The 57,671-nt window shown below is 51.7% G+C and carries 60 protein-coding genes, 1 riboswitch and 1 other annotated feature (2 of these 62 running past the window's edge); of the genes, 45 read left to right on the plus strand and 15 right to left on the minus strand.

Annotation, left to right across the window (positions count from 1 at the left end):
* A protein-coding gene (locus EDM58_RS01680; protein WP_246000477.1) for a UDP-N-acetylmuramoyl-tripeptide--D-alanyl-D-alanine ligase crosses the window boundary here: on the plus strand, positions 1-29 show its end. 1,144 nt of this gene lie to the left of the window's left edge; only the last 29 of its 1,173 coding nucleotides appear in the window; its start codon lies beyond the left edge, outside the window; it ends in the stop codon at positions 27-29.
* Between the two features lie 202 nt (positions 30-231).
* A complete protein-coding gene (locus tag EDM58_RS01685) occupies positions 232-1,215 on the plus strand; it encodes a C40 family peptidase (protein ID WP_122911780.1) in 984 nt (327 codons plus the stop codon).
* 126 nt (positions 1,216-1,341) lie between these two features.
* On the opposite strand, the gene EDM58_RS26355 is transcribed toward EDM58_RS01685, so the two are convergent.
* From EDM58_RS26355 to EDM58_RS01715, 7 genes are all read right to left on the minus strand, one after another.
* Entirely contained in the window at positions 1,342-1,470 is a 129-nt protein-coding gene (locus tag EDM58_RS26355) for a hypothetical protein (protein ID WP_281275075.1), read from the minus strand.
* A 330-nt stretch (positions 1,471-1,800) separates the two neighbouring features.
* Positions 1,801-2,604 carry a FixH family protein gene (locus EDM58_RS01690; protein WP_246000479.1) on the minus strand — a complete coding sequence of 268 codons (804 nt, stop codon included), beginning with the start codon at positions 2,602-2,604 and terminating at the stop codon, positions 1,801-1,803.
* Positions 2,605-2,614: 10 nt separating this feature from the next.
* Positions 2,615-3,226, minus strand: coding sequence for an SCO family protein (locus EDM58_RS01695; protein WP_122911781.1), 612 nt, complete (start codon positions 3,224-3,226; stop codon positions 2,615-2,617).
* Positions 3,227-3,253: 27 nt separating this feature from the next.
* Positions 3,254-4,126, minus strand: coding sequence for a cytochrome c oxidase assembly factor CtaG (gene ctaG / locus EDM58_RS01700; protein WP_023554849.1), 873 nt, complete (start codon positions 4,124-4,126; stop codon positions 3,254-3,256).
* Positions 4,127-4,306: 180 nt separating this feature from the next.
* Positions 4,307-4,780 (minus strand): thioredoxin family protein, encoded by a 474-nt coding sequence (locus EDM58_RS01705; protein WP_122911782.1) that lies wholly within the window; start codon positions 4,778-4,780, stop codon positions 4,307-4,309.
* A 3-nt stretch (positions 4,781-4,783) separates the two neighbouring features.
* Positions 4,784-5,212, minus strand: a complete 429-nt coding sequence (locus EDM58_RS01710) for a disulfide oxidoreductase (protein WP_122911783.1) — start codon at positions 5,210-5,212, stop codon at positions 4,784-4,786.
* A 136-nt stretch (positions 5,213-5,348) separates the two neighbouring features.
* On the minus strand, positions 5,349-6,155 hold the full coding sequence (locus EDM58_RS01715; RefSeq protein ID WP_122911784.1) for a metallophosphoesterase family protein: 807 nt from the start codon (positions 6,153-6,155) through the stop codon (positions 5,349-5,351).
* 81 nt (positions 6,156-6,236) lie between these two features.
* On the opposite strand from EDM58_RS01715, the gene EDM58_RS01720 reads away from it, so the two are divergent.
* From EDM58_RS01720 to EDM58_RS01730, 3 genes are all read left to right on the plus strand, one after another.
* Complete coding sequence (locus EDM58_RS01720; RefSeq protein WP_122911785.1) at positions 6,237-6,953, plus strand: NAD-dependent deacylase; 717 nt, start codon at positions 6,237-6,239, stop codon at positions 6,951-6,953.
* A gap of 102 nt (positions 6,954-7,055) precedes the next feature.
* Positions 7,056-8,984 carry an ABC-F family ATP-binding cassette domain-containing protein gene (locus EDM58_RS01725; protein WP_122911786.1) on the plus strand — a complete coding sequence of 643 codons (1,929 nt, stop codon included), beginning with the start codon at positions 7,056-7,058 and terminating at the stop codon, positions 8,982-8,984.
* Positions 8,985-9,088: 104 nt separating this feature from the next.
* A complete protein-coding gene (locus EDM58_RS01730; protein ID WP_122911787.1) occupies positions 9,089-9,328 on the plus strand; it encodes a hypothetical protein in 240 nt (79 codons plus the stop codon).
* 12 nt (positions 9,329-9,340) lie between these two features.
* On the opposite strand, the gene EDM58_RS01735 is transcribed toward EDM58_RS01730, so the two are convergent.
* Positions 9,341-9,703 carry a L,D-transpeptidase gene (locus tag EDM58_RS01735; protein WP_122911788.1) on the minus strand — a complete coding sequence of 121 codons (363 nt, stop codon included), beginning with the start codon at positions 9,701-9,703 and terminating at the stop codon, positions 9,341-9,343.
* A gap of 65 nt (positions 9,704-9,768) precedes the next feature.
* Positions 9,769-10,017, minus strand: a complete 249-nt coding sequence (locus tag EDM58_RS01740; protein WP_122911789.1) for a hypothetical protein — start codon at positions 10,015-10,017, stop codon at positions 9,769-9,771.
* A 252-nt stretch (positions 10,018-10,269) separates the two neighbouring features.
* Between EDM58_RS01740 and EDM58_RS01745 the strand changes: the two genes are divergently transcribed.
* The 4 genes from EDM58_RS01745 (at position 10,270) to EDM58_RS01760 (ending at position 14,710) form a co-directional block, all read left to right on the plus strand.
* A complete protein-coding gene (locus EDM58_RS01745) occupies positions 10,270-11,028 on the plus strand; it encodes a DUF4931 domain-containing protein (protein WP_122911790.1) in 759 nt (252 codons plus the stop codon).
* 14 nt (positions 11,029-11,042) lie between these two features.
* A complete protein-coding gene (locus EDM58_RS01750; RefSeq protein WP_122911791.1) occupies positions 11,043-11,906 on the plus strand; it encodes a GNAT family N-acetyltransferase in 864 nt (287 codons plus the stop codon).
* Between the two features lie 110 nt (positions 11,907-12,016).
* Positions 12,017-13,156, plus strand: coding sequence for a virulence factor (locus EDM58_RS01755; RefSeq protein ID WP_122911792.1), 1,140 nt, complete (start codon positions 12,017-12,019; stop codon positions 13,154-13,156).
* Between the two features lie 258 nt (positions 13,157-13,414).
* Entirely contained in the window at positions 13,415-14,710 is a 1,296-nt protein-coding gene (locus tag EDM58_RS01760) for a phytoene desaturase family protein (protein ID WP_122911793.1), read from the plus strand.
* 50 nt (positions 14,711-14,760) lie between these two features.
* Here EDM58_RS01760 and EDM58_RS01765 read toward each other — a convergent pair whose 3' ends face one another.
* Positions 14,761-15,576 (minus strand): serine hydrolase, encoded by an 816-nt coding sequence (locus tag EDM58_RS01765; protein WP_122911794.1) that lies wholly within the window; start codon positions 15,574-15,576, stop codon positions 14,761-14,763.
* A gap of 120 nt (positions 15,577-15,696) precedes the next feature.
* Between EDM58_RS01765 and EDM58_RS01770 the strand changes: the two genes are divergently transcribed.
* The 12 genes from EDM58_RS01770 to leuS all read left to right on the plus strand — a co-directional run bounded on the left by EDM58_RS01770 (position 15,697) and on the right by leuS (position 25,868).
* Complete coding sequence (locus EDM58_RS01770; protein WP_122911795.1) at positions 15,697-16,434, plus strand: gamma-glutamyl-gamma-aminobutyrate hydrolase family protein; 738 nt, start codon at positions 15,697-15,699, stop codon at positions 16,432-16,434.
* Between the two features lie 87 nt (positions 16,435-16,521).
* Positions 16,522-16,962 carry a peroxiredoxin gene (locus tag EDM58_RS01775; RefSeq protein ID WP_122911796.1) on the plus strand — a complete coding sequence of 147 codons (441 nt, stop codon included), beginning with the start codon at positions 16,522-16,524 and terminating at the stop codon, positions 16,960-16,962.
* Between the two features lie 91 nt (positions 16,963-17,053).
* Positions 17,054-18,106, plus strand: coding sequence for a DNA polymerase IV (locus EDM58_RS01780; RefSeq protein WP_122911797.1), 1,053 nt, complete (start codon positions 17,054-17,056; stop codon positions 18,104-18,106).
* 12 nt (positions 18,107-18,118) lie between these two features.
* Positions 18,119-18,310 carry a hypothetical protein gene (locus EDM58_RS01785; RefSeq protein ID WP_122911798.1) on the plus strand — a complete coding sequence of 64 codons (192 nt, stop codon included), beginning with the start codon at positions 18,119-18,121 and terminating at the stop codon, positions 18,308-18,310.
* A gap of 126 nt (positions 18,311-18,436) precedes the next feature.
* A complete protein-coding gene (locus EDM58_RS01790) occupies positions 18,437-18,961 on the plus strand; it encodes a YqeG family HAD IIIA-type phosphatase (RefSeq protein ID WP_122911799.1) in 525 nt (174 codons plus the stop codon).
* Positions 18,958-20,079, plus strand: coding sequence for a ribosome biogenesis GTPase YqeH (gene yqeH / locus EDM58_RS01795; RefSeq protein ID WP_122911800.1), 1,122 nt, complete (start codon positions 18,958-18,960; stop codon positions 20,077-20,079). Before EDM58_RS01790 ends, yqeH begins: the two co-directional genes overlap by 4 nt.
* A gap of 70 nt (positions 20,080-20,149) precedes the next feature.
* Entirely contained in the window at positions 20,150-20,995 is an 846-nt protein-coding gene (locus EDM58_RS01800; RefSeq protein WP_122911801.1) for a shikimate dehydrogenase, read from the plus strand.
* Positions 20,996-21,009: 14 nt separating this feature from the next.
* Positions 21,010-21,300, plus strand: coding sequence for a ribosome assembly RNA-binding protein YhbY (yhbY, locus tag EDM58_RS01805; protein WP_122911802.1), 291 nt, complete (start codon positions 21,010-21,012; stop codon positions 21,298-21,300).
* A gap of 19 nt (positions 21,301-21,319) precedes the next feature.
* Positions 21,320-21,916, plus strand: coding sequence for a bis(5'-nucleosyl)-tetraphosphatase (symmetrical) YqeK (yqeK, locus tag EDM58_RS01810; protein WP_425455592.1), 597 nt, complete (start codon positions 21,320-21,322; stop codon positions 21,914-21,916).
* A complete protein-coding gene (gene rsfS / locus EDM58_RS01815) occupies positions 21,909-22,265 on the plus strand; it encodes a ribosome silencing factor (protein ID WP_122911803.1) in 357 nt (118 codons plus the stop codon). Before yqeK ends, rsfS begins: the two co-directional genes overlap by 8 nt.
* A gap of 5 nt (positions 22,266-22,270) precedes the next feature.
* Entirely contained in the window at positions 22,271-23,014 is a 744-nt protein-coding gene (locus EDM58_RS01820) for a class I SAM-dependent DNA methyltransferase (RefSeq protein ID WP_122911804.1), read from the plus strand.
* Positions 23,015-23,058: 44 nt separating this feature from the next.
* Positions 23,059-23,293, plus strand: a binding site (T-box leader).
* 157 nt (positions 23,294-23,450) lie between these two features.
* Positions 23,451-25,868 (plus strand): leucine--tRNA ligase, encoded by a 2,418-nt coding sequence (gene leuS, locus EDM58_RS01825; RefSeq protein ID WP_122911805.1) that lies wholly within the window; start codon positions 23,451-23,453, stop codon positions 25,866-25,868.
* 108 nt (positions 25,869-25,976) lie between these two features.
* Here leuS and comER read toward each other — a convergent pair whose 3' ends face one another.
* The 3 genes from comER to asnB form a co-directional block, all read right to left on the minus strand.
* The gene (comER, locus tag EDM58_RS01830; RefSeq protein ID WP_122911974.1) at positions 25,977-26,813 is read right to left on the minus strand and encodes a late competence protein ComER; all 837 of its coding nucleotides are present in this window, start codon (positions 26,811-26,813) and stop codon (positions 25,977-25,979) included.
* Between the two features lie 72 nt (positions 26,814-26,885).
* Positions 26,886-27,638 carry a ComEA family DNA-binding protein gene (locus EDM58_RS01835; RefSeq protein ID WP_246000481.1) on the minus strand — a complete coding sequence of 251 codons (753 nt, stop codon included), beginning with the start codon at positions 27,636-27,638 and terminating at the stop codon, positions 26,886-26,888.
* A gap of 98 nt (positions 27,639-27,736) precedes the next feature.
* Entirely contained in the window at positions 27,737-29,662 is a 1,926-nt protein-coding gene (gene asnB / locus EDM58_RS01840) for an asparagine synthase (glutamine-hydrolyzing) (RefSeq protein ID WP_122911806.1), read from the minus strand.
* Positions 29,663-29,861: 199 nt separating this feature from the next.
* On the opposite strand from asnB, the gene EDM58_RS01845 reads away from it, so the two are divergent.
* The 4 genes from EDM58_RS01845 to holA all read left to right on the plus strand — a co-directional run bounded on the left by EDM58_RS01845 (position 29,862) and on the right by holA (position 35,087).
* A complete protein-coding gene (locus EDM58_RS01845; RefSeq protein ID WP_246000482.1) occupies positions 29,862-32,243 on the plus strand; it encodes a DNA internalization-related competence protein ComEC/Rec2 in 2,382 nt (793 codons plus the stop codon).
* A 54-nt stretch (positions 32,244-32,297) separates the two neighbouring features.
* Positions 32,298-32,843: an RNA polymerase sigma factor gene (locus EDM58_RS01850; protein WP_023554818.1), complete on the plus strand. Its 546-nt coding sequence runs from the start codon at positions 32,298-32,300 to the stop codon at positions 32,841-32,843.
* Positions 32,843-33,784 carry an anti-sigma factor family protein gene (locus EDM58_RS01855; RefSeq protein WP_183187377.1) on the plus strand — a complete coding sequence of 314 codons (942 nt, stop codon included), beginning with the start codon at positions 32,843-32,845 and terminating at the stop codon, positions 33,782-33,784. The genes EDM58_RS01850 and EDM58_RS01855 overlap by 1 nt, the downstream gene beginning before the upstream one ends.
* A gap of 253 nt (positions 33,785-34,037) precedes the next feature.
* Positions 34,038-35,087: a DNA polymerase III subunit delta gene (gene holA / locus EDM58_RS01860; RefSeq protein ID WP_122911808.1), complete on the plus strand. Its 1,050-nt coding sequence runs from the start codon at positions 34,038-34,040 to the stop codon at positions 35,085-35,087.
* A 48-nt stretch (positions 35,088-35,135) separates the two neighbouring features.
* Here the strand turns inward: holA and rpsT are convergent, their stop codons facing one another.
* Positions 35,136-35,411 carry a 30S ribosomal protein S20 gene (gene rpsT, locus EDM58_RS01865; RefSeq protein ID WP_023554815.1) on the minus strand — a complete coding sequence of 92 codons (276 nt, stop codon included), beginning with the start codon at positions 35,409-35,411 and terminating at the stop codon, positions 35,136-35,138.
* Between the two features lie 158 nt (positions 35,412-35,569).
* Between rpsT and gpr the strand changes: the two genes are divergently transcribed.
* The 15 genes from gpr (at position 35,570) to EDM58_RS01935 (ending at position 50,526) form a co-directional block, all read left to right on the plus strand.
* Entirely contained in the window at positions 35,570-36,670 is a 1,101-nt protein-coding gene (gene gpr, locus EDM58_RS01870) for a GPR endopeptidase (RefSeq protein WP_122911809.1), read from the plus strand.
* Between the two features lie 148 nt (positions 36,671-36,818).
* Positions 36,819-38,012 carry a stage II sporulation protein P gene (gene spoIIP / locus EDM58_RS01875; protein WP_122911810.1) on the plus strand — a complete coding sequence of 398 codons (1,194 nt, stop codon included), beginning with the start codon at positions 36,819-36,821 and terminating at the stop codon, positions 38,010-38,012.
* Between the two features lie 8 nt (positions 38,013-38,020).
* Positions 38,021-38,329 carry a DUF3679 domain-containing protein gene (locus EDM58_RS01880; RefSeq protein ID WP_122911811.1) on the plus strand — a complete coding sequence of 103 codons (309 nt, stop codon included), beginning with the start codon at positions 38,021-38,023 and terminating at the stop codon, positions 38,327-38,329.
* Between the two features lie 279 nt (positions 38,330-38,608).
* The gene (locus EDM58_RS01885) at positions 38,609-39,577 is read left to right on the plus strand and encodes an ABC transporter ATP-binding protein (RefSeq protein WP_122911812.1); all 969 of its coding nucleotides are present in this window, start codon (positions 38,609-38,611) and stop codon (positions 39,575-39,577) included.
* An 18-nt stretch (positions 39,578-39,595) separates the two neighbouring features.
* Positions 39,596-40,570 (plus strand): ABC transporter ATP-binding protein, encoded by a 975-nt coding sequence (locus EDM58_RS01890; protein ID WP_122911813.1) that lies wholly within the window; start codon positions 39,596-39,598, stop codon positions 40,568-40,570.
* Between the two features lie 123 nt (positions 40,571-40,693).
* Positions 40,694-42,355, plus strand: a complete 1,662-nt coding sequence (locus tag EDM58_RS01895) for an ABC transporter substrate-binding protein (protein ID WP_122911976.1) — start codon at positions 40,694-40,696, stop codon at positions 42,353-42,355.
* A gap of 133 nt (positions 42,356-42,488) precedes the next feature.
* Positions 42,489-43,499, plus strand: a complete 1,011-nt coding sequence (locus EDM58_RS01900; protein ID WP_122911814.1) for an ABC transporter permease — start codon at positions 42,489-42,491, stop codon at positions 43,497-43,499.
* 15 nt (positions 43,500-43,514) lie between these two features.
* Positions 43,515-44,408 carry an ABC transporter permease gene (locus EDM58_RS01905; protein ID WP_122911815.1) on the plus strand — a complete coding sequence of 298 codons (894 nt, stop codon included), beginning with the start codon at positions 43,515-43,517 and terminating at the stop codon, positions 44,406-44,408.
* 115 nt (positions 44,409-44,523) lie between these two features.
* Positions 44,524-45,615 carry a M24 family metallopeptidase gene (locus EDM58_RS01910; RefSeq protein ID WP_183187390.1) on the plus strand — a complete coding sequence of 364 codons (1,092 nt, stop codon included), beginning with the start codon at positions 44,524-44,526 and terminating at the stop codon, positions 45,613-45,615.
* Between the two features lie 18 nt (positions 45,616-45,633).
* A riboswitch (cobalamin riboswitch) is annotated at positions 45,634-45,841 on the plus strand.
* Positions 45,800-45,937 carry a hypothetical protein gene (locus EDM58_RS25595; protein WP_183187379.1) on the plus strand — a complete coding sequence of 46 codons (138 nt, stop codon included), beginning with the start codon at positions 45,800-45,802 and terminating at the stop codon, positions 45,935-45,937. (Overlaps the previous riboswitch by 42 nt.)
* A 69-nt stretch (positions 45,938-46,006) precedes the next feature.
* Positions 46,007-47,017 carry an ABC transporter substrate-binding protein gene (locus tag EDM58_RS01915; RefSeq protein ID WP_122911817.1) on the plus strand — a complete coding sequence of 337 codons (1,011 nt, stop codon included), beginning with the start codon at positions 46,007-46,009 and terminating at the stop codon, positions 47,015-47,017.
* A gap of 75 nt (positions 47,018-47,092) precedes the next feature.
* On the plus strand, positions 47,093-48,124 hold the full coding sequence (locus tag EDM58_RS01920; protein ID WP_183187391.1) for a FecCD family ABC transporter permease: 1,032 nt from the start codon (positions 47,093-47,095) through the stop codon (positions 48,122-48,124).
* On the plus strand, positions 48,121-48,933 hold the full coding sequence (locus EDM58_RS01925; RefSeq protein ID WP_122911819.1) for an ABC transporter ATP-binding protein: 813 nt from the start codon (positions 48,121-48,123) through the stop codon (positions 48,931-48,933). The genes EDM58_RS01920 and EDM58_RS01925 overlap by 4 nt, the downstream gene beginning before the upstream one ends.
* A gap of 79 nt (positions 48,934-49,012) precedes the next feature.
* A complete protein-coding gene (locus EDM58_RS01930) occupies positions 49,013-49,561 on the plus strand; it encodes a sigma-70 family RNA polymerase sigma factor (RefSeq protein WP_122911820.1) in 549 nt (182 codons plus the stop codon).
* Entirely contained in the window at positions 49,525-50,526 is a 1,002-nt protein-coding gene (locus EDM58_RS01935; protein ID WP_246000483.1) for a hypothetical protein, read from the plus strand. The genes EDM58_RS01930 and EDM58_RS01935 overlap by 37 nt, the downstream gene beginning before the upstream one ends.
* Before the next feature lie 173 nt (positions 50,527-50,699).
* On the opposite strand, the gene EDM58_RS25985 is transcribed toward EDM58_RS01935, so the two are convergent.
* Positions 50,700-50,807, minus strand: a complete 108-nt coding sequence (locus EDM58_RS25985; RefSeq protein ID WP_023554802.1) for a putative holin-like toxin — start codon at positions 50,805-50,807, stop codon at positions 50,700-50,702.
* 260 nt (positions 50,808-51,067) lie between these two features.
* Between EDM58_RS25985 and lepA the strand changes: the two genes are divergently transcribed.
* The 5 genes from lepA to dnaK form a co-directional block, all read left to right on the plus strand.
* Positions 51,068-52,885 carry a translation elongation factor 4 gene (gene lepA, locus EDM58_RS01940; RefSeq protein ID WP_122911822.1) on the plus strand — a complete coding sequence of 606 codons (1,818 nt, stop codon included), beginning with the start codon at positions 51,068-51,070 and terminating at the stop codon, positions 52,883-52,885.
* 60 nt (positions 52,886-52,945) lie between these two features.
* On the plus strand, positions 52,946-54,085 hold the full coding sequence (gene hemW, locus EDM58_RS01945; RefSeq protein ID WP_122911823.1) for a radical SAM family heme chaperone HemW: 1,140 nt from the start codon (positions 52,946-52,948) through the stop codon (positions 54,083-54,085).
* A 128-nt stretch (positions 54,086-54,213) separates the two neighbouring features.
* Positions 54,214-55,242: a heat-inducible transcriptional repressor HrcA gene (hrcA, locus tag EDM58_RS01950; RefSeq protein WP_122911824.1), complete on the plus strand. Its 1,029-nt coding sequence runs from the start codon at positions 54,214-54,216 to the stop codon at positions 55,240-55,242.
* Between the two features lie 66 nt (positions 55,243-55,308).
* Positions 55,309-55,860, plus strand: a complete 552-nt coding sequence (gene grpE / locus EDM58_RS01955) for a nucleotide exchange factor GrpE (RefSeq protein WP_122911825.1) — start codon at positions 55,309-55,311, stop codon at positions 55,858-55,860.
* A 55-nt stretch (positions 55,861-55,915) separates the two neighbouring features.
* On the plus strand, positions 55,916-57,671 hold the 5' portion of the coding sequence (dnaK, locus tag EDM58_RS01960; protein WP_122911826.1) for a molecular chaperone DnaK. The gene runs 80 nt beyond the window's last position; only the first 1,756 of its 1,836 coding nucleotides appear in the window; it begins with the start codon at positions 55,916-55,918; the stop codon falls past the right edge of the window.

The raw sequence follows: 57,671 nt of genomic DNA on the forward strand, positions 1-57,671 counted from the left end.
CGAAGAGCATCGCAAAGCAGGAAGTGTAAGCGAGCAAGGAAGACTCTTGCCCGAAGAGCGGGCAAGAGTTTTTCCTATTTTATGCGTGTCGTTCTCTAGGGCTATAGACACCTGACTATGTAATCATTTCAGCTATTGGGAAAATTTACAGCCTTAACCTGTTTTGTTTTTTCCAGTAGACTGGTTCCGTACCCAATTCGTTGGGAAATTCACAACTTGGAGGGAAGCACATTGACGAAACGAGATTGGCTACAAAAATCCACTGTTGCTGTCTTGCTTAGCACATCTTTTCTGATGTTTGCAGAAGGTGGACAGGCTGTTTCGCATGCGGCGCAGACCCAAACCGAAGCGCAAGGGGCACAAGTAGCAGCCATCGCCCAGTCGCTGAAAGGAAAACCGTATCAATACGGGGCGGTTGGTCCACAAGCTTTTGGCTCAGCAGGTTTTGCAACCTACATATACAAGAAGATTGGTATGAATATAGAAGATACCATTGCCAAGCTGAACAAGGCGGGCAAGAAAGTATCTGTGCAAGACGTACAAGCTGGTGATTTGCTCTTTTTCTCTTCTACAGGCAAAGGATCTGCTTCTTTCATGGGGGTCTACATCGGCGACGGTCAATACATGTACGCATCCCAGGGAGAAAAGAAAGTCGTAGTAAAAAATTTGAGCGATTATTCCAAAAAGTTGCTGAGTGTGCGCCGCATTCTACCGGATGAAACAGGCTCTGTCACACCGCCAAACACCGCGGAACCGGATCAAAATCTGGGGAAGGACTTGGGCAACAAGGTCGTAGCAGCAGGGATGAAGTACCTGGGAACTCCATACGAATACGGCTCGACTCGTTCGAACAAAAAGACCATGGATTGCTCTGAATTCACCATGTGGGCCTATCTGGATGGAGCAGGCATCGATATGGGGCGGGGGGGAGCGAAATCCCAAGCCAACTATGTAAAAGCCCATGGAACGATGACTACGGACATCAACAAGCTGAAAAAGGGTGATCTGGTCTTTGTCATGAAGTACAAGGGCTGGAAGGAGTCCGATTACAAAGGGATTGACGTATCCAAGCAAAGCATCAACCACGTTGCGATCTACCTCGGAGACAACAAGCTGCTGCATACGTATTCCAAGGAATCCGGAGGAGTGCGGATCACCGATTTTAAAGGGACCCATTGGGAGTATCGTTTTATCAGCGGGGGACGTCCCTATTAAAACAACTACGAGAGGCGGATGCATGACGGACAAATGCGGAAAAATGGGTGAATGACCGCGGGCAAACGCACATGCCAGTTCCGCGTTTGCTGCATCTCCTATAGGGAGACTTGTAGGAGGTGAAGGTCATGTCGTATATGTTTCCCCCTGGGTCGCCAGGAGGCTTTCCACCAGGATCGTCAGGCTTTCCACCAGGATCGTCAGGTTTTCCGCCAGGTTCGTCAGGCTTTCCCCCGCCGCCAGGGCCACCCCCATTCAGAGCACCAAGCTCGCCTGGCAGGCAGGGGAGAGGGGGGCCGCGCCAAATTTTCCCCTGGAGTTTTCAAGCCTGCCTGTTTCGCTTTACGTTCATCTGGCTCCGTAACGGACGCTCGTTTTGGTTCTATCCCATAAGGATTGGCCGCAACACCGTGCTCGGTTATCGCTGGCGCAATAATCGCTGGGAATTTTATGATCTGGTTGTTGCCCGTGTTGCGTTTTTTACCTGCTGAACCAAAAGAATCATACAATTCCCTATCAAAATGGAAAAAGGCGCATGCTCCCCGATGGTCCGATGGAGCTGCGCCTGTTTTTTTCTGTATTTGATTATTGTACGGTAATGGAGAAATCCTTGTGATCGTGAATGCTTCCAGCTTCGACATGAACCTTGACGGTATAAGCACCGGACGCGGGGAATGTAAGCTTCGTACCATATTGACCAGGATGGGTTTCGGAAGCATCCTGAAACGCGTGTTTTTCTTCTCCGTCCTTCCAGTATTCGAAGCGTACAGTCGCGTTTGGCAGGACATCATCCCCGTTCATGATGTGGACACCGAGCCAAGTCTCTCCCGATGCGCGAATTTCTGTTGCCGGCATAAAATGCATCTCGACCTGTCCACCCTCTGATGCTTCTGTTCCGTGTTCGTGCGAAGCGCCGTGTTCAGGGGAGGACGCAGTCTCTTTGTTTTGGCTCTGCTGTTCAGCAGGTGTTGGTTGATCGACTTCTCCCGTTTCTCCTTTTACTGTGAAGGGGATCTTTTTCATCGTGTGAAAATCCCTAGCGGTGACGTGGTAGTAGACAAAGTACGATCCCGGCTGGGAAATGGTCTGTTTGGCAATGTAGAGGCCATCTTTTTGGAAGGTGGCGGGCAGCATTTCATGCGGCTCTTGTCCTTCTCTCCACCACTCAAATTTCACTTCGCTCGCATCGTCCACTGGTTTGCCATCCTGTGTCACCGTAACAGCAAACGTGACGGTATCACCCACAGCAGGCTCGCTTGGTTCCATCGTAAAGGCGGCTTCTACCGGCGAGCCGGGCATAAATGCCTCTTGGTTGTCATTGCCGCATGCAGCCACCGCGACGAGCAAAAGCAGGCAGGGAAGCACGCGCATAAAGCGTATGATAGTCATGTTCCGATCATTACCCTTTCTGTTTCAAGTTGATCAGTTCTTCGTAGATTTCATCCGGGTCGAAGTCTTCTCCCATACCAAACTTGCGTAGAACGACGTTGTTCTCGTCGACCAAGTAGGTGCTGGTGGTATGGGAAATAAACCCGTCTTCGGTCTGGTTGGCGAAGAACCCAAGTGAGCGTGTCACGGTTTTGATCGTTTCTTCATCGCCGCGCAGAATGACCCAGCCTTGCGGATCGATTCCGATATTTTGGGCGTACTTTCGCAATACCTCAGGAGTATCATTGACTGGATCGATCGTAACGGTCAAAAACTCGATTCCATTCCCCATCAGATTTTCTTCCATCAGCCGTTTCTGCAATTGCACCATCCGAACCGTGGTAGTCGGGCAAACGTCTGGACAACGCGTGTAGATCAATTCGACAAGACGAAGATTCTTTTTTTCATTCGTCAGCGGAAAAGCGCTCCCGTCCAAAGCCTCCAGCGAAATATCAGGAAGAGCGGCCTGAACGTTTTTGGGCTGTCCGAAAAACCAGGACGACAGCAGGATCAGGAAGACGAGGATCGGCAAGAAAATGAGCAGTCTCCGAATCCGTAACGCAGTAGTTGAAGCAGCGGTCATGCTAGGACTCCTCTCCCTCCCCAAGCATTAAGAATGGGGGAGCAGTTGATCATCTGGTTGGTCGCGTTCTTTGCGGTACCAGGTCGTAAAGATATAAGCAAGCATCACGCCATAGGTCATCTCTTGCATCAGCTTCATGATGATTCCGCCGAGACGTTGATCCTCCAACGGGTCCATGGTAAAGGCGAACATCGACTTGTCGATCGGTGCCGAGAAGAACGGTGCGCAAAGCATCGTTGGACCATTCAAGTAGGTGTCGTACAACGGAGCGCCAGCAAACATGATCAGGGCACATGCCGGAGTGATCAATACTCCGTTGGCAAAAATATACGCCAGTTTTTGCAGATGCGACAGACGATGAATTTCCGGAACAGGAGCCATCACCGGCATCCACATGAAGAAAGCTGCGATCAACAAGATCAAGTGAATGGAGTTGTGAATCGCCAGATTGTTCATCGACAGGTCGAGAATGAAGGGCATATGATAGAAAGAAAACAGAGCATTAAACAAGATCACGCCTGGCAGGGGGTGCGTAAAAACACGCAGAATTCCTCTGATTACGCGAAAGCTTGCCAGATAACGGATCAGGTAAGCAGGTGTTCCAGCCAAGATGAACAAGGGCATTACCAGATAAAGCAGAGACTGCTGCAGCATATGGGCGCTGAACAAAAAATGGCCGCTTACATTTAACGGACTGCCCAGGCTGAAGTAAAAGAGCAGAAGCCCGATTGTAAACAGGATCTTATGTCTTGGCTTCGCTGGCTCATTGTCCGGAAAGGTATGACGCAAGGGACCAATAAAGGAGAAGTATGCCACACCGATCAATACGGTCAGTACGATCAGTTCAGGGTTCCACGTCCCGCGAAAGCCAAATGTTTCGGTCAAATAGGTGAGATTCATAGGTACTACCTCCGTTTTCCGATGATGTTCCCCATCCTCTATTATAGGCATGAAAAGGGAAGAAGCCTAATGACTAATTTGGGCTATTTCGTGGAGAAAAGAGGGATTGTTCACACATCTGTCACGCCGTATTCACAATAGCAGCCTCCCATCTATGAAAGTGGGAGGCCGGCTGTTTGTTTAGGAGCCTTGCTGTTGTTCTTCAAACCATTTCTTCCAAGTGGCAGCATCTTGTTCGCCAACCTGACGGGACACTTCTTTGCCATCTTTGTAATGGACCAGCGTCGGGGTGTACTCGATATGATACTCATCCCAACTGGAAGGAAACTCCAGGAGATTATGTTTTTTCATGTCAATTTTCATTTCTTCGGCAATCGGCACGAGGACTGGCGTGGTAGCCATGCAGTGCTCGCATGTCGGGCTGAAGTAATAGACGTAAAGCTCTTCTTTTTTGTCCATCTTGTCTTTCAGTTCATCTGGCAAGATGAGATTGCCGTACAGTGGATCGTCCAGTTGTGCCAGTGTGGCCGGATGAAGGGTTTCCTTGCCGTACGGATTGCCTGCTGCTTTCTCACGATTGGAGATGTCTGAGTACACGATGGCACCGATCAATAGCGCCGCTACGACGATAGCGAGAATAATAACTTTTTTCAAGGTCTAGTTCTCCTTTCGATGTCTCATCATCAGCACTTGCAGGATGCTGATCAGAATAAATGCAATCAGAGCCAAAAACGGAATCGTGATAAATCCAAACCAGTTAATATAATCGGTATTGCAAGGAACGATTCCGCATGCGTCCCCCATTTCATGCAGGAATGGAACCTTCTGTATCAAATAGTGATACAGCGAGATCAGGCCGCCGATGACGGAGAGGATCAGTCCATACTGGGACATCCGGTAGTCTTTTTTAGCGGAAGCAACGCCCAGCAGAATCACGAGAGGGTACATGAAAATCCGCTGGTACCAGCATAACTCGCAAGGTATGTATTTGAGAACCTCCGAAAAAAAGAGACTACCCGAGGTCGCAATCAAGGAGATGACCCAGGAGAGGAACATGCATCGTTCCAACAATTGTTCACGCTTCATATCAACACCTCAGCCATTATTCTATCATAATTACGAATCGAAAGTAGATTGTATAAAGTAACAATTTGTGAAATGAAACGGCTTGTCCGAAACAAAAGGAAAAGCCGCAAGCGAATGAGTCTCCTCATCCGCTATTTTAGGCTTTTTTCGTTTTCTCTTCAGGGTAGGCGAAAGTGAAGACGCTTTGCAGATTTTGGACTGGCGTGAACTGAAACTGCAGGGAGGGCCATTGCAAAAGCAAGACGCCTCTCTGGTAGCCAGCTCCTCCATCAATTCCAACAAGCGCTCCTCTCCTCCAGGGACCTGATCCGGTATAGCCTGGAAGGCGGTTGACAGGCGTATGCCCAAAAACAATCGGAAGGTTTCCGGCATAGTGATCGTAGAAGGGCTGGCGAATCCAGAGCAAATCCTCGGGGCGCTGCTGCGTCAGCGGGAGGTCAGGGCGTATTCCGGCATGGACAAGCAGGACAGAGGGAGCATTCATTCCGGGATTTGCAGGAAGTTCCATATAGAGGGGAAGCGTTGTCAGGGCAGGCAGAAGCTGCGGGTATTGTTCAAGGATCAATAGTCTGGCCTGTTCCTGTTCTTCGGGCGAGGGCATTCGCCCGAGAAAGGCGCGACGCAATGGATGGCGATCCAAAAATGACCGGATGGTGGCATCGCCGCCGTTGAAACGAAGATAGAGCTCGGGATTCCCATTTCGCAGCAGCCAGTCTTCCAACATCTGTTCGTGGTTTCCTTTTAGCAGCATTACCTGGTTCGGATAGGCTTGCCGCAGCTCTAGCAGATGTAGGAACACCTCTTTTGATTTCGGTCCTCTGTCCACCATGTCGCCGACAACATAGAGCTGATCGCCGCGATCCAGGGAAAAGGAGGCGTCTTCGAGTGCTTTGACAAAGGTTTGATACTGACCGTGCAAATCCGAGACGAAATAAGTCGTCATGCACCTCCCCCTTTCCTATGCAAAAGAGATTTCCTTCCATTAGAATATGTATACGGTGTGAGCGAAAAGGAGTGACACGAGATGGACCAATTGAAGGAATGGCTGTATGAGGCCAAGTCAGCCGTTGTTTTTTCAGGTGCGGGCATGTCTACAGAAAGCGGCTTGCCCGATTTTCGTTCGCAAAACGGCTTATGGCAAGGAAAAGATCCGATGCAGTTAGCCAGCACTCAAGCGATGCGCAATCATCGGGAAGCGTTTGTTGACTTTTATCGAAAACGGATCGAGGGGTTATTGGCCTGCGAGCCGCATGCAGGGCATGAATGCTTGGCTGCTTTGGAGCAGGCGGGTAAGGTGAGGGGGATCATCACGCAGAATGTGGATGGATTTCATCATCGCGCGGGCAGCAAAATGGTCGCACAGCTCCATGGCACGCTGGAGACGGTTCACTGTACGCGCTGTGAGCAGGTTTATCCCAGCGCCCGCTACCTGCAGCAGGATGGAACGATTTGCTCCTGTGGAGGTTTCCTTAGACCCTCCGTTGTCCTGTTTGGCGAGTCATTGCCCGCGATGGCGCTGGAACAGGCTCAGGAGTGGAGCGATCAGGCGGATTTGTTTCTCGTCCTGGGATCGTCCTTGACGGTGAGTCCAGCCAATTGGTTCCCTCAGTATGCGAAGGAACGCGGTGCCAGACTGGTGATTGTCAATCAGGAGCCGACACCGCTGGATGCGTGGGCCGATCTTGTCATTTCAGATAAACGAATTGGCGAAGTGCTGGCGGAGGTTTGCCGGCAAATCTAGACCCAAGGCGCCTGCGGACATTTTTCAACCAACTAGAGCTTCCCGCGAAAACATGATACCATTTGCTAGACAAGTCGAAAGAAAAAGGTACAGGAGACAGCCATGCAGATATTATCCGTGGAAAATCTCTCCAAAAGCTATGGAGAGAAACGCTTGTTTGATAACATATCGTTTCATATTGCCGAACAGCAGCGAATCGGTCTGATCGGAGTGAATGGCACAGGCAAATCTTCGCTCTTGAAGATCATCGCTGGCCTGGATGCGCCTGACAGCGGCAAAATCATTCACGCCAACCGATTCGTCGTCGAATACCTGCCTCAGAACCCAAGCTTTGACGAAAACTCGAATGTGCTGGACCAGGTCTTTTACGGGGATTCGCCCTTGATTCAGCTTTTGCGGGATTACGAGATGGCACTGGCGGACCTTCAGGCATCTCCGAATGATGAGAAAAAGCAGGCCCGCGTGCTGGCGCTGCAAGGCCGCATGGACGCGGCTGACGCATGGGAGAGCAATACACAGGCGAAGATGATCTTGACCCAGTTGGGCATCCATGATTTTTCCCAGCCCATTCGCGAGCTCTCTGGAGGTCAGCGCAAACGTGTCGCGATGGCGAGAGCCCTCATACAGCCGGCTGATCTGCTGATTTTAGACGAGCCGACCAACCATATTGACAACGAGACGGTCGAGTGGCTAGAGGAATATCTTTCCCGCTACAAAGGAGCGTTGCTGCTGGTGACGCATGACCGCTACTTTCTGGATCGGGTGACCAACCGCACATTTGAATTGGACCGCGGCCAGCTCTACAGCTACGAGGGCAATTACGCTACCTTCCTGGAGAAAAAGGCAGAGCGCGAGGAAAATGAGGCTGCTGCCGAAAGCAAGCGGCAAAATCTGCTGCGCCGGGAGTTGGCATGGCTCAGACGCGGTGCCAAAGCACGGACGACCAAGCAGAAAGCACGGGTACAACGGGCCGAAGAGTTGCGGGACCGCGCAGTGGAAGGACCTGCAGCGAAGATGGATATGGCTTTGGGAGCCAGTCGGTTGGGCAAAAAGGTGATCGAGATCGAGCATATCAGCAAAACCTACGGGGAGCGAAAATTGGTCGATGACTTCAGCTATATCGTGCTGCCGAAGGATCGCCTCGGAATCATCGGACCCAATGGAAGCGGCAAATCGACTTTGCTCAATATGCTGGCAGGCCGAATCGAACCTGATTCGGGAAAGGTTGAAGTTGGACAGACCGTCAAAATCGCCTACTATACGCAAAATAATGTAGAAATGGACGAGAAGCTGCGCGCCATCGAATACGTGAAGGAAGCGGCAGAGGTGATCCATACGAGTGACGAACAGACGATTACCGCTTCGCAGATGATGGAGCGATTTCTCTTTTCACCGAATATGCAATGGACCCCCATATCTCGACTCTCCGGAGGGGAAAAACGTCGGCTTTACCTGTTGCGCACTTTGATGGGAGAGCCGAATGTCCTCTTCTTGGATGAGCCGACGAATGATTTGGACATTCAAACGCTCAGCATCCTGGAAGATTATCTGAAGCAGTTTCCCGGAGCTGTGATAACAGTCTCTCACGACCGCTACTTCCTGGATCGGACTGTCGAACATCTGATGGCCTTTGAGGGACAAGGGCAAATTCGCCATTTTTACGGCAATTACTCCGAATACCTGGAGACCAGACGGGAGGAGAAAGAAGCAAGTGTTCCTTTAATGGCGGGATCTGCAGCGGAAGGTAAGCCAGCCAAGAGTGAAAATAGTATGGCCAACCGTGGAAATAATCGCACCCGCAAGCTGAGCTACAAGGATCAGAAGGAATGGGACGAGATTGAAGACAAAATTGCCTCATTGGAAGAGCGAAGCCAAAAATTGAAGCAGGAGATCGCGCTCTCGGGTAGTGACTACGGTAAAGTGGAAAAGCTGTACGCAGAAGAACAGCAGGTAGCAGCTGAACTGGAGGCAGCCGTCGAGCGCTGGGCTGAATTGTCTGCTTTAATCGAGGAACTGGAGCAAGGAAAATAAATCTGATGTCAAACAATGTTTATACAGCCAGTAATTGATGCTGTGAACAGCGGCTCCCTTCATGTAGACTAATGGAGATTACACGAGTAGAGGAGTCGCTGTCTTTGCCTGCATACAAACTTGACCCGGAGTGGGTATCGTCCTATCTGATCCTGCAAGAAGAAAAACTAGATCAGGAAATGCCCGAGAAAAAGGAAGAGATCATGAACAAGATCAAGGAATTGACCTTGTCTATCATGTACAAGCAAGCTACAAGGTACATCGTCTACCTGGGATCAGATGAAACCGAAGATTGGGAAGAAACAAACGAAAACTCGATTCATGACAAGACCCGCCTTTTGTAAGAAAGGCGGGCTTTATTTTTGGCGGATGCGTACAGGGGTTCCAATCGGTACAATTTTAGCCAAGGCATTGACATCCTCATTGTACATGCGGATACAGCCATGCGATACGTAGTGGCCAATCGACGAAGGGTTGTTTGTGCCGTGAATTCCATAATGCGGTTTGCTCAATCCGAGCCAATAGGTCCCAAAAACACTGAGCGGACCACCGGGATAAGAATTTGGGTACGGAACCTTGTTGATGATCGTGAAATTTCCTCGTGGGGTCGCAGTCGCGAGCTTGCCCAACGCCACGGGATAGGAACGCACTACGTTGTTGCCATCTAGCAAATCCAGCCTCAGCCGCTCGATCGAAACACGGATGCTGTAGGAAGGCATTTTCTCCACCTCTCGTTCTACCACATCCTATGTCGATTCTGAGCAAGTGACGCTATTTTCATCTGTTATTTTTTAATCCAGATCTGTCGGGCAAAAGGATCGGGATAACCGATGCCGTCGCATGCAAACAAGGTTCTCACCCATACATACGAGCGCAGCGGAATGGAGGGAAAGACGATCGCGACCTGGCCTTCCTCCAGTACAGGCAGATCGAGCGGAGATAGAACCTCGTAAGGAATGCTTTCCTCATCCAGAGCGGATTTGTATCGGTGTGCTTCGCTCCAGCTAACCGGGTAGTAAAATGAACGTTCCATTTTCTGCCAACCCCTTTTTCGTCATTCGCTACTGCTAGTGTAGTCTTTCGGTTTGAGATAAAAAAACCGCAGACTGCTCGGCGAAGACAGATGCATTGCCTGTTGCCAAAAAAATTGCTTTCAGACAAGGTAATAGTAAAACACCTGCTCCATTTTGTGAAGGTCGTTGCGTGTTTTTTCTGAAGAGTTGGGCGATTTACGCATCGCCGTTTTCCATGTAAAGTAAAAGGTGTGAATCGGGGAGGGAATGGGATGAGAAGTACTCACTTGCACTTCGATATGCAGCTTGGCAGAAAAAAGCCGGAAAGTATCCATAATCGAGACACTTCATGCCCATTTTGTGAAAGAAACAGCCTGACCGATGTATTGGAGCAGCGGGACAGCATGATTTGGCTGAAGAATAAATTCCCGGTCTTACAGGATACCGTTCAAACGGTATTGGTTGAATCTGACGAATGCGACGGGGACTGGTCTGTTTACTCCAAAGAGCATGTCCGCAATCTGCTCGCTTTTGGAGTTGAAAAATGGATGGAGATGGAGAGGAGCAAGGAATTTCAATCCGTGCTTTTTTTCAAAAACCATGGTCCTTATTCAGGAGGAAGTATTCGCCATCCGCATATGCAGATTGTTGGTCTTAACCAATATGACTATTTGCAACAGGTGAAGCAATCGGATTTTGAGGGAATTGTCATTGATCGGGAAGATGGGGTTGAGGTAACGCTGTCGACACTGCCCAGAGCCGGCTTTTTTGAATACAATGTGGTGCTGTCAGATCGTGATCGCCTGGGCAGAATGGCAGAGTACCTGCAAATCCTGGCGCACTGGATCTTACATCACGTCAATCCGCGCTTCCAAAGCTACAATTTCTTCTTCTATCAATGGGAGGGAAAGATCGTCACAAAGGTAGTTCCTCGTTTTGTCACCTCTCCCTTGTTCGTGGGGTACTCAATTCCGCAAGTAGCGAACAATCTGGAAGACGTGGTACAGGAGATCAGACGACATTATTTTTGATGGGAGAGGTATGTATGGGATATGAAATCGTAGCCAGGACCCGAATGAGTGAAGAGGAGCTTGAAGCGGTTCTGCAACTCGTCCAGGTGTGCAACGAACATGACGGAATTGATCTTAAGGTGAACCCGGACATGCTGCGGTCCCGTCGCGGAACCGAGACAGAGGACTTTCTCTGCTACCAGGATGACCGGTTGGTTGGATTTCTCGGGCTGTATGTGTTTCATGGAGAGGAAGCGGAAGTAAGCGGGATGGTTCATCCGGATTATCGCAGAAAAGGGATCTTTCGTGCGCTGCAAAATGAGGCAGCCCGCGTGTGCCGAGAGCGAAAGATTCCGCAACACTGTTTCATCGTTCAGCGAGAATCGGGTTCTGGGAAGTCCTTCGCAGAACAACTCGGCGCCGTGTACTCCTTCTCTGAATACTGGATGGATTTGGCACCGGATAAAAAAGCGGTTCTGCCGCCGCCTAGCATCCAGTTGCGGGCAGCAGGACCATCCGACCTCGAAACCTTGATTTGGCTGGATGTCCATGGTTTTCAAATGGAAGAGGAAAAAGTGCGGGAGATGCACCAGCGCATAAACCAAAATGACAGGTCCACAACGTATCTGATCCTCGCAGATCATCAACCGATCGGGAAAATCAGCACGATGGGAATGGACAAGGAAGGATTTATCTATGGCTTTTGCGTTCATCCCGAGCATCAGGGAAAAGGCTACGGACGACAGGCTCTAGCTCAGGCGATAGACATTTTGCTGGAAGAAGGAATGCAGAAAGTCAGCCTGGAGGTAGCCTGCGAAAACAGCAATGCACTCGGTCTGTATGAGTCTTGCGGATTTGTTGTCAAATCTGCCAATGATTACTACAAGCTGACTCTTTGAAAAATGATTTTTTACACTTTCCAAAGAGTTGCAGGTTGGAACCGATAGGGAATTCCATGCTAGGATATAGGGGAAGCTGGAAAGTGTGCGGAGAAAAGGAGTGACAAGGCATGAAATTGCTTTCGATAGAACCAACACCCAGTCCCAATGTAATGAAGTTGAATGTTGACGAGCGTTTGCCGGATGGCGTACAACGTGTCTATACCAAAGAGAAGGCGGAAAACGTACCGGATCTCATGGCGAAGCTTTTAGCCATCGATGGCGTTGTTTCCCTTTTTCATACGGCTGATTTCCTTGCGCTGGAGCGTAAATCCAATGCCGATTGGCAAAAAATCCTGACGCAGGCAAGAGAGATTTTGCATGCGGGCAGCGAGACGGCAGTTCCCGAATTCCAGGGGGAATCCGCTGGTGCTGCATTCGGTGAGGCGCAAGTGTACATTCAGATGTTCCGGGATGTGCCGATGCAGGTAAAAGTCACAATGGGCAACGAGCAAATCCGTGCTGCCCTGCCGGAACGCTTTGGCCAAGCAGCCGTCCGTGCCGGTTCTGCTTCACCCAATCTGCTGATGGAACGAAAATGGGTCGAGCACGGCGTCCGCTACGGCGACTTGCGCGAGATCGGGGAAGAAGTGGCGCAGGAGATCGATGCAGCTTACCCCGTGGAGCGCGTCGAGGAGTTAGTCGAAAGAGCCATGCAGCAGGGAACAGGAGAGGCGCCAGCGCCCATCGTTCGCGAGAAGAAGATCGTGACGTTGGAAATGCTGGATGATCCGGACTGGCAGAAGCGGTATGAGGCGCTGGATCGTATGGAGCCCGGTGAAGAAGACTTGCCTGTTCTGGAAAAAGCCCTCAAGGACCCAAAATCGTCCATTCGCAGACAAGCGGTGGTGTATCTGGGAATGATCGGGACCGACGCGGTTTTTCCGCTGCTGTACCAGGCGCTGGAAGACGATTCTGTCTCCGTGCGTAGAACGGCAGGGGATACCCTGTCGGATCTGGGCGATCCCCGCGCGATAGATGCGATGTGCAAGGCGCTGAAAGATCGCAACAAATTGGTTCGCTGGCGCGCAGCCCGCTTCCTTTTCGAGGTCGGAGATGAGTCAGCGCTCCATGCATTGCGGGAAGCCCAGAATGATCCGGAATTTGAAGTTAGCTTGCAGGTGAAAATGGCAGTCGAGCGGATCGAGAGCGGGGAGGCTGCCAGCGGTACCGTCTGGCAACAAATGACCCGGCGCAACGAGCAAGGATAAAACGGGGGTGAATCAACTCCCGTTTTTTCATATGTGCTGATGGATTGCCTCCCTTTGGAAGGGAATACTAATGGGAAGTTCTGTTTTTCCATAAAGGAAAGATCGCAGTAAATTAGGGAAAAAATGGAACATCAGAGTATAATAATAGACGTAAGTTCAATTATAGTTGACTCTGCTCTGCTGATCCCTTATTCTAAGGATTGGGTTTCAAACCATATATCATAGATCAACATCGCTAGCGCGTAGGGGAGATTGTGTATGACAACCAATCACTATGACGTTGTAGTTGTAGGCGGAGGACTCGCAGGTCTTTCTACAGCCGCCTATCTGTCGTCGAAAGGGAAAAAAGTTGCTGTACTGGAACGCGGACAATTAGGTGGACGCGCCGTCACTTTGAAAATCAAGGGATTTAACTTCAACTTCGGAGCGCATGCGATCTACGCTCGTGACAGTTCCGTACTGCGGACGTTTGAAAAGGAACTTGATCTGCACATTGACTGGCAAGACTTCAATCCGAACAAAGCCAAGTACGATACGGGAGATATGCTGACAGCCGTTCCTGCCAACGTGCAAGGACTCTTCCAGACGAAGCTGTTGAAGGCCTTCGACAAAGTATTGTTTACGTTTGAAATTTTAAAAACGATGCTGAAAATGGAAACGGGCCATCCGCATCTTTCCATTCAGAAGTGGATGGAGAAGAAGCACATTAATGAAGAAGTGCAGGAAATGATGCTGACGCTGGCATCCTCCAACTTCTTTACCCGTGAGCCGGAGAAGATTCCATCTGATGTATTCTTCAGCTACTACAGCCGTTTGTTTACCACAAACAAGCCTGTTGCTTATATCGGCGGGGGTTGGCAGGCATTGATTACGGAATTCGTCCGTGTCATTGAAGCCAATAACGGTACGATTTTGACCAAGACCAAGGTAGAGGGTGTCCGCGTTGAAGACGATCGGGTAGTCGCGGTCATGACGCCGGAGGAAGAAATTACTGGCGATGAATTTGTATGCTGCATCCCGCCGAAGGAAATGGTCAAGGTTTTCCAGGAAACGCGTCTTGAGCATGCCATCGCGCAATATGCCGAGTATGAACCAACTGTCGTTGTCGTCTATGACGTCGGACTGAAAGAGCGCATTGACGTTCCGTACTCCTACATTTACGACAAGCAAAACAATATCTTTATCACAGACATCTCGTATTATGACCATACCTGCGTACCGGAAGGCGGCCAATTGCTTCAGGCTACTGCGTATTTGCGCCAGTCCGAGGTCGGTAACAAAGAGGTCATCGAACAGCGCAAGCAGGAGATCGAAAATCTGTACGACAAGCATTTCCCGGGCTGGAAGGAGCAATTGGTTGTTCCTCGCGTGTCCACGCGTGCGATCGTCCAGGAAATCAAGTGGACGATGAACCAGAAGCCGATGCCAATTTCGCTGCCGGATTACCGCAACCTCTTCTTTGCCGGAGACTGGTGCGAAGGACAGGGACAATTGTCTGAGCTTTCCTTCTCCAGTGCATTCAACGTATCCAAGCTCATCTTGGAAAAAGATTAAGACATGCAAAAGGGATGTATCCGCCTTCCGTGCGGGTACATCCCTTTTCTTTATTTTTCGTTGTCGTCGTACAGGTCAAATACCAGCTTGCCGATTTTGGCGATGGCTTGCACTGCCGGCCTTTGCTCCAAGCCCTTGTTCAGAACACAAATCGTGACAGCCCTGGAGCCGATGTAGAGAATCCCCATATCGTGCGTGATCTTGGTCACGGAGCCTGTCTTATTGGCAAACTCCCAGCTTGGCAGGCTGCCGATTACGTCTCCCCCCGGATAGGGAAAATGATGCGGGATGCGGTCGCGATGCTGCTGTTGCTTCAGGATCGCGATCATTCTCTCGCAACTGTCGTAGGAGATCACTTTTCCGGTCGCCAGATAGCGCAGATGATTGCCGAGATCCGCTGCGGTCACCTCGTTGTAGCCCTCTACCTGGGCAGGCACGATCATCAGCTTGTTGTAAAATCGGCTGTTGGTCATCTCTGTCGCCTGCATGGCTGCGCGAATCGCGTCTCGTCCGACCAAGTCAATCAAAATGTTTGTTGCTGTATTGTCGCTTTGGATAATCATCAGGGTGACGAGGTCCTGCACGGTCCATTCCGAGCCGGGTGTCATATGCTGCAGGATGCCGGCGCCCCCGACCTGGTCCTCGCTGCGCAGCGCGATTTTTGTATCCAGGGCGAATTTGCCCGCGTATACTTCGGAAAAAACGGCAGTCATGATCGGAACCTTGATCACGCTTGCCGCGTAGAAGCGTTCATCCTGGTTAAAAGCAAGTTGTTCTCCTGTCTGCAAATCTTCAACATAGACCCCCCATTGGCCGCCTGCTTCCTCCAGTACTTTGGCGATGGAAGGGGAGAGGCTGGATAACATAGAAACAACTCCTTTTTATATAGACAAAATTTTCTTACTATAATAGTATGTAGTCAAGCTTGGAACAGCAAGAATTATTTTCCGCGTCCATCCATTACTCAGAAGAAGGAAGTGACCCGCGTGCGTCCCGTAATCGGTGTGGTTTCTGCAAAAATGTTTTTTCCAAATAACAATCTGGACCAGTATTTTTACGTTGGTTCCGGCTATGTAGACGGGATTGCCAGAGCAGGCGGGATTCCGCTGATCATGCCGCTGTTGGGGATTCAGGATCCGCCATTTGAAAAGATGCTGGAATCGTTGGATGGATTGATTCTTACAGGCGGCGAAGACCCTGCCCCGCATCTCTATGGAGAAGAGCCCCTGCAGCGCTTGGGAGATGTGGAATACGAGCGTGATCTGGCTGAGTTGGCCATCATCAAGCTGGCGCTGGAGCAGAAAAAACCGATGCTCGGCATCTGCCGGGGGATGCAGATCATGAACGTGGCCTGCGGCGGTACATTGATCCAGGATATTCCGAGCCAGGTGCCGGGAGCCTTTCAACATGCGCAAAAAGGATCTCGCCAGTACGGCGCGCACAAGGTACAGCTTCAGCCTGGATTCGTCGCTGATGCATTGGGTACCCACGAAGTGCTGGTCAACACCTCGCACCACCAGGCTGTAAAAGACGTCGCGCCGGGGTTTCGAGTGACTGGAATGGCGGCGGATGGCGTGATCGAGGCGATTGAGAGCCTGGACGGACTGCATGTCGGACTGCAATGGCATCCCGAGCGCATGTGGGGGCATGACGCCCAGATGTTAAAAATCGCGGAAGCGTTTGTTGCGCGTGTCAGTCAGACCATGGCACAAAAGCAATCGTAGAACGATGCACACGAGGCTGTCCACAGGTGAAGGTGGGCAGTTTTTCATTTTCTCTGCCGGCTGTATACTAAGGATGAGGTGAACAGGATGCTGACAATAGGGTCCCCTGCTCCCGCGTTTGCCGCGGAAAGCACGCAGGGAACGATTCATTTGCAAGACTATCTGGGAAATAAGAATGTGGTGCTGATTTTTTACCCGGGCGACGATACGCCTGTCTGCACCAAACAGCTTTGTGCCATTCAGGACCAGTACAGCGAGCTGGAGAAGCTGGATACGGTCGTCTTTGGTGTCAATCCTGCCGATTTGGGGAAGCATCAGGCGTTCTCAGAAAAATTCGGCTATCGGTTTCCGCTGATTGTCGATGCCGATGAGCAGATTCGGACGGCGTATGGCGTGGGCAAGATATTAGGACTCTTTTTCCAGCAGCGCATCGTCTACATCATCGGCAAGGACGGGACCATCATCTATGCCAATAAGGGAAATCCGCCTGTATCCGAGTTAATCCGTGCAATCCGCCAGCAGCTGTAGTTCTTGACAGGGGATCCACGCCCTTGCATAGTCCAGGAAAAACGGCGATAATAATAGAAATGAGAATGTATGTTTGGTGGAATCTGCCGTTATGAAAAAAATCCTGCACATGGACGTGGATGCTTTTTTCGCCAGTGTAGAGCAGCTTGATCAGCCGCAGCTGCGAGGAAAACCGGTCATCGTAGGCGGTACGGGCAATCGTGGAGTGGTCTCCACCTGCAGCTACGAAGCACGCCGATACGGGGTCCGCTCGGCTATGCCCATTGCTCTGGCTCGCAAGAAATGTCCGCACGCTGTCTTTTTGCCCGTCCGCTATGGACGCTATGTAGAAAAGTCCGCTGAAATTCGTGAAATCTTAGCTGAATATACGCAGCAATATCAAACCGTCGGACTGGATGAGGCGTATCTCGATGTTTCCGACTATTCGGATGCTGTCCCGATCGCCCGCGAGATCAAGACGCGCATCCGGCGAGAGACGGGCTTGACCTGCAGCATCGGTCTTTCGTACAACATGTCTCTCGCCAAGATTGCCAGCGACCTGAAAAAACCGGATGCCTTCGTCATCATCCGGCCGGAAAACGCCCTGGAGATTCTGGGGCCGCTGCCAATCGGCGCCTTGCATGGAGTAGGCAAGAAATCCCAGGAAGTTCTCGCCAAAAAAGGAATCAAGACCGTCGCGGACTTTTGGCAGCTGTCATTGGATGATGCGGTCCAGCTTTTTGGAAAAATGGGCCGGGTGCTTTACGAGCGTTCCCGGGGACACGATCAACGCGAGCTCGTCCTGGAGCGTGCACCAAAATCGCTTAGTCGTGAAACGACCTTGGGCTTCGACTTGTTTGAGCGGGATGCAGTTGCAGCGATTGCATACTCGCTACTGCAAGAGGTTCAGGAAGACGTTCGGCAGGAGGGAGTTTCTCCCCAAACGATCATCCTGAAGATCAAATACGCCGATTTTACGTTGCGCACCAAGCAGCGCAAAGCGACGACGGACGCAAATTGGCGAGAGCTGCTGGACGATTTGCTCGATGCCTTTTCCTACCGTGCTGGCGTTCGTTTGGTCGGGGTGGGCTTCTCCAATTTCGCCGACCCGCAAGAGGTTCGCTATGAGCAGCTTTCGCTGTTTACCTGGAATCGCAGAGAATGAGGGGAATGAGACGTGGAGCCAAACAATCCGCATCACTGTTGCGCTACCTGTGTGCATTTTCGCGTCGAACGGGTGCAAGGGAAAGTCGGGTATCGCTGCTCGCGTCTTACCTACGAGACGCGCCCAGATTACCGTTTTTCTTGCTGGACGCCTACCGAGCGTGTCAAAAGGCTGATGGAAAGCCGGGAGAACAAGGAGAGTTGACGCCTTCGCGCCCATGCCGCCGGTACTGGGCGCGTTTTGTTTTTCTTTTGCAACAGGATGGTGGAGTATGATATAGTAGGTGCCGAAATCACGGTTATGAGGCTTGTTGCCATTTGGAGGTGCTCCGTGTTTTTACAAAAGCTGATGCCAAACCAGTACGTGGATTCGATCCACCACATTGATATAGAAGAATTGAAGCAACGAAAGATTCGCGCGGTCATTACCGACCTCGACAATACGTTGGTGGAGTGGGACAGGCCGCAGGCGACTCCGGAGGTTGTGGAGTGGCTCAAGCGCTTGCGGGAGGCCGACATTCAGGTCACAGTTGTCTCCAACAACAACGAGGAGCGAGTGGGAAGCTTTTGTTCGCCTTTGCAAATCGCCTTTATCAGTGCGGCGCGAAAGCCGACCAACAAAGCTTTTTTGCAGGCGGTCCGGCAAATGAATGTGACTATTGAGGAAACCGTCGTAATCGGCGACCAATTGTTTACGGATGTGCTGGGGGGCAATCGGCTTGGGTTTTATACGATTTTAGTCGTTCCCGTCGCACAGACAGACGGATTTTGGACGCGCTTCAACCGTCAGATGGAGCGTGTCGCCCTATATTGGATGGAGCGGAAAGGATTGGTTTCGTGGAAGAGCAAAGCATGATGGATCAAAATCTGGGCGCCTGTGCCGGATGCGGAGTCGCGATTCAGACAGAGGATAAAAAGAAGCCCGGATATGCGCCTGCCTCGGCGCTTGAACGAAAAGTGGTGATCTGCCAACGCTGTTTTCGGATCAAGCATTACAACGAAGTAGCACCGGTCAGCATGGGAGATGACGATTTTCTCCGTATTCTGGACGGAATCGGTTCGACGCAAGCGCTGGTTGTCATGGTCGTGGATATTTTTGATTTCCAGGGCTCCTGGCTCAAGGGCTTGCCGCGCTTCGTCGGAAACAACCCGATCCTGCTCGTCGGCAACAAGGTAGATCTGTTGCCGCGCAATATCAATCTCAACCGCGTCCGCAACTGGATGCAGCATGAAGCCAAGGAACGCGGCTTGCGACCACAGGATGTGGTGTTGATCAGCGCGCAAAAAGGATTACATATCGACGAGCTGCTGGCTCGCATCGGAGAGCTTCGCAAAGGGCGCGACGTATACATTGTCGGCGTCACGAACGTGGGCAAATCCACCATGATCAACCGGATTTTGCACGATTTCGGCTCCACAGAGCTGGAGATCACGACTTCACCGTTTCCGGGAACGACTTTGGACAAGATCGAGATTCCGCTTGAGGATGGCCGATCCATCTTCGACACACCCGGCATCATCAATCGCGAGCAGATTGGACACATGATCTCGCCAACGGATTTGCGCAAGATTACGCCGACGAGCCGAATCAACGCCAAGGTGTACCAGCTCGACCCGGAACAGACGCTGTTCATCGGGGGGCTGGCTCGGGTGGATTTTGTCCGTGGGCCAAAGCAGCCGCTGGTCGTGTATGCAGACAATGATCTGTACATCCATCGGACCAAACTCGAAAAAGCGGATGAAGTCATGGAAAAGCATCACGGAACCATGCTCGTTCCGCCGACGGGCGAGGAGGCTGTTCAGGCTTTGCCGCCTTTTGTGAAGCATTCATTCAAGATCAAACCCACAGGCATGTCCACGGACATCGTCATTTCCGGATTGGGCTGGGTCACTTTGCAGGGCAAGCACGAAGCCAACGTCGTCGTCCATGCGCCCAAAGGGGTAAGTGTCGGGATGCGAAAGGGCTTGATCTAGGCTTGAAAGATTGCTTCGCCCGCAATCCTGCCATATGCTAGAGAGAAGAGTTAGGGGGTTGGAGAGCGTCATGATGACAAGCAAGACAAAATTGGTTGGGCTTTTCGGTCATCCCGTTTCCCATTCTCAATCGCCGCTGATGCATAATGCGGCGTTCGCGGAAGCGGGCCTGTCCTTTGCATACGCTGCTTTTGACGTACATCCGGAGGATCTCGAAGATGCTGTCGAAGGCATTCGGGCACTGGGGATCAAGGGGGTCAATGTAACGATCCCGCACAAGGTGGCAGTGATGCCCATGCTGGACGAAGTAGATCCCTTGGCGAAAAAGATCGGCGCGGTCAACACGATCGTCAATGCTGACGGCCGCCTGATCGGCTATAATACTGATGGCTTGGGCTATGTCCGTTCGCTGGTGGAAGATACAAATATCGAGCTGGCAAAGCAAGTGGTCACTATTCTCGGTGCCGGTGGAGCTGCCAGAGCGGTGGCATTTACTTTGGCAGAACATGGGGTAAAAGAAATTCGGATCATCAACCGTTCGCGGGAAAAAGCCCTGTTTCTGGCGGAACACGTCGGCACCATCGTTCCGACCAAGGTCGTAGAACAGGACGCCGGCCAAGAGGCAATCGCAGATTCGACGCTCTTGATCAATACGACTTCCATCGGCATGTTCCCCAATGTCCAGGATATGCCGGTACAAGCAGAATGGCTGCACGGGGAGCTGGTCGTCAGCGACTTGATCTACAACCCATTGGAAACCCGTTTGTTGCGGGAGGCACGCAGTATTGGCGCTACTGTCCATTCGGGAGTAGGCATGTTCGTCAATCAGGGCGCACTTGCCTTCGAGCTGTGGACGGGGCAGGCTGCACCCAGCGACAAGATGCGGGCAGTAGTGCTCGAACAACTGAAAAAATAAGAGGAGGCATGCCGATGTTAACCGGCAAGCAAAAGCGCTTTTTGCGCGCAGAAGCCCATCATCTCAGCCCTATTTTCCAAGTGGGAAAAGGCGGAGTGAATGAAAATATGATTACCCAAATCAAAGAGGCATTGGAAGTGCGTGAGCTGATCAAGGTCTCGATCCTGCAAAACAACCTGGACGACAAGCACCAAGTAGCGGAAGATTTGGCTGCTGGGGCTGGCGCTGAGCTGGTTCAACTGATCGGTCATACAGTCGTTTTGTACAAAGAATCTCGCGAAAACAAGACGATCAAGCTGCCTTAGGAATAAAGGAGAGCCGTGTATGATGGAGCCACTGGATCGGGAAGCATTGCTCGCCCGCGTGCGGGCACAGATGCATGACAAAAGGTATCAGCACACATTGGGTGTGGCGGAATCGGCACGCGTGTTGGCTATTCGGTTCGGCGCCGATCCGGACAAAGCGGAGCTCGCGGGATATTTGCATGATTACTGCAAATGCTGGCCGGTAGACAAGATGTTTGAGATCCTGGTTCGCCATGATATGCCGCCCGAATTGCTCCAAGGCGAGAAAGAGCTCTGGCATTCATTTGCCGGGGCGATCGTCATTCAAAGCGAGCTGGGCGTGACGGATCCAGAGATCATTCAGGCTGTGCGCTATCATACGACCGGTAGAGTGGGCATGACCCTGTTAGAAAAAGTCGTATGTGTGGCAGACTATATAGAACCGAACAGAGATTTTCCAGGCGTGGGCATGATCCGCGCTCTGGCTGAAAAGGATCTGGATACCGCCCTGGCCACTGCTTTGGGAGGAACCATCCAGTTCTTGATAGAAAAGCACAAGACGGTCTATCCGTTGACGCTTTTGGCTTATAACGACTTGGTTTCCCGAAAAGGGAGAGAAGGAGGGTTTAATGGTTAGGACTGTTGAAGATTTGGCTCGTTTGGTAATCAAGGCAGCAGAGGACAAGAAGGCGGAAAAGCTGACGGTGCTCGATATTAAAAATCTGTCTGTCATCGCAGACTACTTCATGATTTGCCACGGAAACAATGAGCGCCAGGTGCAGGCCATCGTCCGGGAAATCCGGGATCAGGCGCATAAGCACGGCTACTCGGTCCGCGGAATCGAAGGAGAAGAAGAGGGGCGCTGGGTGCTGGTAGACCTTGAAGATGTTGTCATCCACGTATTCCATCGGGAAGATCGCGAATTTTACAATCTGGAACGTCTTTGGAAGGACGCCGAGGTCGTTACTTTCTCAGAAGAAGGGTAACGAAGATGGCATATACGCATATGGCTGCCGTCTACGACCAATTGATGGCAGAGACACCGTATGGAAAATGGCTGGATTGGGTAGAGCAGGCGTGGGGAAAGCAAGGCAGGCCTAGCCATGTGATTGATCTGGGCTGTGGAACGGGCACGGTCGCGATCTTGCTGGCCAAGCGCGGATACCGTGTGACCGGAGTCGATCTCTCTGCGGAAATGCTCGCCATCGCCTACGACAAGATGCGGCGTGAACAGGTGGATGTCTCCTGGGTGGAACAGGACATGCGCGAGCTATCCCTGATGCCTGCGGACGCGGTCATCTCCTTGTGCGACTCTCTCAGCTATCTGACGGAAGAGGAGGACGTTCAGGAGACCTTCCGCCGTGTATTTTCACAGTTGACCCCAGGAGGTCTCTTCTTGTTCGACGTCCATAGTCCGTACAAGATCCTGCACGGCTTTGGCGACGCTACCTTCACTTATGTGGAGGACGAGGTATCGTACATTTGGCAATGCTTCTGTGATCCATTGCGCACAGAGGTCGAGCATCAGCTTACCTTTTTCATTCGCCAGCCCTCCGGTTTGTACGAGCGGGTAGAGGAGGAGCATTGGCAGCGCGCCTACCAGCCCATCCAGTTGATGCGCTGGCTTACGGATGCAGGCTTTACAGACATCAAGCTGACTGCAGACTTTCTGGATTTGCCGCCGCATGCGGAAAGTGAGCGTCTATTTTTTGCAGCACGCAGGCCGAAAGATTGACATGGCTGGTTTGTATTGACTATAATCTGGTTATAACTACAAAAATCGACGCGTTAAAGAGGAATAGTAGGATCTCGTCTGCGACAACTAGAGAGTTGACGGCAGGTGGAAGTCAACCCAGGCTGATCTGAACTCACCTCCCAGCACTCTCCCTGAAGGCGCATGCCGTGCTGTGTAAGGGCGGGCGACTTGTCCACGATACGGATCCAACAAGCGGGTGAGCAGTTTTCACCAAACTGGGTGGTACCGCGGGAGTATGCACAACCTCTCGTCCCTTTTCGTAAGCGATAGGGGCGTGAGGTTTTTTATACTTTCAAAAAGGTAATTTCGCAAACGCGATAAAGGATGAAAGTATAAGAAAAACTAAGGCCTTCGCCATTGGATTTGGGCGATAAGCCTAGTTTTTCTAATTTTTCCGAGATGGGAGTGCTTTACCATGGTTTTTAGCCATCAAAAAGTTGAAAAGAAATGGCAGCAATACTGGGAACAGAACAAAACCTTCAAAACCTCCGAAGACAAGGACAAGAAAAAGTTCTACGCTCTGGATATGTTTCCGTACCCGTCGGGAGCCGGCCTGCACGTCGGTCACCCGGAAGGATATACGGCTACCGATATTTTGTCTCGTATGAAGCGAATGCAAGGCTACAATGTCCTGCACCCGATGGGCTGGGATGCTTTCGGGCTGCCTGCGGAGCAATACGCGCTTGACACAGGGAATGACCCTGCGGAATTTACCGAGCACAACATCAACAATTTCCGCCGCCAGATCAAGGCTTTGGGCTTCTCCTACGACTGGGACAGGGAGATCAATACGACAGACCCGCACTACTACAAATGGACGCAATGGATCTTCACCAAGCTGTACGAGCATGGACTCGCCTACATCGACGAAGTGGCGGTTAACTGGTGCCCGGCGCTTGGAACCGTGCTGGCCAACGAAGAAGTCATTGACGGCAAAAGCGAGCGCGGAGGCCACCCTGTAGAGCGTCGTCCGATGAAGCAATGGGTGCTGAGAATTACCGCCTACGCAGAGCGCCTTTTGGCCGACCTGGAGGAATTGGATTGGCCGGAGAGCATCAAAGAGATGCAGCGCAACTGGATCGGCCGTTCTGAAGGCGCAGAGGTGACATTTGGCATCGAAGGCCACGATGAATCCTTCACCGTCTTCACCACGCGTCCTGACACTCTCTTTGGAGCGACCTACGCGGTCTTGGCGCCTGAGCACAAGCTGGTCGAAAAGATAACGACCAGCGAGCAAAAAGCAGCCGTCGAAGCGTATCTGGACCAAGCGAAGCACAAGAGCGATCTGGAGCGTACCGATCTGGCGAAAGAAAAAACGGGCGTCTTTACCGGAGCCTACGCGATCAATCCGGTCAATGGCGAACGTCTTCCGATCTGGATTGCCGATTACGTGCTGATCAGCTACGGTACGGGTTCGATTATGGCGGTTCCGGCTCATGACGAGCGCGACTACGAATTTGCCAAAACCTTTGACTTGCCGATCAAACAAGTCATTGCCGGCGGCGACATCTCCAAGGAGGCGTACGCAGGCGATGGAGAACATATCAACTCCGGGTTCCTCGATGGCCTGAACAAGGAACAGGCGATCAACAAGATGATCGAGTGGCTGGAGGAAAACAAAAAAGGAAGCCGCAAAGTTACGTACCGCTTGCGCGACTGGCTGTTCAGCCGTCAGCGCTACTGGGGAGAGCCGATTCCGATCATCCATCTGGAAGACGGCACGATGAAAGTCGTACCAGAAGAAGAGCTGCCGGTCGTCTTGCCGAAAACCAAAGAGATCAAGCCGTCCGGTACTGGTGAATCGCCGCTTGCGAACATCACCGACTGGATCAATATCATCGACAAGGAAACTGGACAAAAAGCTCGTCGCGAGACCAACACCATGCCGCAATGGGCGGGCAGCTGCTGGTACTTCCTGCGTTTTATCGACCCGCACAACGACAAGGCAATGGCTGATCCAGAGAAGCTGAAAGAATGGCTGCCGATCGACATCTACATCGGCGGTGCCGAACACGCTGTTCTGCACCTGCTCTATGCTCGCTTCTGGCATAAATTCCTTTACGACATCGGCGTCGTACCGACAAAGGAGCCGTTCCAAAAGCTGTTCAACCAGGGAATGATCCTGGGTGAGAACAACGAAAAAATGAGCAAGTCCAAAGGGAATGTCGTCAATCCGGACGATATTGTCCAAAGCCATGGTGCAGATACGCTGCGCTTGTACGAAATGTTCATGGGACCTTTGGATGCCTCGATCGCCTGGTCCACCAAAGGCTTGGACGGTGCCCGCCGCTTCCTGGATCGCGTCTACCGTCTGTACGTCAACGACAACGGGGAATTGAATCCGAAGATCGTAGATACTGACAAGCCGAATGCGATGGATCGCGTCTACCACCAGACCGTGAAAAAAGTAACGGAGGATTACGAAGGACTTCGCTTCAATACCGGCATCTCCCAATTGATGGTCTTTATCAATGAAGCCTACAAGGCGGATGTTTTGCCGAAGAAATACATGGAGGACTTCGTCAAAATGCTCTCCCCCATCACCCCTCATCTCGGCGAAGAGCTGTGGGAGAAGCTGGGTCACAAAGACACGATTACTTACGAAGCATGGCCGACCTACGACGAGTCGAAGCTGGTAGAGGACGAAGTTGAGATCGTCCTGCAGGTAAACGGCAAAAACAAAGAGAAGCTGCTCATCGCGTCCGACGCAACGAAGGAGCAGATGGAAACGCTGGCGATGGAGAATGAGACGATCAAGGAACTCCTCGCAGGCAAAACCATCGTCAAGGTGATTGCCGTACCCGGAAAACTGGTAAACATCGTCGTTCGCTAAACGGCGATTTGAAAAGAAGAGCATATGAAAAAGGAGTGGTGCCTTGTGCAAAGGTGCCACTCCTTTTTCCATCCTGAGGAGAAAGGGCTATGTCTGCAACCACTCGATTCAATCCGGCACCTTGCTGCTCCACTGGCTGTGAACGAGTTCGAGGTCTTCGGCAAATTTGGCATGGGTACGTCGAAACACTTCGGCAAACACTCCCGGAATAGCACCCTGCAAGACAGACAGCCCTTCTCCGGTGATCCCCCCCGGGACACAGACCCGCTGCTGCAAAGAAGGTAAGGTGAACATCTCCTGCTGCAGCAGCTCGCCCATGCCGATCAGCATTTGAGACACCAGATAGGTAGCGGCATCATGAGAAATTCCGGTTTCCTTTACGGCGTCTTCAATCATTTGCTGCAAGATATAACTGACGAATGCCGGCCCGCAGCTAGTCAGGTCAGAGCTGACACGCAAAAAGCCCTCGGTTACCTCGATGGGATGGCTGATTGCTGAGAACAGGGAAAAAATTCGCACTCGATGCTCTTCGGTAATCCGTGAGCCAAATTCGCAGAGACTGACACCGCTTCTGGCAGCATTGGTGATGCTGGGAACTACCCTCGCGACAGGGCAGGGGACTTGAGCCTCCAATTGCTCCAATCTGATCGGGCTGGTTATGGTAATCAGCAGGTGGTCTTCAGTCAGGGCAGATGAGAGCTGTTGCAGCATCAGGCTGTATTCCAACGGTTTGACGCAGAGCACCAGTATTGAAGCAGAACGTGCGATCTCAGCATTGTCTCGTGCGACGGCCAAGCCAGGGTATTTCTCTGCCAATTGCTCGGCTTTTGCAGGGGTGCGGTTGCTGATGATGATCTGGCAGGGGGAGAGGGCGTTGGCTTTCAACCATGCTTCCAGCAGGATGCTGCCCATACTGCCCGTTCCTACAACACCAATCCTGTTCAAATCCATACCTCCCTCCACAATTCATTCCCATCATATGTAAGGAAAGAGAGGTTCATGCCGATTCGTTGGCATTCATTGCACGCGGATCCGGTCCTTGAGACGCTCGTACATTTTTTCGCCGATACCCGAGATGTTTTTGAGTTCCTCCGGAGTGCGGAAGGGGCGTTTCTCTGTCCGATAGGCAAGAATGGCTTGAGCTTTTGCCTGTCCGATCCCAGGCAGGGTCATCAGTTCTTCTGCTGTGGCGGTGTTGAGGTTTACGCGGCTGTCTGCCTGGGCAGAGGTACTGCCAGTGCCTGTGACTCCTGTCGCGTCCGCGGAGAGCGGCGGCAGCATGCCAGGGAGGGGACGAACTGCCGATAGTCCGTCTGATCGGGCGGACTTTTTTGGAATGACGACAGCAGCGCCATCCGTCACGGGCTGTGCGAGATTAATCTGGTCCAGGTCTGCATCTGACAGAGTTCCTCCAGCCAAAGAGATGGCATCGGCTACCCGCATTCCTGCTTCCAGTTTGTACAAGCCGGGCTGCTGCACCTGCCCCTTCACATCGACAAAGATGGGAGATGGTGCGACTGATTTCTCTACTGGAGCTGTGATCTCATCCTTTTTCTTTTCACTTTGCTCTTCCGAAGGATCTTCATTTGGCTGCACAACCTCCTGTGTTTGCGTCTCTTTGCCGTGAACGATCACAGGAGAAAGCGGCCAATCCCCGTTTGCCTCCTGCGTATCCCATGTATAGAGCCAGACACTGCCAGCCAAAAAGAGCAATGATCCCGCAATCATCAGCAGCCGTCGATAGCGCTGCCACCATTCCCACAACAACAAAAACCCCTCCTCCTTGACGTGCCTCTGCATGGTATCTCTACCACAGATGCTACGAAAAGAAAGAGGGGGGCTGCAAATATGATCCGGGACAAACGGGATTACCCGATGTGCTGCAAACTGTTTTTCTTCCGTCTCAGGTCAACATTGGGACTGACGTATGGGTCAAAGGTATAGCGCTGCTCGATGAAAATCTGATGCCACAGCATGAAGACGAGAATCGTCCAGATTTTTCGGCTGTAGTCCGCATTTCCTTCTCGGTGTTCGTCCAGCATGTACAGAACATACGCCTTGTTGATCAGATTGTCTACCTTAGACTCGAAAATCAATTCCTTGGCCCATTGGTAGAATTCGTTCTTCAGCCAGGTGCGGGTAGGAACCGGGAAGCCCAGTTTCTTTTTTGATTTGATTTCCGCAGGCAAAAAGTCCTTCATGGCCTCGCGCAAGACATGCTTGGTCGTGCCGTTGGCGATCTTGTACTTGGTCGGAATCGTCGCGGCGAATTCAAATACCTTCGTATCGATGAACGGAACGCGCAGCTCCAGCGAGTTGGCCATCGTCATCTTGTCCGCCTTCATCAGGATGTTGCCGCGAAGCCAGGTGTGAATGTCCAGGTACTGCATTTTGGTGACGTCATCGTACTCGCTTGCCAGCTTGTAAATTTCCTTGGTAATGGAATAAGGCGAAACGTAGGAGCTGGAGTTGGCAATATCCTCCATGACCACGCGTCTTTTCATTTCTTCGCTGAAAATCAGGGCATTGCCGAAGAAGCGTTCTTCCACGGTTTTTGAACCGCGGATCAGGAAATTTTTTCCTTTTACCTGGTCGGGCAGATGCTCAGCCAAGGATCCGATCGAGTGGCGCATCCAGCCGGGCATTCCGGAAAACATTTTCAGGGACTGGGGCTCGCGGTAGATGTTGTAGCCGCCAAAAAATTCGTCGGCGCCTTCGCCGGACAAAACCACGGTTACGTGCTCGCTCGCCAGCTTGGCCACGAAATAGAGCAGAATCGCAGAAGGGTCAGCGACGGGTTCATCCTGGTGCCAGATGAGTCTGGGCAGTTCATCCATGTACTGCTGGGCATTGACGACCAGCTCGTGATGTTCCGTGCCGAGAAAAGAAGCGGTCCGTTTGGCAAAGTCCAACTCGCTGTATCCGGGAATATCCGAGCCGACAGAAAAGGTTTTGACAGGTTCAAACGTGCGCAGCATGGCTACGATGCTGCTCGAATCCACGCCGCTGGAAAGAAAGGCTCCCCGGGGCACTTCACTGATTCGATGCTTGTCGATGGATTCCAGCATAATGCTGCGTGTGCCCTCGACGAAATAGGAAAAGGATTTGCCCTCATCAGGCTGAAAGTGAACGTCCCAGTAGCGTTCCAGTGTGATTTGATCCTGCTCCACAATGAACGAATGGGCGGGGGGAATGCGATAGATCCCCTTGTACATCGTTTCGGGATCAGGGACGTATTGAAAGGTAAGGTAGTGGTAAAAAGCTGTAGGATTGACCTCGCGCTTCAAGCCCGGCAGCTCCAGAAGACTTTTGATCTCGCTTGCGATCCCGATGGAATCAGCGGTTTCAACATAGTACAGGGGCTTGATCCCGAAGTGGTCGCGCGCTCCAAACAGCCGTTTTTTGCGTCCGTCCCAGATAGTAAAGCCGAACATTCCGCGCAGATGCTTCGGCGCATCTGTTCCCACTTCTTCGTACAGGTGCAGGATCGTTTCAATATCAGAATCGGTTTGGAAGATGTGTCCGGAATCCTTCAACCATTGCTGCAGTTCTTTGTAGTTATATATTTCTCCGTTGCCGATAATCCACATATCACGCGTTTCGTTGAACAGCGGTTGATGACCGCCTTCCACGTCGATGATGCTTAAACGACGAAAGCCCAGGGCGATGTTTTCTTCGAGATGAAAACCATCGTCGTCTGGACCACGGTGCAGGATGACACCTGTCATCGCGCTGATTGTTTCTTGTTGAACAGGCGCTTGCCGCTTGTTATAGAGCGATACGATTCCACACATATGAAATGACTCTTCCTCTCACTGATTGCTCTTGCTAACTCTATCACAAGATCGAGTGCCAGCGCAATCTCTCCAAATGGCCTGAAAATGTCGGAAAATCGATGGGTAATAGAGCTTCCTGCTTCCTATTTTTGTCCCTGGAAACCGAGATAAACTTCGATTTGAAAAGAAGTTTTCGACACGGGACGGGGGGAGCAGCTTGACGATCTTAGGTGCGGGTTTTTTGCTGGTTGCAGGCTATTTGCTGGCAGCGTATCTTCATTCGGCCTGGATGCTCGCTGCACCAGGCATCTGGCTGTTTGTCTGCCGATACATACCCCAGCCCAGCCGACGCTGGCTGACCCTCTATCTTCTTGTTTCTATTCTAGCAGGTCTCTATTTTACAGGGTACGAATTTTTCCACCGCTCTTCGCTGCAAACTCTGGCAGCCGACGAGAGGATTGTCTGGGCGAAAGGTGATTTGCAGGCACCCGTTCAACGTGATGGCGACGTAGCCAGGATGTTTGTCTTACTTTCGGCATGGAAAGAGAAGGACGGGACATGGATTGACATTCCCGGCAAGGAAAGAGTTGCTCTGCGAGTGAGGCTGGATACGGAAGCCGAGGCCCGGCAAGTGGAAGAATGGAGGCATGGGAGCACCTTCGTCGCCCCTATTCAACTTGCACTGCCCCAGTCCGCCCGCAACCCGCACGCGTTCGATTACAAGCAATACCTCTACTATCAGCGCGTGCATGTAACAGCAGAAGCGAAGTACGCGGATATCACATGGACCTCTACAGGCTCCGGAATCTGGAGCTTTTTTCAGTCATGGCAAGCGCAAGCAGCAAGCAGGGTCGATGAATTGTTCAAAGACCCAAATACGGCTGGCTATATGAAATCTCTCCTGCTTGGGGTCAGAGAGGATGTCGCTGTAGAGTGGGGGGAGATGTACGCGGAGCTGGGATTAAGCCATATTTTGGCGATCTCCGGCTTGCACGTGACACTGGTCAGCAGCATGTTCATGTGGATGCTGGAGCGCATCGGCATCAATCGCAAGCACGCATTGGTGACGACGGTTCTTTTTATCATCGGCTATGTAATGCTGGTAGGAGCGAGTGCTTCGGCTGTGCGCTCCGGGTTAATGGGAGGAGTCGCGCTCGCCTGTCAGGTGTGGAACAAGCGGCTGGACGGCCGGGAGGTATGGGCAGGCGCTTTGATTGTCATGCTCCTCTACGATCCCTATCAGCTTTGGAATGTAGGGTTTCAATTGTCCTTCGCCGTTACGCTTGGCTTGATCCGATATGTCCCGTATTGCTTGCATGCAGGTGGTCAGACGCCTGTTTGGCTGCGTACCCTGCTTGCAGTCACCATGACGGCGCAGATGGTCTCTTTTCCTTTTGTGGTCTATCATTTTCATCAATTTTCTCCGTGGTCCTGGCTCGTCAATCTCCTGGCGACGCCTCTCCTTTCGTCTCTCGTATTGCCGCTGGGGTATATCGCGCTTCTTTTCGGCACCATGCATCCGGCGTTGGCGATTGTGCCTGTCTGGTTATCCACGCAGCTGTTGGAATGGGTGCATGCCCCCTTGTTCGCTTTGGAAAATATGCGGCTTCCTTACACGCATTGGCCGCACCCGGATTGGTGGTGGCTGATCGGGTATGGTATCTTTTTACTTTTGCTGCCCAAATTATGGGATCTCGGATACCATCGCAGACGGGACATGATCCTCTATCTGATCGTCTTGGCCGGCTTGGTCATCGCAGCGAGGCAACCGTTTTCCGGGCATAATGAAGTCCGAATTACGTACCTGGATGTCGGGCAGGGGGATTCTATCATTGTCGAAGTTGGTCATAAGAAGGTATACTTAATGGATGCGGGTGGAAAAAACGCATGGGAAATCCGGGAGCCGTGGCGTGAAAAACGAGATCCTTACGAGGTAGGCAAGGATGTCGTACTCCCCTTTTTGCGTTCGAGGGGAATCACGCATGTGGACAGAGTCGTTCTGACTCACGGCGACATGGATCATATTGGAGGAATGGACGCACTCCTGGGGAGAATTACGTTCGGAGCAGTGTTGACGAACGGGACGACCCCCAAAGCGAAGGAACTGGAGCTGCTGGCCCGGTTTCAGGCGCAGAGTGTGCCGATTTGGTCCGGGGAGCCAGGCATGAGTTGGACAGACATGCCTGGGGTAGAGTGGAAGTGGCTTCATCCGGGACGAAGCGCCGGTTACTCCGGCAACAACGCTTCTGTCGTACTGCAGCTTACGGCGTACGGCAATACAGTCTTGTTTACAGGGGATATCGAAGCGGATGGAGAGAATATGCTGCTTGAGAATGGCATACCAGTGATCGATGTATTGAAAGTCGCACATCACGGGAGCAAGACTTCCAGCACAGAAGCATTTCTGACAGCGACTGCACCGCGCTATGCGATTGTTTCCGCCGGTCAACGCAACAGGTATGGCCATCCTTCACCGGAAGTACTGGAGCGTTTTGCAAAGAATGGAACGCATCTCTTCCGTACGGATCGACACGGAGCAGTTACCCTTACGATTTCATCTAAAGGAATATCATGGAAGACCCAATTAGCCGATACATAAATATGGTTGCAACCTTTTTTAGCAGCGACCCGTCTGTAGGGGGGAGAAGAGAATATGCCGGAAGCAGAGCTGATCAGGTTAGCGCAAACCGGGGATCATGAGGCGCTTGTTCAACTGCTTCGATCTATTGAGACCTCCGTTTACCGCAGCGCATATTATATCTTGGGCAATGAACAGGACGCTTTGGATGCGTCCCAGGAAGTACTGATTCGCATTTACCGAAAGTTGGATACGTACCAGGAAAAGGCGAAGTTTTCTACCTGGGTCCAGCGAATCGTCAGCAATGTTTGTATGGATAAGTTTCGCGCGAAAAAAGAGACGGTCTCGATAGACGAGCACGAGATGATTATACCTGATCGAAACAACGTAGAAGACGAAATCCTTCTCACCGGATTGTCTCATGACATCCAAGAAGCCATAGGGAAACTGCCCAAGCAGTACCGAGTGGTGGTAGTACTCCGCTATCTGGAGGATTTTTCCTACCAGGAAATTGCGGAAACGCTTGAATTGCCGTTGAATACGGTAAAGTCTTATCTATTTCGGGCCAGACAACAGTTGCAGGAGCTGTTGTACGACTACCAGAAAGGGGGGATCGGTTGATGACCAACACAGAGATATGGGAATGGATGCAGCGGGATCTCGACGGAGATTTGTCTCCTGACGAGCAAAGAGCATTGTTTGCACTTCTCGAGAAAGATACCGACTTGCAGCATAAGTACAACCGTTTGAAAAGCGTGTCTCTTCAATTAGAGCAGCTGCCCCCAGTCGTCCCCTCCATCAGCATCGTGGATTCGATCTTGCCGAACCTGGAGTCAGCAGTGGCCACACCTGCTGCCAAAGCCGATCTGAATGCGGGAGTCCTGCCAACTCTGGAAGTGAAAAGCAAGCCTGCTTCGCCTTCCGAAACGAGAAAGTGGAAAAACAAGACAGTCTGGTTTGCGCGCATCGGGAGCACCGCTGTGGCTGCTTGTCTGCTGATAGGTGTAATGATCATCGGCAAGGAAGCAAATGAACAGGTAGATCCTGGAACACAAGGATCGATTGTCGCTCCACCGGCTGTGGAACCGCCTGCTTTTATCGGGCCGCCTGCTCCTCAACCAAGCACTAATCCTACACCTCTTCCCGAACAGGGCGAGGAGCCGCCTGTACAGGAGGAAACGAAACAGCCGCCGAAGCAGCAGAAAAAAGCCCAGCCCCCGTCCAAACCGGTAACGAAAGCGCCGGAACCGCCACCGGCTCAGGTCACCAAACCAGTTGACTCGGCTCCTGTCATGGTCCCGCCGAAGCCGGTGCCGAGAGAACCTAAACCACCGGCATTTCCTTTCGGCTTGGAGGAGAAATCCGATGATGACAAAGGAAAGAAATCCTCCGTGAAAGAGGAAGGAAAAGGAAAAGAGAAGCAGAAAGAGATCAGGGAAGATAAGGACGACGATCGAGATAACGACCGTGATGACGACGATGACGATGACGACGATGATGACGATAAGGAAAAGGATAAAAAGAAATCCTCGCGTCAGTACGGGCTTACAAGTTTAGCTTGAAAAAGAAAGGACATCTGGTGAAATGTGGCTTTCATCAGATGGACCGGCACCAGCAAGGGGAATCTTGCGTATAGTACATTATCAAGCACCCCCTGCTTACCGTTTGGGGAGGATACATCCCGGGGCTCTTCCCCCAACGTTTACATAGAGGTGCCAACGATACCAAACCGCTGCCGTTAGAGGCAGCGGTTTTTTCATCTGGTAGAATGCCAATATGGTATAATATTGCCGGAAGAGAAAGGAGTCGTTGTTCGTGCCGTTACATGCTGTGATTCGTGAGATCCGGCAAAAGCAATTTGCGCCTGTCTATGTCCTTTTTGGACCGGAAACCTATCTCGCGGAAGAGTTTGTGGCTCTGGCCAGGCGCGAAATGATCGATCCGGCGTTCAGTGATTTGAATTTCAGCGTTTACGATTGTGCGGAAACGCCATTGGCTGATATTTTACAGGATGCAGAAACCTTGCCTTTTATGGGGGAGCACCGACTCATCATCGCCAGGCAAGCCTATTTTCTGACGGGAAGCAAACCGCCTGCGAAAATCGAGAGCAATCCGGATGCTCTGCTTGCCTACCTGCAAAATCCGCCGCCTTATACGACATTGATTCTGATTACAGACGCGGATAAGCTGGACGAGCGCAAAAAGCTGGTCAAAACCTTGCAGCAAAAAGCCAAGGTTCTGCCGTTTTTACCATTAAAGGATGCTGATCTCTACAGTTGGGTAGAGAGGCGAGCGGAAACATACCAGGCACGTATCCAGCGCTCTGAGGCAATCAAGCTGGTAGAGCGAGTAGGTGGCGAGCTGCGCTTGCTGGACAAGGAATTGGAAAAGCTCGCGCTGTACGTCGGTACGAACGGAGTGATCACCGACGAAAGCATCGAAAAATTGGCTGTCCGCACGCTGGAGCAGGATGTTTTTGCGCTGATCGAGCACGTCGCGATGGGCAGAATCGACAGAGCGCTGCGGATGATGTACGACTGCATGAAAACGGGGGAAGAGCCAATCAAGCTGCTCGCGTTGTTTGCCCGCCAATTTCGCCTGCTCCTGCACATTCGTCAATGGTCGCCGCGTGGATACTCCCAGCAGCAGCTGGCGGGAATGCTGAAAATTCACCCCTACGCGGTAAAAAAGGCGACTGAGCAAGCGCGTCATTTTTCGGAAGGATCACTGAAAAAACTGCTGGGGATTCTGGCAGAGGAGGATTTCCGGATCAAATCTGGCCAGGTGGACAAGCTGCTCGCCCTCGAGATGTTTATTACCCGCGCCCATGAAGAGCGGCAGAGAAGCAGCCAATATCAGGCATAAAAAAACCCGTGAACACAATGTTCGCGGGTTTTTGCTTACGCATTTCTCTTACGCTACAGGAGCGCTCAGAACGTTAAGCTTTTTCATCAAACGAGATTTTTGACGGTTTGCTGCGTTTTTATGAATGAGACCTTTCGAAGCGGCCTTGTCCAGCTTTTTCACAGCCACCAGAAGAGTCGATTTCGCCAATGCTACGTCGGAAGCAGCCACGGCTTTCTCAAAGTTCTTCAGGGAAGTGCGCAGATCAGACTTTTGAGAAGCACGGTGTGCGCGGCGCTTTTCAATTGTTTTGGTGCGCTTAATCGCGGATTTAATGTTTGGCATGTGTGTCACCTCCTTAGACGACCATAGACATACAGTCATACAACAAAGTAATTCTAGCATGCGCAGTATCCATTTGCAAGAAGAGGATTGGGAATAAAATTGAGCGATTCAAGCAACCTAGTAGCAGGAACAAAATGGAGAAGGGGGCAGATGAGAAAATGGAACATGATATCGATCTGTCAGGCTATTCGATACGAACTGATCTCGCAGTGGAAGCGCACGAGCTGGCAAGGCAGCACAATGAGAGCGACATTCCCGGGGTATGGCTGCAGGCAGACAACAGCGAGCCAGGCATACTCGTCACCCGTTTGCATGTTCAGACGGAAGAAGCGGGCAAAACGCTGGGAAAGCTGCCAGGCCGCTATTTGACCATTGAAGTGCCCAAGCTGCGCAACAACGATACGAGCGTAGAGGAGCAAGTCACACGGCGTTTCACTGTCGAGTTCGGGCGCTTTTTAAAAGAGCTGGGCATTACCGAAGAACACAAGGCATTGGTCGTAGGGCTGGGCAACTGGAATGTCACACCGGATGCGCTCGGTCCGATGGTGGTCGAGAACCTGTTGGTGACCCGACATCTGTATACGATCGCTCCTGAGACCGTAGGGGATGGTTACCGTCCCGTGAGCGCCCTCTCGCCAGGGGTGTTGGGGATCACCGGGATTGAGACCAGCGAGATCGTGTTTGGCGTTGTGGAAAAGAGCAAGCCGGACTTCGTCATCTGCGTGGATGCGCTCGCCTCACGTGCCCTGCATCGCGTCAACACGACCATCCAGATATCCGACACCGGCATTCATCCGGGTTCGGGGGTCGGCAACAAACGCAAGGCCATCGATCAAGAGACATTGGGCATTCCCGTGATCGCGATCGGGGTCCCGACTGTCGTATTTGCCTCCACGATCGTCAACGACGCCATCACCTACCTGCTCGGTCATTTTGGACAATCCATGGCGGAAAGCAAACGCGCCTTCAACAAGCTGTCGATGAGTACATTGCCGGAGCGCAAGGAGCCATACACAGAGGAGGACTTGCCTGACATGGAATCGCGCAAGACCTTCATGGGGCTGGTAGGCTCCCTGCCGGAAGAAGAGAAAAGACAATTGATTCACGAGGTGCTTCGTCCCCTCGGACAGGATCTGATCGTCACCCCGAAAGAAGTGGATGATTTCATCGAAGGCGTGTCCAATGTGATTGCTACAGGGTTGAACCGCTCGTTGCACCGTGCCGTAGATGAGGAAAACAGCGCCGCCTACACCCACTAGGCATCCTATTGAATAGGGTGAGTGGTGCGAGAGAGAAAAGCTAGAAAGGGGTTCTATCGTCTCTATGACCCTCATAGGCTAAAGCATAGACAAGCGTGAGAGCAGGCTGCGATCCGCTGTCAAAGCTACAGCCAGAGGAGTGAGACAGATGGCTGCCCTCATACAGCGCCAGTTTGTAGTCCTTTCGTTTATGACCGCCTTTTTGTTCTTGCTGACAGGCGTGCTGTCCTTTAGCAACAATCGGCTCATGATTGCCTCTACTACGGTTCAACAGGCCGCTTCGCAGATCTCCAGCCTTGCCTTGTTGACGTGGATGGGACGTGAAATCCCGACATTGAACGAAACCGTGCAAGGAGATCAAGCGCCCAACAGTGTGACGGGCTTCCTGTTTCAACTGGCTACGAGCATCCATCCCGGCGATCTGCGCAGCTTGCTTGGAAGAGAGCTGCCCGGGATGATGACCATGGATGATGCGCGTTATATCGTAGAAGGAAAAGGCGCAAGATTAGCCGACTTGTACGTGGAATATCCTCCTCATCCCAAGCAGGTGATCGATGCCCAGGCATCCGATCCACCGCAATCAAAGGTTGACGAACCTGACACCGAAACCGCCCAACCTGAGGTCAAACCAGAAGAACCAAAAAATAAGCCGGGGACGATTCCCAATCCTTCCGACAAGAAAGTCGTATTTGTCTACACCTCCCACAACAGGGAATCGTGGGTCAGCGAGACGAAGTACGTCGGGTCTTCCCTGGATCATCCGACCCGCAATATAACCCTGGTTAGCAAACACCTCTCCGATGCGTTGAACGAGCGCGGCGTAGGATCAGAGGTAAACACCGATGACATCTACCAGCAACTGCTGGACAAGAAAATGAATTACGCCCTTTCCTACGCCCAGTCCCTCCAGGTAGTGAAGGCAGCCGCCCAGGAGAATCGGGAACTGAAATACTTTTTCGACCTGCATCGGGATACAGCCCCCCGGGAACAAACGACGGCCACGATCAAAGGCAAAAAGTACGCGCGCGTGCTGTTCGTCATTGGAAAGCGCAACAAGAATCATCAGAAGAACGAAGCGTTTGCGACGGAGCTTCACAAGCTGTTGGAAGAAATGTATCCGGAGCTCTCACGCGGCGTCATGGAAAAAGGCGATAAATCAGATCACGGCGAGTATAACCAGTCTATCTCTCCGGGTAGCCTGTTAATGGAAATAGGCGGCACCGAAAACACCTTGGAGGAGTGCTTGAATACGGCCGAAGCGTTGGCGGATGTATTCGCAGCCTATTTCTTCAAGGCGGAGAAAGTGGCCAATCCGGTGGCTGAAGAGCCTGCGAAGAGGTGACTGGAGACATGAATGTGACATTCAAACTGGCCGGAATGCTGGTAATTCTGTTGATTGGCGTAGTGCTGGGCTTGCAAACAGCAGAGAGAGGAATCGCCAAAGTAAGCGGTGTACCGCAGCAGCAACCGCAAACCTTCTATATTAAACAAGTAGACAAAGGGCAAATGGAGATTGCCGTAATGGGGAAAAATGTTCAGACCGCTTCTCCCGATCAAATGGTCAATTACGTCAGCAACATGGGCGTGACGTTGGGAGGGTCTGTCAAAAACGGAGCGAAGGTGTTTGTAGAGTGGGTAGGAGCCTTCTTTGAACCATAAAACTGGTTTACCGCTAAAATGGTTGTTAGGGAGAATGGCATAGAGACGAAAGGCCTGCTGCGGCAGGTCTTTTCCATTTGGAATATCGTGGAAAACCTTTCCTGATCGATCAACAGCAGGGAACACGTCCACGAAAAGCGTCCACATGCAAATTAACGGAAAATTTATAAAAAAAATATTAATGAGAAATTTAATTATTGCCAAAATATAGAACAGATGGCATAATGTCAGTAAATATTTGTGATTGACAACAATATAACGATGAAAGAGGTGCGCCGAGTGTCACAGCCAGTGCTTCAGATCGAAAACCTGCAAACGCACTTCTTCACGGACCGTGGTCAGGTTCCCGCAGTAGATGGTGTTTCGATCACGGTACATAAAGGTGAAGTAGTGGGCATCGTAGGCGAGTCGGGTTGCGGGAAAAGTGTAACCTCCTTATCCATCATGAAACTGGTTCCGAATCCTCCCGGAAAGATCGTGGGGGGAGCGATTCGTTTTAAAGGAGAAGACCTCGTCTTGGCCAGTGAAAAACGGATGCGCGAGATTCGAGGCAATGAAATCGCAATGATTTTCCAGGAGCCAATGACCTCGCTCAATCCCGTATTCACCATCGGCGATCAGATCGGTGAAGCAATCCGCTTACATACGAAAACTAGCAAAAAAGAAGCGCGGCAAAAATCAATAGAAATGTTGAAAAAGGTAGGAATCCCCCGCGCCGAAGCCATCGTGGACGAATACCCTCATCAGTTGTCAGGCGGGATGCGTCAGCGCGTGATGATTGCCATGGCGATGGCCTGCAATCCAGAATTGCTGATCGCGGACGAGCCTACGACCGCCTTGGATGTGACCATACAAGCGCAGATCCTCGATTTGATGCGACAGCTGAACCAGGAAGCCGATACCGCTGTTTTATTGATTACGCATGATCTCGGAGTCGTTGCGCAAATGTGCCACCGCGTCGTGGTCATGTATGCAGGCAATGTGATAGAGGAAGGCGACGTGCGGACCATTTTAAAGAATCCCAAGCACCCCTACACGATTGGTCTGCTGAATTCGCTGCCGAAGCTGGAAGAATCCCAGGAACGGCTGTACTCCATTCCGGGCAATGTGCCGATTCCTGGCTCGCTGACTGCCGGCTGCCGTTTTGCGCCGCGCTGCGAACAGGCGATGGACCGCTGCCGTCAAGAAATGCCGGAGCTGATTCCTGTGGAAGAGAACCATCGCTCCCGTTGCTGGCTGAGCATCTAACCCGAAAGGAGCATGCAGGTGACTGAAGAACTTCTGGTAGTTTCCAATCTGAAAAAATACTATCCCATCACAGGCGGTGTTCTTGGTGGGGAAATTGGAACGGTCAAGGCAGTGGACGATATTTCGTTTTCCGTCAAACGCGGGGAGACGCTCGGTTTGGTAGGGGAGAGCGGCTGCGGCAAATCGACGACGGGCCGTTCCTTGCTCCGCTTGATCGAGCCGACTTCAGGAGAAATTCGCTTTGATGGCGTCGATGTCATGAAGTTGAAGCATGAAGACCTGCGCAAAATAAGGCGTGACATGCAGATCGTTTTCCAGGATCCGTTCGCATCGCTCAATCCTCGTCACAATGTTGAGAAGATTCTGGAAGAACCGTTGATCGTACATAAAATCGGTACCCCGGCTGAACGGAAAAAAAGGGTGGCCAAGATGCTGGAGGTCGTCGGTCTCAGCAGTTATCACGCCAGACGGTATCCGCATCAATTCAGCGGCGGCCAGCGTCAGCGGATCGGCATCGCCCGGGCGTTAATGCTGAACCCGAAATTGATCGTTGCAGACGAGCCGGTCTCGGCGCTTGATGTCTCCATCCAGTCTCAAGTGCTCAATCTCATGCAGGACCTGCAGAAGGAAATGGGGTTGACGTACCTCTTCATTGCCCATGACTTGAGTGTGGTTCGCCATATCAGTGACCGAGTAGGAGTCATGTACCTCGGACGGATCGTCGAACTGACCACGAGCAATCAGCTGTACACCAACCCGCTGCACCCTTATACCCAGGCATTGTTGTCTGCAGTACCCACGCCAGATCCGGACGTCGTGCGGGAGCGCATCATATTGGAAGGAGATGTGCCAAGTCCAGCCAATCCTCCCGGCGGCTGCACCTTCCACACGCGTTGTCCCAAGGCAAAAGAAGAATGCAAAACCGTTCGTCCCCAGTTTCAGGAGGTCGAGCTAGGTCATTTCGTGGCCTGCCATTTATACAGCCAGGCGTAAACATCGACAGAAGCACAATCAACTATCCCGCAACCTTTCAAAGGGGGGATGCGAAGCAGAGTCGATAAGATCCAGAACCTTTATGTGCAAGCGGTAAACAAGGAAAAGAGGGGGATTCAAGTCATGAAGAAACGAATTCTTTCGGCGACCATGACCAGCTTGCTGGCGATTTCGATGCTGCTTGCGGGCTGCTCTCAAACCACGCAAGCTCCGCCGACTGAGCCTGCCAAGACGGAGCAGCCAGCGCCAACGCCAGCGCCGGAGCCCGCCAAAAACGAACCGAAACAACTAATCGTGGGCCGCGGGGGAGACTCTCCTGGACTCGATCCGATCAGAGAGACAGACGGTGAATCGTTCAGGGTTACCGAAAATATTTTCGACACCTTAGTAGGCTACGAAGAGGAAAGCACAAAAGTAGTTCCTTCCTTGGCTGAGAAATGGGAGATTTCAGAAGATGGCCTTACGTATACCTTCACTCTGCGCCAGGGCGTCAAGTTCCACGATGGCACCGATTTCAATGCCGAGGCAGTCAAATGGAACTTTGAACGCTGGATGGATAAGAGCAATCCTTTCCACAACCAGGACGGTTACTACTATTACAATGACATGTTTGGCGGCTACAAAGGCGATCCCAATCACGTCATCAAATCCGTAGAGGCGGTAGATCCGAATACAGTCAAGTTTACCTTGAATTATCCATTGGCTCCGTTTATCCAGAACCTGGGAATGTCTCCTTTTGCAATCGCATCTCCAGCAGCGGTTCAAGCAGCAGGAGCAGAAGGCTTTACCGAAAAACCGGTGGGTACGGGTCCATTCAAGTTTAAAGAGTGGAAGCGCAACGATACCATCACGCTTGAAAAGAATCCAGACTATTGGAACAAGGGATACCCGAAAGTGGACACCCTCGTGTTCAAATCCATTCCTGAAAACACGGCACGCTTGACAGCGCTGATCAACGGCGAGATCGACCTGATGGACGGCCTGAACCCCGATGATGCGGAAACGGTGAAATCGAACAGTGAACTGCAGCTCATCCTTCGTCCGTCGAACAACGTCGGCTATATCGGATTCAACGTGGAGAAACAGCCGTTTGACAATCCGAAGGTGCGCGAGGCCATTGCCTATGCGATCAACAAGCCTGCTATCGTGGAAGCCTTCTTTGCAGGATTGGGCCAACCTGCCGTCAATCCAATGCCGCCGACTCTCTGGGGACACAACGACAGCATCAAGGACCGCGAGTATAATCTGGAAAAAGCCAAGCAGCTGTTGGCTGAAGCCGGTTTCCCCAATGGCTTTAAAACGCAGTTCTGGGCGATGCCAGTACCGCGGCCTTACATGCCGGATGGTGTGAAAATTGCCGAAGCCATTCAACAGGACCTCAAGCAAATCGGAATTGAAACGGAAATTGTGACAATGGAATGGGCGACTTATCTGGAGAAAACGAGAATTGGTGAGCAAACCATGTTCATGCTCGGTTGGACCGGGGACAATGGAGACCCTGACAACTTCCTCGCCACACTCTTGGATAAGAATAATATCGATGGAAACAACAATACTCGCTGGGCAAACGATGAGGCTTCCCAGCTCATGATGAAAGCCAAGCAGGCGAATACGCAGGCAGAGCGCGAGCAGCTTTACAAGCAAGTGCAGGAGATTATTTTCAAGGAAGTGCCAATGGTTCCGCTGGCGCACTCCACACCTGCGCTGGCTGCAAGTGCCAATGTTGTCGACTACAAACCGCATCCAAAAGGCTCTGAAAGTTTGGAGAAAGTAGATATCAAATAATCCTCTCCACAAGGATCAAACGATTGCAAAGGGTAAGAGGAGCCCCTTCTTCTTACCCTTTTTTCTTCGTGCAACCACTGCCCCGCCATGAAGTTTTGACGGAGCCAGGTTTTCAAATCAGGAAAGCGAGGAGATGGCATTGCTATCCTACAGCATCCGAAGAATTCTAATGCTCATTCCCGTCCTACTGGGCATGTCCATCGTCGTTTTTTCAATAATTCGGGCTATACCGGGCGATCCGGCATTAACCATTCTGGGTGAGAAAGCAAGTGCCAAAGCAATTGCTGACTTGCGAGAAGTGCTTGGCTTAAACAATCCTTGGTACATACAGTATTTTGATTATTTGAAGCAAATCATTACAGGTGATCTTGGCGTATCGCTCCACACGGGAGCTAGCATTGCAAAAGAAATTGGTCCTTATTTGGCGGCTACGACAGAACTGACGATTTTCAGCATGTGTTTTGCTGTCTTTATTGGTGTAAACGCTGGCATTATCTCTGCGTGGAAGCAAAATTCATGGTTCGATTACACCGCTATGCTGATTGCATTAATTGGCGTCTCCATGCCGATTTTTTGGCTGGGTCTGATGGAGCAATGGTTTTTTGCGCAAGAGTTGAAATGGCTGCCATCAGTTGGTCGTGACAATCCGCGTGATCCGGTACAGGCGATTACGCACTTTTATATAGTAGATACCATATTGGCAGGACGGTGGGACCAATTCCGGGATGTAGTGGAGCACTTGATTCTCCCCGGAATCGCTCTTGGTACCATCCCGATGGCTATTATTGCACGCATCACTCGCTCCAGCATGCTGGAAGTCATGCGTGCCGATTATGTACGCACGGCTAGAGCAAAAGGGATGGCTCAATTCGGCGTAGTGTACAAGCATGCTTTGAAAAATGCGATGATTCCTGTACTTACCGTAATCGGTTTGCAAACGGGTCTTTTGCTCGGTGGCGCGGTCTTGACGGAGACAATCTTCGGATGGCCGGGTGTGGGAAGGTATATTTACACGGCGATCGGCAATCGCGATTACCCGGTCATCCAATCGGGGATTCTCGTGATCGCGACCATCTTCGTCCTGATCAACTTGCTGGTCGACCTGCTGTACGCCTACATCGATCCACGGATCAAATACCGCTAAGGAGGTTCGTCAGATATGGCAGAAGTAAATGTGCAGACGTATCCGGTAAAGCAGGCAGACGAACAGGTCATCTCTCCTTGGCGGGAAGCGTGGAGAACACTGCGCAAGAACAAGCTCGCGCTGGTGGGGATGGGAATCATTGGCTTTTTTGTGATCGTCGCTTTACTCGCTCCATGGATCGCCCCTTACCCGTACGACGTGGGGGACCTGAAAATGAAAAACCAGCCTCCATCGGAACAGCACTTGTTAGGGACGGACTACAATGGACGTGATGTTCTGAGCCGCGTCATTTACGGTGCGCGCATCTCCCTATGGGTAGGGACGTTTGCAGTGATCGGCTCAGTTGTGGCGGGAACGATCCTGGGGCTGTTGTCCGGCTATTATGGCCGCTGGGTAGACACCCTGATTTCGCGGCTCTTCGATATTATGCTCGCTTTTCCCAGCATTCTCCTGGCGATTGCGATCGTTGCCATTTTGGGCCCCTCGCTGCAAAATGCCCTGCTGGCCATCGCGATCGTGAATATCCCGACCTTTGGCCGATTGGTTCGCTCGCGTGTCCTCAGTCTCAAGGAAGAAGAATTTGTCATGGCGGCTCGCGCGATTGGCATGAAGGACAGCCGCATTCTCCTTCAGCATATCTTGCCGAACAGCATGGCTCCCATCATCGTGACGGGAACGCTTGGCATCGCGACAGCCATTATTGAAGCAGCAGCCTTGGGCTTTCTCGGCTTGGGGGCACAAGCACCCGAACCGGAGTGGGGCAAAATGCTCTCCGATTCGCGCCAGTACATCCAGAAGGCTCCGTGGACGGTCATCTTCCCGGGTTTGTCCATCATGCTAACCGTTCTTGGATTCAACCTGATTGGAGACGGGCTGCGGGATGCGCTCGACCCGAGGATGAAAAATTAACTGCCAACAAACCGAAGGAAGCTCACTCAGCTTCCTTTTTCGCTGAAACGCTTCTTTTTTTGCCAAGGAAATGGTATCCTCGCAATAGAATATTGATGAAAGCAAGGTGACGACATTGTTTGCAGCACGCATCGAAAAGCTTCATCGTTTTATGCAAGAACAAAAGCTGGATGCAGTATTGATTACATCTCCGAAGCATGTCTATTACCTGACCGGCTTTTTCACAGATCCGCATGAACGGTTTCTGGGACTGGTGATTCCGGCGCAGGGGGAACCCTCTCTGATCGTCCCTGCTCTGGATCGTGAGGCAGCCGCAGCCGCATCCGACATCCAACGCATTTATACACATACTGATGTTCAAAATCCATATGTAGTCCTCAAAGATACCCTTCCGACCGGCCTTCAGGCATTGGGGATCGAGAAAAGCCACATGACTGTGGAGCGTTTTGAGGCGATGAGCGCATTCGTGACGGCTGCACGCTTCGTCGACGTAGAAGAGCCGCTTCGTGAAATGCGGCTGATCAAGTCCCAGGATGAGGTTGCCCGCATGAAGCATGCGATCCAACTGGTAGAAGATGCTCTGCGGGAGAGCCTGAAAAAGGTAAAGCCGGGCGTAACCGAGATGGAAATCGTCGCAGAGCTCGAATATCAGATGAAGCGCTTGGGTGCGGAAGGCCCTTCGTTCAGCACAATGGTACTCGCTGGCGAGAAATCGGCGCTGCCGCACGGAAATCCGGGCAGTCGAGCTGTTAAGCAAGGAGAGCTGCTGCTCTTTGACTTAGGAGTAGAAGCCGATGGTTACGTCTCCGATATTACACGGACTTTTGCCGTGGGAGAAGTAGACGGAAAGCTTCGCGAGATCTACGAGATCGTATTGGCTGCCAATGAAGCGGCAATCGCAGCGATTAAGCCTGGTGTTACCTTTGCCCATCTGGACAAAACCGCGCGTGATGTCATCAGTGCCAAAGGCTACGGGGAATATTTCATGCATCGTCTCGGTCACGGACTTGGCATGGATGTGCATGAATACCCGTCGGTACACGGGGAGAACCAGGAAGTCTTGCGTCCTGGAATGGTCTTTACCATCGAGCCGGGGATCTATCTGCCTGGTCTCGGAGGCGTCCGTATCGAAGACAATGTCCTGGTGACGGAAACAGGCGTAGAAGTGTTGACGAGATTCCCGAAAGAGTGGACGGTAATCGGCTAAATCCGGCGTCCAACCAAGTGAATAATGATGTTTCATGGTGCTAGATTGTTGCTGGAATGGAGCAATCAGCTTAAAAGGGAAGTCCGGTGCAAAACCGGCGCGGTCCCGCCACTGTAACGAGGAGTGCGATGTCAGATCTGCCACTGTGCCCACACAAAAGGGAATGGGAAGGTGACAAAGCGCGATGAATCGGAGCCAGGAGACCTGCCATGAAGCCATGCATGATCGGCCCACGAGGATGGGGATGATGTGGAGTACAGCGGCAGCGAAAAGCAAGGCGTTAGTCAAACGCCTGTGTCTTGGCATGTCCCCGTCCACGTAAGACAAGCATCTCCCCGAGCCAGATGGGAGATGCTTTTTTATTGTGATGAAAAGAGAGAGGGGAAGCCACATGAATCGTAAGCAGAAATCATTTTGGAATAAAATGGGCATTTCCGGCGTTTGTGCAATAGCCATGCTGCTCTCCGCGTGCGGAGCCAGCCAGAACACACAAGGTACAGCCTCACAGTCATCTTCGAGTCAAGAATCCGAGCAGTCGGTCGTCATTCAAAACAACGGAAGAGAAATTCGCTTTACGAAGGCGCCTGAGCGAGCCGTTACCCTCAACCAGCATGTGACCGAAGTGATGCTCGCTCTCGGGTTGGAAGACAAGATGGTAGGGACGGCTTATCTAGACGATGCGATTTTGCCAGCATACAAGGAAGCCTATGACAAAATTCCGGTCTTGTCAGACACGTACCCCAGCAAAGAGGTGCTGGCAGCCGCAGACCCTGATTTTGTCTACTCCGGGTGGAAGAGCGGCTTTGGCGATAAAGGGGTAGGATCGATGGAAGAGCTGGAGCAAGCCGGAATCCAGTCCTACTTGCATATGTCCTCTAACATGAACGGTCCGACGACGGAGGATGTATTCGCAGATATACGGAATATCGGCAAAATCTTTCGGATCGAGGACCGGGCCCAGGCGCTGATTTCCAGCATGAAACAGGAGATGAAGGAAATAACGGACAAGCTGGGACAAATCGACCAACCGATCACAGTCTTCGTGTATGACAGTGGGGAAGATCAACCCCTGACAGCCGCAAACAACTACATGACCTCGCTCATCACCCAGGCAGGCGGTACAAATATCTTTGCTGATGTGGACAAAGGGTGGACCACAGTAAGCTGGGAAGAGGTCGTAAATCGAAATCCGGAAGTGATTGTCATCGTCGACTATGGCGACAAGACTGTAGACCAAAAGCGAGACATGCTCTTGCATAAGCCGGAGCTGGCTGATTTGCCGGCGATCAAGAATCAAAAGCTGATCGTATTGCCGTTGTCTGCTGCATCAGAGGGTGTGCGTGCGCCTATCGCACTGAAAATTCTTGCGCAGGGCATGTACCCTGAAAGATTTGCAAACTAACTTGATACTTAGGATTCCGGTACTGGTCGGGCTCCTTGTGAGGAGGGAAGTAAGCTGCGACGCATAAATTTGACAATGCTGCTCATGGTGCTGGTGATGGTTCTGGTCGTCTCCATCACGCTAGCCATCACAATGGGTTCAGTTCCGATCGAAACTGCAAAGGTTTGGAAAATGGCGTTATGGCATACTCCTTTCCTGGGTGAGAGTATTGAGACAGACTGGACAAAAGCAGAGCATACGATCATCTGGGATATCCGCTTTCCTCGTGTCTTGCTGGGAGTGATAGTCGGTGCAGGATTATCGGTGGTCGGGGTGGCGATCCAAGCCTTGGTTCGCAACTCGTTGGCGGATCCGTATATCCTGGGGGTTTCTTCTGGTGCCTCCGTAGGAGCTACGCTGGTTATCCTGTTTGGCGCATTCAGTCTGTTCGGACAGTTCGCTTTGTCAGCTGGAGCTTTTGTGGGTTCGTTGATTTCTGTCGTGTTGATCTTCGTCTTATCGCGGATCGGAGGCCAGAATTCCACGGTGCGCTTGCTGATGGCAGGAATCGCCATCTCGGCAGTTCTGTCAGCTGTAACCAGCCTGATTATCTTTTCTGCTCCCAACGAACACGGGATTCGCTCGGTTTTGTTCTGGATGAGCGGCAGTCTGGCAGGCGCCAAATGGGACTATCTGGCAATCCCTTCGGTTGTGGTATTGCTTGTCATGCTGATATTGACCGCCCACTATCGTTCGCTTAATGCCATGCTGCTTGGGGAAGAGTCCGCCCGTACCTTGGGTGTTCATATCACCCGTTTTCGCAGGTTGTTGTTTTTGGTAACCGCCCTGCTGACCGGGGTGATCGTCGCCATCAGCGGGGCGATTGGTTTTGTCGGGTTGATGATGCCGCATATCGTCCGCGCCCTGGTTGGATCGGATCATCGTCGGGTGCTGCCCGTCAGCGCGTTGCTGGGAGCCATTTTTCTCGTGTGGGCTGATGTCATTGCCAGGCTTGCATTCGCTCCGGAAGAGCTGCCGATCGGGATCATCACGGCCCTATGCGGCGGACCGTTTTTTCTCTGGCTGATGATGCGCAGTTCCTATTCCTTTGGAGGTAGTGGCAAATGAAAATACATGCTGAAAACATCTCCGTTACAGTAGATAAAAAGAAAACATTGCTGCGAGACGTCGGACTGGACGTGCTGGACGGGGAGACCGTCGGGTTGATCGGGCCCAATGGCAGCGGCAAGTCCAGCTTGTTGAAGAGCATTTACCGCGTCCTGAAGCCTGAAGCCGGTCTCATTACGTTGGATGGGGAAGACGTCTATCGGCTTTCTGCGGCGGAGAGCGCCAAGCGCATGGCTGTCGTTCGGCAAGAATCGTCTGTGGAGTTTGACTTTACCGTACGCGAGATGGTCTTTATGGGACGCGCGCCGCACAAGAAGCTGCTGCAGACCGATACGCCTGAGGATGAGCGGATTTGTGCCGAAGCATTGGCGCAGGTAGGGATGGGAGATCAGGAGCAGCGCAGCTTTTTTACCTTGTCTGGAGGCGAGAAGCAGCGGGTCATGATCGCTCGGGCCTTGGCGCAGCAGGCGAAATTCCTCGTATTGGACGAGCCGACCAACCACCTCGATGTGCGCTACCAATTGCAGATCATGGACCTGGTGAAAAGGCTGGGCATGACCGTGCTGGCAGCCTTGCATGATCTCAATATTGCCGCGATGTACTGCGACCGCTTATACGTCATGAAGCACGGGAAAATCGTGGCGTCGGGACGGACCGAAGAGGTTTTGTCGACGGCATTGATTCGCGATGTTTTCGGTGTTGAGGCGGAAGTGAACACTCATCCCAGAACGGGGAAAAAGCATATCGTCTACTTTTCGGAACTGAGCTTGCCTCCTGCCGTTATCCAGAAAGGGGCTGTCGGGTCATGAAAAATTTGGCCACATCCTGTAACAAAAGTCATTCGTGCGCATCTAACCAGTAATACTGTAAGGGAAGGAGGATCGTGCCGTGGAAAAATTGCAGCCGACACAGGAAGCTGCATTTGAACAAATCATGCGTGATTACGGGACACGAGTGCTCCGCCTTGTCACTTTTCTGGTCAAGGATCGCAGTTTGGCTGAAGACCTCACACAGGATGTTTTCGTCAAAGTGTATCGAAATCTCCCTCGCTTTCGCCACGAAAGCAGCTTGCATACCTGGCTGTACCGGATCGCCGTGAATGAGTGCAAAGGGTACTTGCGTTCTTGGTCTGTACGGCATATCCTTCCCCAATCCTGGATTCGCGACGAAAGCGATGTATCCGCCGAACGCCTCGTCATGGAGCAGGCGGAGCGCGATCAATTGGTACAGGCAGTGCTGGCTCTGCCGCCTGCGCACCGCCAAGTCATCGCCCTTCATTATTATGCCGATTTGTCGATGGCGGAGATGGCGGAGGTGCTCGGGATCAAGGAAGGAGCAGTGCGGACTCGCTTGCATCGCGCAAGACAGCACCTGAAACAACGGTTGGGAGAGGAGGATGCATGGGAATGGTCGAAGACAAATGGCTGGAACAGTTGAAGGAGCGGGCCGATCAAGGGATGCTGCGGGATGTGCATTTTACTGCTGAATTGGAAAATAAAGTACGTGAGCGAATTCAAAAGCGGAATCCCAGGATGTCTTTTATGCGATCTGGCTCAGTGGCGCTGGCGGGACTTTTGCTCTTCATCACGCTTTGGCAGGTGTGGCCACAACAGATCGAATGGGGGCAGAGTGGGACGAATCCTGTGGAAAAACCGCCTACATTGTTACCAGGGGGAGTTCCGCAAAGCCCGGAGCTTTGGAAACCTTCCCCCGTCGTCGAAGGAACCGTTGATAACCTGACGTTCTCCTACCTGGGCGAAAAACCTGTTCGGTTAATCACGGACGAAAACAACATCTACGCAGGCCAGCAGCAAAAATTCATGTGGCTGCTGGACGGGGACTTTTCCAATCAGGTGGAACTTGTCGCTCATAACACGGAGGGGCAGCAGGTCGAACTGGGTACCTTTGAGGTGGGCGGGGGAATGTATGATTCGAAGGGTCATTTTCCTTCAGGACTTGTCTTGCCCACTCCGGGGATCTGGAAGCTGGAGGTACGGTCATCCGGGAAATATTTCGGGCATGTATTTATTGCAGTGAAGTCTGGGATCTCTCCGAGCAACCAAAGCCTGGTAGAACCGCTGGTCCGCAAGTTTTTGGAGACGGAAGAAGAGAAGCTGGGGTGGCTGGGCAAAAACCGCCAGATAACCATCGAATTGCTTCGTGTCGATGCCCCTACTGCCGAGAAACGAAGGGCCTATGCCTGGATCAGGGTCCTGAGTGAAAACAACTCATCAGGAATCAGTGCGGCGATGGCGTTTGACGTGATGTATATGGGCAATGATTATCGCGTGGTTGGTTTCCAGATGCCAGAGGATGGAAATCGGTATCAGAGCAGCCTTGCGGAAATTTTCCCGCCTGATGTCTTGGACATGATCTGGCAGCGAAGTGAGCAGCCATCCTGACATTTCGTGATGTTGTGCCGGAACATCTCTTGAATGTGGAATTGGGAAAAGTTATAATAAAACTTGTTGCGGGAGCCGTGCGACCACACGGCTCCCGCCCAATAGACCGCTACAAAGGCGGTCGGCTTTGGTGAAATGTCCAGAAATAGACCGCGTACCCTGGCAGGGGCGGTCTATTTCTTTTGGTTAAGAGCTACGACTATTGCGACAACCAGGGTCAGCCCTGCTATCAGTAGCGAACCAAAACCGATCATCAGAGTCAAAGCATCTTTAACCTCCACGTAGCATCCCTCCCTTCCGCGAGAGGTAGCCAACTGCCTTTGAAAGCCGTTCTATCGTTAGTCCAATAATAACATAAATTTACAGTACATTGTAATTGCTTCAGAATCACTTGGAACGTACTTTCTCTAGTGCTTTTGGGCCAACTCTCCATTCTCTTCTGTTGCTACGCTATCCAGCGTTTGCTATAATAACCGTTAGTGTATTTTTGTGAGACGCAATCTGGCAGGAATGGATTCGCGTGGGAGGGAACTAACAGTCAATGGATCGACGTGAAAGACAGAAAAGGATACGAAATTTTTCCATCATCGCCCACATTGACCACGGCAAGTCGACACTTGCTGACCGGATTTTGGAGCTCACCGGAGCTTTGTCATCCCGTGAGATGGAAGCCCAGTTCCTGGATTCGATGGATCTGGAAAGAGAGCGCGGCATTACGATCAAGTTGAATGCTGTGCGTTTGAACTATAAAGCCGACAACGGAGAGGAATACATTCTCCATCTGATTGACACCCCTGGACACGTGGACTTCACGTATGAGGTATCCCGCAGTCTGGCTGCCTGTGAAGGGGCGATTCTCGTCGTGGATGCAGCCCAAGGGATTGAAGCGCAGACGCTGGCGAACGTATATCTGGCGTTGGACAATAACCTGGAAATCATTCCGGTTGTGAATAAAATCGATCTGCCAAGCGCAGAGCCGGAACGTGTAAAGCAAGAGGTGGAAGATGTCATCGGGCTGGATGCCAGCGACGCCGTTCTGACTTCCGCCAAAGCGGGAATCGGGATCAAGGACGTGCTGGAAGCTGTCGTGCAAAAAGTGCCGGCGCCGGAGGGAGACCCGGATGCTCCGCTGCAAGCCTTGATTTTTGACTCCTACTTCGATGCCTACCGCGGCGTGATTGCCTCGATCCGCGTGGTGAACGGAACCCTTCGAAAAGGCATGAAAATTAAAATGATGGCGACAGGCAAAGCTTTCGAGGTGACGGAAATCGGGACCTCGACACCGCGCCAGACGCCAGTGGAAGAGTTGACGGTAGGGGATGTAGGCTACGTGGCCGCTTCTATCAAAACCGTCGGCGATACGCGGGTGGGGGACACGATCACAGAGGCGAGCCGTCCTGCCGCAGAGCCGCTGCCTGGTTACCGCAAAATCAACCCGATGGTATTCTGCGGTCTGTACCCGATCGAAACCAACGAGTACAACGACCTGCGCGAAGCCCTCGAGAAGCTGCAGCTAAACGACGCTTCGCTGCAGTTTGAGCCTGAGACGTCCCAAGCTCTGGGCTTTGGGTTCCGTTGCGGATTCCTCGGACTGTTGCACATGGAGATCATCCAGGAGCGGATCGAACGTGAATTCAACATCAACCTGATTACGACTGCGCCAAGCGTTATCTATCGCATTACGAAGACAAACGGCGAAGTGTTCGAGATCGACAATCCGTCGAAAATGCCGGAAGCCCAAAAGATCGAAACAGTCGAAGAGCCGTATGTTACAGCTACCATCATGGTGCCAAAAGAGTACGTCGGCGATGTCATGCAGTTGTGCCAAGGCAAGCGCGGCGAATTCCTCGACATGCAGTACATGGGCGAGAACCGCGTTCAGTTGAAGTATGACATGCCATTGTCGGAGATTGTGTACGACTTTTTCGATCTGCTGAAATCAGGCACGAGGGGCTATGCTTCCTTTGACTATGAATTGGGCGGCTACAAGGCTTCCAAGCTGGTCAAAATGGATATTCTCCTCAACGGCGAGATGGTGGATGCCCTCTCCTTTATCGTCCACAAGGATACGGCATACGCCCGCGGAAAAGTCATCTGCGAAAAGCTGAAAGAACTGATCCCGCGTCAGCAATTTGAAGTGCCCATCCAGGCGACCATCGGACACAAGGTCGTGGCCCGCGAGACGATCAGCGCATTGCGCAAAAACGTATTGGCCAAGTGTTACGGCGGGGACATCTCGCGTAAACGCAAACTGCTGGAAAAGCAAAAAGAGGGGAAAAAGCGCATGAAATCGGTCGGCTCTGTAGAGGTTCCTCAAGAAGCCTTCATGGCCGTATTGCGCATGGATGATAAGAAGTAGGCCTGACCTTTGTGTCAGGTCTTTTCCATTCTAAAACTACGAAAGGAGGGGAAGCGGAAGATGCCGCAATCGGTGTATATTCACATCCCCTTTTGTACGAATAAATGCTTTTACTGCGATTTCAACTCTTTTGTCACTCAAAATCCGCAGTTGGTATGGGATTACCTCGAAGCTCTGAAGCAAGAAATGAAGCTTACCTTTGCTAACAGAACCATGCAGCCCATCAAGACGATTTTTGTGGGTGGAGGAACACCTACCTTTCTCGATCTCGAACAGATGCGTTCCTTTCTGGAGACGGTCCAACATTTTCTCGGCAGCCATTTGGCGCCGGATCTCGAATTTACGATGGAAGCGAATCCTGGCACGACAGATGTGGAAAAACTGCGTCTGATGCGCGAGCTCGGGGTAAATCGGCTGAGCTTTGGGGTTCAGTCCTTCGACAATGCTCTGTTAAAACGGCTGGGACGCATCCATGATACGGACGATGTCTACCGCAGCGTGGAGAATGCCAGGGCTGCCGGCTTCGAGAATATCTCGATCGACCTGATGTTCGGCTTGCCGGACCAGACAATGGAGATTTTTCGGCAAACCCTGGACAAGGCATTTGCTTTGGGGACTACGCATTTTTCAGCGTACAGCCTGAAGGTAGAGGAGAATACATTGTTTCATACGCTTTACCAAAAGGACCAGTTGCCGCTCCCTTCGGAAGAGACCGAGCTTGCGATGTATCTGCTGCTGATCGAAGAGATGGAGAAGCACGGGTATCATCAGTATGAAATCAGCAATTTCGCCAAACCGGGCTGCGAAAGCAAGCACAATAAAACCTATTGGCTCAATAACGAATATGATGGTCTGGGAGCAGGAGCTCACGGCTATGTGAAGGGCAGAAGACACGTCAATGCCGGGCCTTTGCCGATCTACTTGCAGATGTGCAAGGAAGGTCTGCCGCGAGTCGATGAATTCGAAGTTCCGCGCGAAGATGCGATGGAAGAGCAGATGATTTTAGGCCTTCGACTGAGTGAAGGAGTAGATCTTGCACGCTTTGCAAATCGTTTCGGCTCTGATGCGAAAGAAGTCTTCGGTGACGTAATCCGAGAAGAAATCGATAAAGGCATGCTGGAGGAAGTGGACGGATTTCTGCGCCTCACTCGGAAGGGGCTGCCGCTGGGAAATGAGGTCTTTGCGCGGTTTTTGCGCTAATTGCTGTCGAGATTTGCGAATGAACTCCAGGAAGTCCGTTGACAAATCCTTCTACTATTGATAATTTAGTATGTAGATTTAGCACTCGATAGCTATGAGTGCTAACAACGGGGAGGCGAAGTGATCTTATGTTATCTGACCGTCAAAGACTGATCTTGAACGCGATTGTCGATAATTACATTCATTCTGCCGAACCAGTTGGCTCCCGCACGATTTCCAAACGGGAAGACATAGGATATTCTTCGGCAACGATTCGCAACGAAATGTCTGACCTGGAAGAGCTGGGGTATCTCGAACAGCCTCATACCTCGGCAGGACGTGTCCCGTCTACAAAGGGATACCGGTTTTATGTCGACAACCTGATTCAGCCTCATCTGTTGAACGAGCAGGATTTGGTTAAACTAAAACAGTTGTTTGCCGAGCGAATTCTTCACGCTGAGCAAGTCGTGGAGTACACGGCCCAGATTTTGACGCAGCTTACCAACTATACGGCGATTGTCCTGGGACCGGAGATTTTTGAGCATCGTTTGAGAAATGTGCAAATCGTTCCGTTGAACGAAACACAGGCTGTGGCAATCATCGTCACGCACACCGGACGGGTAGAAAACAAACTGATTGATTTGCCGGATGGCATCGGGTCAAGTGAGATTGAAAGACTCGTCAACCTGCTGAATCATCGCCTGACAGACGTGCCGCTCTGGCAATTGCGCCAGCGCTTGTACCAGGAGATCTCAGGGGAAATGAGACGCCATACCGAGCAGTATGAGGAAATGCTCCAACTCCTTGATCAATCCTTCCAACAGGAAGAAACCGATCGTGTCTACCTGAGCGGTGCGACCAAGATTATGAACCAGCCGGAATTCCGGGATGTCGACAAAGTGAAGGATATTCTGGAATTACTGGAGCAGCACGACCAGTTGCTTCATATGTTGGGCATGCCAGCGAATGGACTGACAGTACGTATCGGTCAAGAAAATCAGCTAGACGCGATAAAGCAATGCAGTATTATCACCGCTTCGTATTCCCTCGGCGGCAAGCCGGTGGGGATGGTGGGAATCCTAGGGCCGACCAGGATGGAGTATAGCCGAGTTATTACTGTGCTCAATCATCTGGCAGAAGGGCTGTCGCGCATGCTGACCTCGCAGTTTGAAAAATAAAGCAAGGCACGAGTGAATGGCTGCCGGTCATCATGATCGGAGGAGCGACACAGGAGGTATTTCGAGTTGAGTGATGAGAAATGGACGAAGGAAATGACGGCCGAAGAGGAGCAATCGGCAGAAACAGTTGAAGCAGCAGAACAGCCTGAAGCTCCTGATACAGATTGGGAGCAGGAAGCAGCTAAATGGAAGGCACAGGCTGAAGACAATCAAAATAAAATGCTGCGTGCGATGGCTGACATGGAGAACCTCAGAAGGCGCGTTCGCAAGGAGCAGGAAGATTTGGCGAAGTACGCTTCGCTCAAAATCGTCGAAGAGCTGCTGCCCGTGCTCGACAACTTCGAGCGTGCATTGGCTGCTGATCGCGAAGCCATGACAGTGGAATCCCTGTTGACTGGTGTGGACATGGTATACCGTCAGATGGTTCAGGTCTTTGAAAAAGAAGGCTTGCAGGCAATCGAGGCAAAAGGCCAGCCTTTTGACCCGCACATTCACCAAGCTGTGATGCAGACGCAAGACCCTGACTTTGATTCGGGCGTCGTTGTCGAGGAGCTGCAGAAGGGCTATCAGTTCAAGGACAGAGTGATTCGGCCATCCATGGTCAAAGTGAATGAGTAGCATCAGGCATTCTTAAAACATTCCCAGATGTGAAGTGTTAGGAGGAACAGATTGTATGAGTCGCGTAATCGGAATTGACTTGGGAACTACAAACTCTTGTGTTGCGGTAATGGAAGGCGGAGAGCCAGTCGTTATCGCCAACGCGGAAGGAAACCGTACGACACCATCCGTCGTCGCGTATAAAAATGGAGAGCGTATCGTCGGGGAAGCGGCGAAGCGCCAAGCGATCACGAACCCTGACAACACCGTTATGTCGGTAAAACGCCATATGGGTACCAACCACAAGGAAATCATGGAAGGCAAAGAATACACGCCTGAACAAGTTTCTGCCATGATCCTGCAAAAGCTGAAGGCTGATGCGGAAAGCTATCTGGGCGAGACAGTGACGCAAGCGGTAATTACCGTGCCAGCGTACTTCAACGACAGCCAGCGTCAAGCGACCAAGGACGCAGGGAAAATCGCTGGACTGGAAGTGCTGCGCATCGTGAACGAGCCGACTGCGGCTGCGCTTGCTTACGGAATGGAAAAATCCGAAGACCAGACCGTTCTGGTATTTGACCTGGGTGGCGGTACATTTGACGTATCCATCCTGGAATTGTCCGAAGGCTTCTTTGAAGTAAAAGCGACATCTGGCGACAACAAGCTGGGTGGCGATGACTTCGACCAAGTGATCATAGATTACCTGGTCAGCGAATTCAAAAAAGAGCATGGCATCGATCTGTCCAAAGACCGCATGGCTCAACAGCGCTTGAAAGATGCAGCGGAAAAGGCGAAAAAAGACCTTTCCGGCGTGTTGACCACAACCATCTCTCTGCCATTCATTACAGCGGATGCTTCTGGTCCCAAACACTTGGAGATCAACCTGACTCGCGCCAAATTTGAAGAGCTGTCCGCCAACCTCGTGGAGCGTACGATGGGACCAACCCGTCAAGCTTTGCAAGATGCCGGACTTACTCCGAACGAGATTGATCGCGTCGTCCTCGTCGGCGGTTCCACTCGGATTCCAGCTGTACAGGAAGCGATCAAGAAATTTACCGGCAAAGAACCGCACAAAGGGGTTAACCCGGACGAGGTTGTAGCCCTTGGTGCTGCTGTGCAAGCTGGTGTACTTACCGGTGATGTCAAAGACGTTGTTCTTCTGGACGTAACGCCTCTCTCCCTGGGGATTGAGACATTGGGCGGCGTATTCACCAAATTGATCGACCGCAACACAACCATTCCTACCAGCAAGTCTCAAGTCTTCTCTACTGCGGCAGACAACCAGACTTCTGTAGAAATTCACGTCCTGCAAGGTGAGCGTCAGATGGCTGCCGACAATAAAACGCTGGGACGCTTCAACCTGACGGACATCCCGCCTGCGCCGCGTGGTATTCCACAAATCGAAGTATCCTTTGATATTGACGCCAACGGGATCGTGAATGTGCGTGCGAAAGACCTGGGTACCGGCAAGGAGCAACGCATTACGATCACGTCCAACACGGGCTTGAGCGATGAAGACATCGAGCGCATGGTAAAAGAAGCGGAACTGAACGCGGAAGCAGACAAAAAGCGCAAGGAAGAAGTAGAGGTTCGCAACGAGGCAGACCAGCTCGTCTTCACGACCGAAAAGACACTGAAAGAAGTGGAAGGCAAGGTTGACCAATCGCAGATCGATTCGGCCAACGCAGCCAAGGAGAAAGTGAAAAAAGCGCTGGAAGGCGGAAACATCGAGGAAATCAAATCTGCCAAAGACGAACTTTCCGCGATCGTTCAACAAATTTCCATGAAGCTGTACGAACAGGCAGCTCAAGCTGCTCAAGCTCAAGGCGGAG

The sequence above is a fragment of the Brevibacillus panacihumi genome (genome assembly GCF_003710985.1).
Taxonomy (GTDB): domain Bacteria; phylum Bacillota; class Bacilli; order Brevibacillales; family Brevibacillaceae; genus Brevibacillus; species Brevibacillus panacihumi.

Bases quoted from the DNA above. Each gene is read 5' to 3' on its own strand.
- EDM58_RS26355 (WP_281275075.1), bottom strand. From the start codon at position 1,470: ATGGGGGTGGCCCTGGCGGCGGGGGAAAGCCTGACGAACCTGGCGGAA.
- EDM58_RS01690 (WP_246000479.1), bottom strand. From the start codon at position 2,604: ATGACTATCATACGCTTTATGCGCGTGCTTCCCTGCCTGCTTTTGCTC.
- EDM58_RS01695 (WP_122911781.1), bottom strand. From the start codon at position 3,226: ATGACCGCTGCTTCAACTACTGCGTTACGGATTCGGAGACTGCTCATT.
- ctaG (WP_023554849.1), bottom strand. From the start codon at position 4,126: ATGAATCTCACCTATTTGACCGAAACATTTGGCTTTCGCGGGACGTGG.
- EDM58_RS01710 (WP_122911783.1), bottom strand. From the start codon at position 5,212: ATGAAGCGTGAACAATTGTTGGAACGATGCATGTTCCTCTCCTGGGTC.
- EDM58_RS01715 (WP_122911784.1), bottom strand. From the start codon at position 6,155: ATGACGACTTATTTCGTCTCGGATTTGCACGGTCAGTATCAAACCTTT.
- EDM58_RS01720 (WP_122911785.1), top strand. From the start codon at position 6,237: ATGGACCAATTGAAGGAATGGCTGTATGAGGCCAAGTCAGCCGTTGTT.
- EDM58_RS01725 (WP_122911786.1), top strand. From the start codon at position 7,056: ATGCAGATATTATCCGTGGAAAATCTCTCCAAAAGCTATGGAGAGAAA.
- EDM58_RS01735 (WP_122911788.1), bottom strand. From the start codon at position 9,703: ATGCCTTCCTACAGCATCCGTGTTTCGATCGAGCGGCTGAGGCTGGAT.
- EDM58_RS01740 (WP_122911789.1), bottom strand. From the start codon at position 10,017: ATGGAACGTTCATTTTACTACCCGGTTAGCTGGAGCGAAGCACACCGA.
- EDM58_RS01745 (WP_122911790.1), top strand. From the start codon at position 10,270: ATGAGAAGTACTCACTTGCACTTCGATATGCAGCTTGGCAGAAAAAAG.
- EDM58_RS01750 (WP_122911791.1), top strand. From the start codon at position 11,043: ATGGGATATGAAATCGTAGCCAGGACCCGAATGAGTGAAGAGGAGCTT.
- EDM58_RS01755 (WP_122911792.1), top strand. From the start codon at position 12,017: ATGAAATTGCTTTCGATAGAACCAACACCCAGTCCCAATGTAATGAAG.
- EDM58_RS01760 (WP_122911793.1), top strand. From the start codon at position 13,415: ATGACAACCAATCACTATGACGTTGTAGTTGTAGGCGGAGGACTCGCA.
- EDM58_RS01765 (WP_122911794.1), bottom strand. From the start codon at position 15,576: ATGTTATCCAGCCTCTCCCCTTCCATCGCCAAAGTACTGGAGGAAGCA.
- EDM58_RS01775 (WP_122911796.1), top strand. From the start codon at position 16,522: ATGCTGACAATAGGGTCCCCTGCTCCCGCGTTTGCCGCGGAAAGCACG.
- EDM58_RS01780 (WP_122911797.1), top strand. From the start codon at position 17,054: ATGAAAAAAATCCTGCACATGGACGTGGATGCTTTTTTCGCCAGTGTA.
- yqeH (WP_122911800.1), top strand. From the start codon at position 18,958: ATGATGGATCAAAATCTGGGCGCCTGTGCCGGATGCGGAGTCGCGATT.
- EDM58_RS01800 (WP_122911801.1), top strand. From the start codon at position 20,150: ATGATGACAAGCAAGACAAAATTGGTTGGGCTTTTCGGTCATCCCGTT.
- yhbY (WP_122911802.1), top strand. From the start codon at position 21,010: ATGTTAACCGGCAAGCAAAAGCGCTTTTTGCGCGCAGAAGCCCATCAT.
- yqeK (WP_425455592.1), top strand. From the start codon at position 21,320: ATGATGGAGCCACTGGATCGGGAAGCATTGCTCGCCCGCGTGCGGGCA.
- rsfS (WP_122911803.1), top strand. From the start codon at position 21,909: ATGGTTAGGACTGTTGAAGATTTGGCTCGTTTGGTAATCAAGGCAGCA.
- EDM58_RS01820 (WP_122911804.1), top strand. From the start codon at position 22,271: ATGGCATATACGCATATGGCTGCCGTCTACGACCAATTGATGGCAGAG.
- leuS (WP_122911805.1), top strand. From the start codon at position 23,451: ATGGTTTTTAGCCATCAAAAAGTTGAAAAGAAATGGCAGCAATACTGG.
- asnB (WP_122911806.1), bottom strand. From the start codon at position 29,662: ATGTGTGGAATCGTATCGCTCTATAACAAGCGGCAAGCGCCTGTTCAA.
- EDM58_RS01850 (WP_023554818.1), top strand. From the start codon at position 32,298: ATGCCGGAAGCAGAGCTGATCAGGTTAGCGCAAACCGGGGATCATGAG.
- EDM58_RS01855 (WP_183187377.1), top strand. From the start codon at position 32,843: ATGACCAACACAGAGATATGGGAATGGATGCAGCGGGATCTCGACGGA.
- rpsT (WP_023554815.1), bottom strand. From the start codon at position 35,411: ATGCCAAACATTAAATCCGCGATTAAGCGCACCAAAACAATTGAAAAG.
- gpr (WP_122911809.1), top strand. From the start codon at position 35,570: ATGGAACATGATATCGATCTGTCAGGCTATTCGATACGAACTGATCTC.
- spoIIP (WP_122911810.1), top strand. From the start codon at position 36,819: ATGGCTGCCCTCATACAGCGCCAGTTTGTAGTCCTTTCGTTTATGACC.
- EDM58_RS01880 (WP_122911811.1), top strand. From the start codon at position 38,021: ATGAATGTGACATTCAAACTGGCCGGAATGCTGGTAATTCTGTTGATT.
- EDM58_RS01895 (WP_122911976.1), top strand. From the start codon at position 40,694: ATGAAGAAACGAATTCTTTCGGCGACCATGACCAGCTTGCTGGCGATT.
- EDM58_RS01900 (WP_122911814.1), top strand. From the start codon at position 42,489: ATGGCATTGCTATCCTACAGCATCCGAAGAATTCTAATGCTCATTCCC.
- EDM58_RS01905 (WP_122911815.1), top strand. From the start codon at position 43,515: ATGGCAGAAGTAAATGTGCAGACGTATCCGGTAAAGCAGGCAGACGAA.
- EDM58_RS25595 (WP_183187379.1), top strand. From the start codon at position 45,800: ATGAATCGGAGCCAGGAGACCTGCCATGAAGCCATGCATGATCGGCCC.
- EDM58_RS01915 (WP_122911817.1), top strand. From the start codon at position 46,007: ATGAATCGTAAGCAGAAATCATTTTGGAATAAAATGGGCATTTCCGGC.
- EDM58_RS01920 (WP_183187391.1), top strand. From the start codon at position 47,093: ATGCTGCTCATGGTGCTGGTGATGGTTCTGGTCGTCTCCATCACGCTA.
- EDM58_RS01925 (WP_122911819.1), top strand. From the start codon at position 48,121: ATGAAAATACATGCTGAAAACATCTCCGTTACAGTAGATAAAAAGAAA.
- EDM58_RS01935 (WP_246000483.1), top strand. From the start codon at position 49,525: ATGGGAATGGTCGAAGACAAATGGCTGGAACAGTTGAAGGAGCGGGCC.
- lepA (WP_122911822.1), top strand. From the start codon at position 51,068: ATGGATCGACGTGAAAGACAGAAAAGGATACGAAATTTTTCCATCATC.
- hemW (WP_122911823.1), top strand. From the start codon at position 52,946: ATGCCGCAATCGGTGTATATTCACATCCCCTTTTGTACGAATAAATGC.
- hrcA (WP_122911824.1), top strand. From the start codon at position 54,214: ATGTTATCTGACCGTCAAAGACTGATCTTGAACGCGATTGTCGATAAT.